The following is a 56,521-nucleotide window of genomic DNA, read 5'->3' as shown; positions in this document are numbered from 1 at the left end:
GTCCGGCCGGAGCGCCGCCTGCGAAGGGCGCTGCGGATCGTGGCTGAGGATCGCCTCTTCCCAGGCCGCGTCGCTCTCGCGATCCAGCCGGTAGGGGGTCGCATCGGCCAGCAGCTCGTACAGCACCACGCCGAGCGAGTAGACATCGGTCATGGTGGTGACCGGCTCGCCCCGGATCTGCTCGGGCGCGGCGTAGTGCAGGGTGAAAGCACGCATGCCGGTGCGGGTCTGCTCCGGAAGCGGCACCTCGGTATCAAGCAGCTTGGCGATGCCGAAATCCAGCAGCCGCACCTCACCCGCAGGCGTCACTAGGATGTTGGAAGGCTTGAGGTCGCGATGGACGATGAGGTTGGCGTGGGCGTGGCTGACCGCTCCACAGATCTGGTTGAACATGGCCAGGCGCTGGGCCAGCGGTGTCTGGCGGTCCCGGCAGTAGTCGGTGATGGGCACGCCGTCCACGTATTCCAGCGCGAGATAGGGCAGGCCTTCGTTGCCGACGCCGGCATCGAGCAGGCGGGCGATGTGCGGGTGCGCCAGGCGGGCGAGGATCTGCCGCTCGCGGGTGAAGCGCAGGCGCAGGTCGGTATTGGCCAGGCCCGGCCGCAGCAGTTTGAGCGCGACCCGCCGTTCGTACAGCCCGTCGGCCCGTGCGGCCTGCCAGACCTGCCCCATCCCGCCCTCGCCCAGCAGCCGCTCGAGCCGATAGGGGCCGACCGTACTGCCCGGCCGCACGCCTTTCGCCGGCGATACCACCGGTTCGGCCAGGAAATCCTCGTGGTCCTGTTCCAGCGCGATCAGCGACTCCAGCTCCGCCGCCAGCGGGGGGTCCTCCTCACGCAGCGCCTGCAGCCGCGACCTGCGGGCCCCGGCGCCAAGCTCGAGCAGGGAATCGAGCAGGGGTGACAGCCTGGACCAGCGTTCGGCGTCCATCGTCGGCTCGTCAGCTCGGAGAGGTGGTGCGGTCGATCAAGAGGCCTCCTTCGGCGGGCCGCGGCCGCACGTTCAGCCGGCGGGATCTTCGCGCAGCGATGCGAGCAGGAACATGCGCGCCTTCTGCCAGTCACGCCGGATGCTGCGCTCGGAGCGCTCCATCAGCGCAGCGATTTCCAGCTCCGACAGCCCGGCGAAGTACCGCAGCTCGACCACCCGCGCCAGGCGCGCATCGACGCTTGCCAGACGGGTCAGCGCCGCATCCAGCCCCAGCATCTCCTCGTCCAGCCGCAGCCCGCCCTCGAGGTCCTCGGGCAGGTCGGTGACCCGGTGCATGTCGCCACCACGCTTCTGGGCGAGGCGCTGGCGGGCGTAGTCCACCACCACCGAACGCATGGCCGACGCCGCGTAGGCGAAAAAGTGCGCGCGGTCCTCGAACTTCGCTTCCCGGCGCCCTGCCAGCTTGAGGTAGGCCTCGTGCACGAGGGCAGTGGCGTCGAGGGTCTGCCCGTACTGGCCGGCCAGCTGCCGCCGGGCCATGGTGTGCAGCTCCTGGTAGAGGGTGGCGAGCACGCGGTCGAGCGCGCCGCGGTCGCCGTCGCGGGCTGCATCCAGCAATTGCGTGATGTCGGCGCTGCCGTCCATCCTCATCCCCATGGCAATCGCCGTGGACTATAGCGCTTCCAGCGCGGGGGCAAGGCGGCGCTACCGCTGGCAGCCTCCGCACCAGACACTGGCGCGCTGCCCGATCTTCGCCTCCTTCAACGGGCGGCCGCAACGGCGGCAGGGTTCGCCGCCGCGGCCGTACACCGCAAGCTCCTGCTCGAAATAGCCCGGCGCGCCGTCCGGGCTGATGAAGTCGCGCAAGGTCGTGCCGCCGCGGGTGATGGCATGGTCCAGGACCCGCCTGACCTCGCCCGCCAGGCGTTCGTACCTCGACAGCGATACCCGGCCAGCGGGCCGCAACGGCGAGATGCCGGCGGCGTGCAGGGCTTCGGCGGCATAGATGTTGCCCACACCGACCACCACGGCCTGGTCCATCAGGAAATTCTTCACCGGCGCCGTGCGCCCCCGTGACAGCAGGTGCAGGTGGCGGCCGTGGAAGTACTCCGACAGCGGCTCGGGCCCCAGCCCCGCCAGCAGCGGATGTACCTCGCCCGCCGGCTGCCACAGCACGCAGCCGAAGCGCCGGGGGTCGTTGAACCGCAGCACGTGGCCGCCTTCGAGCAACAGGTCGACGTGGTCGTGCGTGCGGGGCGGCAGCGCTTCCGGCAAGACCCGCAGGCTGCCCGACATGCCCAGGTGCAGCAGGACGCTGCCGGGCTGCGTGTCGAGCAGGAGGTACTTGGCACGTCGCCGCACCGCTTCGATCCGTTGGCCGGGCAGGAGATCACTGATCTCCGGTGCTATCGGCCAGCGCAGCGTGTCCCGGCGCAGGGTCGCGCCGAGCACACGGCGGCGCTCGAGATGGGGAGCGAGTCCACGGCGGGTGGTTTCGACTTCGGGCAATTCAGGCATGGGCCGACAGCTTAGCCGCCCCCGGAAGCGTCCCGGGCGGTGGAATCACGACGCCGGTCGCCGGTGCCTGAACGACCCTGTCACGGAACTTGACCATACCCACACAGCACCCCCCGTACGGTGGCATCATGGCGGTGGGACCTGCCATCGCCGGTTCCACCGTTCCCCGGAGTCCTCCGCAATGCCCGCTTCCCTGCTCGATTTCCTCGCCGGCGGCCTGTTCCAGGCCAGTTTCGGCACCCTGCTGATCTACCTGCTGGTCGCCACCCAGCTCACCATCTTTTCGGTGACCCTGTACCTGCATCGCAGCCAGGCGCACCGTGCGGTCGATTTCCATCCCGTGCTCGCCCATTTCTTCCGCTTCTGGACGTGGCTGACCACCTCGATGATCACCCGCGAATGGGCCGCCATCCACCGCAAGCACCACGCCAAGTGCGAGACCGAAGAGGATCCGCACAGCCCGCAGGTGAAGGGCATCAGGACCGTGTTCTGGCGCGGCGTGGAGCTGTACCGCGAAGCCCGCAATGACCGCGAGTCGATCGAGAAGTACGGCAAGGGCTGCCCGGACGACTGGATCGAGCGCAAGGTCTACACCCCGCACGCCACGCTGGGCCCGACCCTGCTGCTGTTCATCAGCTTCGCCCTGTTCGGGGCCGCTGGCATCGCGGTGTGGGCCATCCAGATGGCCTGGATCCCGTTCTGGGCCGCCGGCGTGGTGAACGGCCTGGGCCACTGGTGGGGCTACCGCAATTTCGAGACCACCGATACCGCCACCAACCTGACCCCCTGGGCGGTGTGGATCGGCGGCGAGGAGCTGCACAACAACCACCACGCGTTCCCGAGCTCGGCGAAGTTCTCGCTGCGCAAGTTCGAGTTCGACATCGGCTGGACCACGTTGAAGCTGTTGCAAGCCGTCGGCCTGGCCAAGGTGCTGCGCGTGGCACCGACGCTGGACGTGCGGCCGAACATCGCCATGCCCGACGGCGAAACACTGCGGGCGCTGCTGGCCATCCGCTTCCAGGCGATGACCGACTACTACCGCAAGGTGACGCTGCCGACCCTGCACGAGAGCCGCGCGCGGCTGCCGCGGAAGCTTCGCAAGGGGTTGGCCGATGGTGGCCGCTGGCTGGACGAAGACAAGCGCGCACGCCTGCAGGCGTGGCTGGACGAGCGTCCGCGCATGGCGACCCTGGCCGAGTACCGGCAGCGGCTGCAACAGGTACTGGACGACCGTTCCAACGACGCCCAGACCACGCTGAAGAAGCTGCACGCATGGTGTGCCGAGGCCGAAGCCAGCGGCATCCAGTCGCTGCAGCAGTTCTCCGAGCGCCTCAAGGGCTACGCGCTGGTGCCGGCGCGCAGCTGACGAGGACGGCCGTGCCGAACTTGCTCCTCCTGAAACCCGCGCCCTCTGGTGCGGGTTTCCTTTTGCTCGCGGTCGCGACCTTCTGGCAGATGCCGGTGCCCGCCCAGGTCTCGGCGCCCACGGGCTACCTGGAGCGCATGGACACCGATGGAGACGGAGCAGTCTCGCTGTCCGAATACCTGGACTGGATGGGATACGCATTCGAACGCATGGATGCGAACCGGGACGGTCTGCTCGAATCCCACGAGCTGCCCGGCGGCCGTGGCAGGCCGGTGACCCGCGCCGCACACCGGGAATCGCTGACGCGCGCGTTCAAGCGCCAGGACGTCAATGGCGACGGTCGGCTGGATGCGGCCGAACTCTCCGCCCCGCCCCAATAGCCCCCGCAGCAGCCAACGCGCAGTGATACTGCCGGCCTAGCCGAACTCCCGGTCCGTCTGGGGGGCCGAGTACTGGTCCGGTTCGAGCAGGTAGTCCAACAGGTCCTCGCGCAGCGGCTGGCGCTCGTTGAGGAAGACGCTGATATCGCCGGTGACCTCCAGGATGGCGCACTGCACCTGCTCCAGCGAACGAGCGCCCTTCATTCGCAACTCCGCGTAGAGTTCGCGCCGGGTGGTGCGCTCTTTCTTCAGGGCGTCGTAATCCACCACTCCGTCGCGAACCAGCACCCTGGGCTCGGACTCGACGTAATTGCGTACGTGCCGCCAGCGGCCCGCCGCCACCTCCAGCCCGACGTTCAGCAGTGTGATGCCGATCAGGATCACCGCCGCATACGCCAGTGGCACCGTGGGGTACAGCAGCGCATCGCCGGCGGCGGAACCCAGCGCGATCATCAGCATCTGCTGCATCGGGCTCAGGTCCTGCTGCCCACGCTTCCCGATCAGCCGCATCACGGTCAGCAGGATGGCGAACACCACCACTGCCTTCAGGCCGATCTCCAGGAAGTACAGCTTGGGCGGCAGTCCGACCAGCAGCCGGTCCCACTCGAACACGCGAAAATCGGTTTCCATCATGGGTCCTGGACAGGGATACCCCGTCTAGTTAGCCCGCCCGAAGGCAAGAGCGGGTGATGGCGGATGCGACAACGCCGGCACGGGGCCGGCGTTGTCGCATGGCGCGGTGGCCGAACCGCCGCTACTGGGTGATGTCCACCTTGTAGGTCTCGCGCAGGAACAGCGACCCGACCACGAAGGTCATCAGCGCAATGGCGATCGGATACCACAGGCCGTAGTAGATGTTGCCGGTGGCCGCCACGAGTGCGAACGAGATCGTCGGCAGGAACCCACCGAACCAGCCGTTGCCGATGTGGTACGGCAGCGACATGGAGGTGTAGCGGATCTTGGTCGGGAACAGTTCGACCAGCCACGCCGCGATCGGTCCGTAGACCATGGTCACGTAGAGCACCAGGATGGTCAGGATCAGCAGCACCATCGGCTTGTTGATCCGCGCATCGTCCGCGGTGCGGGGGTAGCCGGCCTCGTCCAGCACCGGCATCAAACCGGTGGTGAATTCGCCCGTCCTCTCCTTGACCTCGGCCGTCGCAAGGCCGGTGGCCTCGTAGCTCTGGATTTCGGCGTCCCCGATGCGCACCGTCGCCACGGTGCCGGCCGGCGCTTCCTCCACCGTGTAAGGCACGCCCGCCTTGGCCAGCGCCGCGGTGGCGATGTCGCAGGAGCTGGTGAACTGCTTCTTCCCGACCGGGTCGAACTGGAAGCTGCAGGTATCGGGGTCGGCGACGACCACGGCCGGCGCACGCTCGCTGGCCTCGGCGATGGCCGGGTTGGCGAAATGGGTCAGGCCCTTGAACAGCGGGAAGTAGGTCAGCGCCGCGATCAGGCAACCGGCCATGACGATCTTCTTGCGCCCGATCTTGTCCGACAGCCAGCCGAAGAACACGAAGAACGGGGTGCCGATCATCAGTGCGCCGCCGATCAGCAGCCAGGTGGTGGTGGCGTCCACCTTCAGCGACTGGGTCAGGAAGTACATCGCGTAGAACTGCCCGGCATACCAGACGACCGCCTGGCCGGCGGTGGCGCCCAGCAGCGCGAGCAGCACGATGCGGCCGTTGCGGGAAAAGAAGCTCTCGGTGATCGGCGCCTTCGACAACTTGCCCTGGCTCTTCATCTCCTGGAACAGCGGCGATTCCGACAGCTGCATGCGAATCCAGACCGACACGCCCAACAGCACGATCGACAGCAGGAACGGGATGCGCCAGCCCCACTCGGCGAATGCCTCCGTACCCACCACCGTGCGCACGCCGAGGATCACCACCAGCGAGAGCAGCAGGCCGACGGTGGCCGTGGTCTGGAGAAACTGGTGTACAGGCCGCGTTTGCCGTTGGGGGCGTGTTCGGCGACATAGGTCGCCGCGCCACCGTACTCACCGCCCAGCGCCAGGCCCTGCAGCAACCGCAGCACGATCAGGATGATCGGGGCGGCGATGCCGACGCTCGCATAACTGGGCAGGATGCCGACCAGGAAGGTCGAGATGCCCATGATCACGATGGTGACCAGGAAGGTGTACTTGCGCCCGATCATGTCGCCGATGCGGCCGAACACGATCGCGCCGAAGGGCCGCACCGCGAAGCCCGCGGCGAACGCCAGCAGCGCAAAGATGAAGCCGGTGGTCTCGTTGACGCCGCTGAAGAACTGCGCGGCGATGATCGCGGCGAGGGAACCGTAGAGGTAGAAGTCGTACCACTCGAACACGGTCCCCAGGCTGGACGCCAGGATGACCTTCTTGTGGCTCTGGGTGAGCGGTGCCGCGGGCCCGGGGGCGGCGGCGGAAGCGACGGTCGACATGCGTGTGTCCCCTTAGAAGCTGTACTTGACGTGGGTCTGCAGGCGGTTGATCTCGCCCGAATCGCCGGTCTCGAGTTCACGCTTGCCCCAGATCAGCTCGGCGCCCACTTCCAGCTTGGGCAGGACCGTATAGATCAGGTTGGCGTGGGCGGACGAAGCGGAGCGGGTGATGCCCAGCCCCGTGTACTCGACCGGGTTGTCGTACTCGGCCATCGAATAGAACAGGTTGCCGCGCAGCTGCGGGCCGAACACGTGTCGCCAGCCCGAAGCCGGCGACGAGGTCGATGTTCTCCAGGCCGCCCTCGGCATCCAGCACGGCATCGTTGTTCAATGCCAGGCCGACGTAGCGCCCGATGCCGCTGCCTGCCGTGACCATGTAGCGGAAGTCGTCGTTGGCGCCAATGTTGAACTTGCCCGAGACGCTGGCGCCGAGGCCGGTGCCGCTCTCACTGATGCCCAGCGGGCCGTTCTGGTACTTGAGCTGGCGGGCGAGGCCGGCGATGCCGAAATGGCCCCAGTCGCCCTTCGCGGTGTAGCGGGCGGTGATGTCGGGAACCGCGCCGTCGTCACCCGATACCTGTGCCATGTTGCCCTGGTAGGGCGTGTAGACCGTCTGCGGGTTCTCCATCGAGAACGACCACGGCCCGCTGGTGTAGCGCACCTGGGCCTGGCGTACGAACACCGTGCCCTCGGTGGGGCCGAGGAAGTCGACGGCATCGGGCAGCGCCGCCACGTCCTGGAAGTTGGACCAGGTCTGGCCGGCCAGCCAGTTGTTCCAGCTGACGTAGGCGTGGCGCAGGGTCGGCGCGTAGGTGTTGGTCGATACCTCGTTGCCGATGAAGGCGGTCGATCCGCCGCCGAACAGGTCGAACTCGAGGTAGGCCTTGAGCTTGTCGCCGCTGTCGAGCTCGGTGTCGGCGCCGAACCAGAAGCGCGAGAAGTTCGCGCCCATGTCGGTATCGGTGCCGCTCTCGTTGGCCATGCCACCCCCGACCGGGATGGTCTTGGGCACGTAGAACAGACGGCCGACGCTACCGTCGGCGAGATCGCCGTCGTTGGTCCGGGTGATCGACGAGTCCAGCTTGATGAAGCCGCCGTAGCTGAAGCGGGTACCCGGGTTGGCGCCAGGCATGATCGGCGTGGACTGGATGGCCGGCGACGCAGCCGTTGCCGGTGCGGCCGGTCCCGGCGCAGCCACGGAAGCCGGTGGTACGGCCTGTTGCCGGTTCTGCTCGGCGACCAGTTGCTGGACCATCTGCTCCAGTTGTGCGACCCGCGCCTCCAGCTCGGCTTCCTTCGCGGTCTGGGCGAAGGCGAAACCCGGCAGCCCCAGGACGACGAGCAGCGCCGCCGCGAGTGGCCGCCTCCCCATCCCCGCCTGGCCAGCCTGCGATGCAATGCGTGTGGACATGTCTGCTCCCATCGAAATGCCATGCCGATTGCACGGACTGCCCGGAGCCTGCGTGCAGATCGCGCTGCACAACCATTCGCCATTGGTCGTACGCCCTCGCCCGGCCCGTACGACCAAGGTCTAAACGGCTTTCACTGCAGCGGCCGCGGTCGATGCGGCACACTCGGACCTGCGCGCCACGTGCGCTGCCGTTCCACCGACTTCCCCGGAGTGCGCCATGAGCCCCAGCCCCGACATCCATCCGGTCGATCCCGACGTCGCCGCCAACGCGCGGATCGACCGCGACGCGTACGAGCGCCTGTATGCCGAGTCGGTCGCCGACCCGGAACGTTTCTGGGGCCGCGTCGGCGAGCGGCTGGAGTGGATGCGCACGCCGACCCGAATCAAGGACGTCGACTTCGACGCGCGCAACCTGCACATACGCTGGTATGCCGACGGCGAGCTCAATGCCAGCGTCAATTGCCTGGACCGCCACCTCGAAGCGCGCGGCGACAAGACCGCGCTCGTTTTCGAGCCCGACGATCCGGAGCACGGGGCGCAGCACATCAGCTATCGCGCATTGCACGAGCGCGTCTGCAAGCTGGCCAACGCACTGCGCTCGCTGGGAGTGCGCAAGGGCGACCGCGTCACCATCTACCTGCCGATGATCCCCGAGGCGGCGGTAGCGATGCTGGCGTGCGCCCGCGTCGGTGCCATCCACTCGGTCGTGTTCGGCGGATTCGCCGCCAACTCGATCGCCGACCGTGTCGCCGACTGCGAGAGCAAGCTGATCATCACCGCGGACGAAGGCCGGCGTGGCGGCAGGACGGTACCGTTGAAAGCCAACGTCGACGCCGCGCTGAAGCTGCCGGGCACCAACTCGGTGGAAACCGTGCTGGTGGTGCGCCACACCGGTGCGGCGGTGGACATGCAGATGCCACGCGACCGCTGGTACGACGCCGTGACAAAGGACCAGCCCGCGCAGTGCGAGCCGGAACGCATGAACGCCGAGGACCCGCTGTTCATCCTCTACACCTCCGGCAGCACCGGCAAGCCCAAGGGCGTGCTGCACACCACCGGCGGTTACCTCGTCTATGCCAGCTACACCCACGAGCTGGTGTTCGACCTGCGCGAGGACGACGTCTACTGGTGCACCGCCGATGTCGGCTGGGTCACCGGCCACAGCTACATCGTCTACGGGCCCCTGGCCAACGGCGCCACCGCACTGATGTTCGAAGGCGTGCCCAATCATCCGGACACCTCGCGCTTCTGGCAGGTGGTCGACAAGCACCAGGTGACGATCTTCTACACCGCCCCGACCGCCATCCGGGCGCTGATGCGCGATGGCGACGGACCGGTGAAGCGCACATCGCGCAGCTCGCTGCGCTTGCTGGGCAGCGTCGGCGAGCCGATCAACCCGGAAGCATGGCGCTGGTATTACGAAGTCGTCGGCGACTCGCGCTGCCCGGTGGTGGATACCTGGTGGCAGACCGAAACCGGCGGGATCATGATAAGCCCGCTGCCCGGCGCCACCGACCTCAAGCCCGGCTCGGCCACGCGTCCGTTCTTCGGCGTGCGCCCGGCGCTGGTCGATACCAACGGTGCCATCCTCGAGGGCGAGGCCGAGGGCAACCTGGTGATCCTGGACTCCTGGCCCGGCCAGATGCGCACCGTCTATGGCGACCACCAGCGCTTCATCGACACCTACTTCAGGACCTACCCCGGCACCTACTTCAGCGGCGACGGCTGCCGGCGCGATGCCGACGGCGACTACTGGATCACCGGCCGCGTGGACGACGTCATCAACGTCAGCGGGCACCGCATCGGTACGGCCGAGGTGGAAAGCGCACTGGTATCGCACCCCAAGGTCGCCGAGGCCGCCGTGGTCGGTTTCCCGCACGACATCAAGGGGCAAGGCATCTATGCGTACGTGACACTACTGGCCGGGGAGATGAGCAGCGAAGAGCTCCGGAAGGAGCTGGTGGCGCACGTGCGTAGCGAGATCGGCCCCATCGCCACGCCCGACCACCTGCAGTGGGCACCCGGCCTGCCCAAGACCCGGTCCGGCAAGATCATGCGGCGGATCCTGCGCAAGATCGCCGAGAACGCGCCCGACCAGCTCGGCGACACCAGTACACTGGCCGACCCGTCGGTGGTCCAGAGCCTGGTGGACGAACGACTGGGCCGCTGATCCCGCCAATCCGGCGATCCCACGGGCGCCCCACCCCCACCCATGCCGACCCTGCTGATTGCCGACGACCACCCGCTGTTCCGCGAAGCCCTGCGCGGTGTGGTGGCGAAGGTGTTGCCGGGCGCCATCCTGCACGAGGCCGACAGCGTCGAAGCCCTGTATGCGCTGGTGGAGCGCGAGGCCGACGCCGACCTGTTGCTGCTCGACCTCAACATGCCGGGTGCCCAGGGATTCAGCGCGCTGGTGCACCTGCGTGCACTGGAACCGCAGTTGCCCATCGTGGTGGTGTCGGCGCGCGAGGAACCCGCGGTGATGCGACGTGCACTGGACCACGGCGCCTTCGGGTTCATTCCCAAGTCGGCCGACGCGGCGACGCTCGGCGAGGCGATCGGCACCGTACTTGCCGGCGACCGCTGGGCACCGGACGCGGCGACCAGCGCGCCGGGCGCCGCCGCGGCCGAGTATGACGCTGCACAACGCCTGCGCGACCTGACCCCGCAGCAGTTCCGGGTCCTGCAGATGCTCGGCGAAGGGCTGTTGAACAAGCAGGTCGCCTATGAACTCGGCGTCTCGGAGGCCACCATCAAGGCACACGTGACCGCGATCCTGCGCAAGCTCGGCGCCAACAATCGCACCCAGGCCGTGCTGATCGCCGGCCGCCTGGCACTGGACCCCGGCACGCTCGCCGCCCATCCCGAGGACGCCGAGTAGGCTGTCGCCCATGTCTCCTCCGTTCCGGCTGCTCGCTCCGCGGCCCCGCTCGATCCAGCGCGATATCTTTGATCTGGTCTTGGCCGATGGGCGCCGCATCAGCGTCCTGCGCGTCCGCGATCCGCGGGCACGGCGCATCAAGTTGTCGGTGGACGAGCGTGGTGCACGGCTCACGCTGCCGGCGCGAGCCAGCCTCGCCACCGCGGAACGTTTCGCGCGGGAGCATCGCGAGTGGCTGGCCGGCCAGCTCGACCGGCTCGAACGCGACATGCCGGCGGGGCTGCAGCGCAACGAAACCGCGTCATTGCCGCTGCGCGGGGTGGAGGTGCCATTGCGATGGGCGCATGGCCGTTTCACCCGGCTCGTACATCAGGATGGCGAGCTGCTGCTGAGCTTGCCGGCGCAGGCGGGTCCTGCGGCCATCAGCCGCGCGCTGCACGACTTCTACGAAGCGCAGGCACGGGCCGATGTCGGCCGCTGGCTGCCCGGCTACCTGCCGGGGCTGCCGCGCGCGCCCCGGCGGATCCGCTTCAAGTCGATGTCCTCGCAGTGGGGCTCGCTGGCACCAGACGGCACCGTCGCGCTGGACCTGTCGCTGGTGCTTGCTCGTCCCGCCGCCTTCGAGTACGTGCTGGTCCACGAGCTCTGCCACCTGCTCCACCACGACCACTCCCCCGCGTTCTGGGAGGCGGTGGAGGATCGCTGCCCGGCGTGGCGTGCCGAGCGCGACTACTTCCGCGCCGAGGGCCGACGGCTGAAGGGCACGCTGCGGGCGCTGTTGCAGTCTCCTGGCGCTGCCTGAGGCCTCAGTCCCCGCGCAGGAAGGGCGCCACCACCGCCGCCACCTGCTCCGGCTGTTCCATGTGCAGGTGGTGGCCGGCGTCGAACACGGCCAGCCGGCCGTCGCGAAGGCAATCGAAGCGCGCCTGGCGGACCGGTTCCGGGAAATAGGTTTGCGCCGGGCGGGCGTACACCACCTGCACCGGGCACTCGATCGCGGCGATCTGGTCGCGGATCTGGCCCTCGCTCATGCGGATCGCGGTGGGGCGGGTCAGCCGCGGATCGCTGCGCCAGGTGAACCCGCCCTGGCGATCGCCACCGCGCGCCGGCGCGATGCCCCGCTCCACCAGGAGGCGAGCCGCCGCCTCACCGATCCCGCCGGCCGTCACCCGCGCCCGCGTCGCCTCGGCCGGGTCGGCGAAGGTGCGCAGGGGCCGGCGGCGACGCTCGCCCGCCGCGAAGGCCTCGCGCAGGTGTCGCGCGCTCTTTTGCTCGTCCTCGGCCAGTGCACCCAGCGATTCGACCAGGGCCAGGCGGACGATGCGCTGCGGCAACGCCGCCGCGACCACGCTGGCGACCGCGCCACCAAGTGAGTGGCCAAGCATGGAGAACCGGTCCCAGCCCAGCGCGTCGGCGGCCGCCACGATGGCGCGGGCCATGTTGACCACCGTGTATTCCGCCGCCAGCGGCAGGTGTGCGCTGGCACCGTGCCCGGGCATGTCCAGCGCCACCAGCTCGACACCCGGCAGGTGCGGCTGGATCGGCAGGAAGCTGGCCGCGTTGTCCAGCCAGCCATGAAGCGCCAGCACCCGCGGCCCATCGGTCGTATGGGCACGCGGGTGGATGCGCCAGCCGGCCAGGCGGCCGAATACCGTGTCGAGATGCAGCTCCTCCACGGTCAGCTCCAGGCGGTGAGCTCGCGGCGCGCGATCGCCGCCAGCGCTCGGGCATGTCCGGGGCTGTCGTTGAGGCAGGGGATGTAGCGCAGCGTGCCGCCGCGCTCATGGAACTGCTCGGCCAGCATGATCGCGACCTCTTCCAGCGTTTCCAGGCAGTCGGCGGCGAAGCCCGGCGCGACCACGTCCAGCGTGCGTACGCCGCGTTCGGCCAGTGCATCGAGGGTCGCGTCCGTGGCCGGCTCCAGCCAGCGCTCGCGCCCGAAGCGTGACTGGTAGGACAGGCTCCACTCTTCGGGGGAAAGCCCAAGCGCGGCGGCGATGGCGGCGGCACTGGCTTCGCACTGCCGCGGATATGGATCACCGGCATCGGCCACCCGCTGCGGCAGCCCGTGGAACGAGAACAACAGGTGTTCGCCGCTGCCGTGCCGTTCGCGATGGGTACGAATGGATGCGGCCACGGCTTCCACCCACCCGGCATCGGCGTGGTAGTCGTTCAACAGGCGCACCTGCAGGCCATCGGCCCGCGCCGCGACGTCGCCGACCGCGGCGGTGGTGGTGGTGGAGTACTGCGGATACAGCGGCAGCACCAGCGCGCGCCGCACCCCGTCTTCCCGCAACTGCGCGAGTACCGAGGCCAGCGAGGGATTGCCATAGCGCATCGCGTGCAGCACGCGGACGCCGTCGAATTCCTCCTGCATGCGCACCGCGAGTCCGCGGGTATGCACCGCCAGCGGCGAGCCGCCCTCCATCCAGACACTGGCGTACTTGGGCGCGACCTTGGGCGCGCGCAGCGGCAGGATCACCCCGCGCAACAGGGGCAACCAGAGCCAGCGCGGCAGCGACACCACCCGGCGGTCGGAGAGGAACTCGTCCAGGTAACGCCGCACGGCGGGCGCGGTGGGCGCATCGGGAGTGCCGAGGTTGACCACCACGATGGCGGTGTCGGGTTTTTCGTTGATGTCCATCGGCATAGGATGACAGCTGCGGTGGTTCCCCTGCGATTCATCACGGCGTCACTAGCCTGAACTTCCGTCACGTCGCGCGGTCCATGCTGCTGCGTCGCGCCGCCCTCGTTTCCCGCCATCGCTACTCCCGGAGTCCACATGTCGATCCTGCCGCGCCTGGCCATCCTGTTTCTCGCGTTCGGCCTCGCCGCCCCGGCCGCTGCCGGCGTCGCCGAGGAGGAACGGGCACGCAATGCATTGCGCGTCCTCAACGAGATCCAGGCGATCCCCGAGTCCGGCATCCCCGATGCCCTCTTCGACGAGGCCCGCGCGATCGTGGTGGTGCCCGACACGCTGAAGATCGGCCTGGTGCTGGGCGGCCGCCGCGGCCACGGCGTGGTGTCGGTCAAGCGACCCGATGGCACATGGTCGAACCCGGCTTTCGTCAAGCTGACCGGTGGCAGCATCGGTTTCCAGGCCGGCGTGCAGTCGGCCGATGTCGTGCTGGCGTTCACCAGCGCGCGCGGGCTGGAATCCATCGTCAACGGCAAGATCACCCTGGGCGCCGACGCCGGCGTGGCGGCCGGGCCGATCGGGCGCAACAGCGCCATGGCGACTGACGGCCGCCTGGAGGCCGAGATCTGGTCCTGGTCGCGCGCGCGTGGCCTCTTTGCCGGCGTCGCCCTGGACGGCGCGGTCCTGAGCATCGACGACAAGGCCAACGAGGCCGTCTATGGGCAGGGCACCACGCCGCGCATGATCTTCGAGGACCGCGCGCCGCAGCGCCCGGCCGATGCGGTGGTGGCCTTCCGCGACCAGCTCGAGGAAGCCACGGCGGCGGCCCACGCCGCCCGCTATGACGGCGCCCGTCGCACCGCGCCCTCGCCCGCTCCGACTCCGACTCCGACTCCGGCCCCGGCCGCTGGCCCGGCTTCGTCCGGCACCGCGCAGCCCCAGCCCCAGCCCCAGCCCCAGCCCCAGCCCCAGCCATTCGAGACGGTCGAGAACCCGACCGTCAACGGGCAGGACGGCATCCGCCGCGAGCCGCTGCCGCCCACTCGCTGAGTTCCAGCGCCGCCGCGGTGCTCACGGCCACGGCCGTTGCGGTATCCTCACGCTCCTCTTCCACGGCGGACATTCCCATGGGTTTCGGCAGCATTTGGCATTGGGTCGTCGTGCTGGTGATCGTGGTGCTGGTCTTCGGCACCAAGCGGCTGAAGAACGTCGGCAAGGACCTCGGCGAGGCCGTGAAGGGCTTCAAGGACGGCGTCCGAGAGGACGACAAGCCGGCCGGGCGCCTGTCCGACCAGAACCGCGAGGACGACACCGCGGGCGACTCCACGCGCACGCCCGACGAGCGCACGCCTCGCGAAAGCTCCCACGACGAGCCGCGCCCGCCGCGCTGACGGCTGCCGACGGCTCCATCCACGGTCCCGGCCATGTTCGACATCGGCTTCTCCGAGCTCTTCCTCGTCGGCATCGTCGCCCTGCTGGTGCTGGGGCCCGAACGCCTGCCCAGGGCCGCACGCATGGCCGGCCTGTGGGTACGCCGGGCGCGGGCCCAGTGGTATTCGGTGAAGTCCGAGCTGGAGAACGAATTGGCCGATGAAGAACTGCGCCGCAGCCTGCAGGCGACCCGTGCCGAGCTGAGTGCCGCCCAATCGCAATTGCGGGAAGGCGCCGCCGGCCTGCAGCGCAGCGTTGCCGATGCCCAGCGCGCCCCCGGCGAGCCGGAGGATCCGCGCCCCGCCCCGCCCGAACGCCGCGAGCCGGGGCCCGATGAAGGCGTGCCGGACGCGCCCGGGCGACGCGAGCCCGGCCACGCTCCGCCGCCGCAGGGCGATCCGGACCCCGCCGGGCCGCAGCCGCGCGAGCCGGACCAGCCGCCGATCGACCGGAATTCGCACACGCATGGCGGCTGAGCATCCGGACGAGCCGCGGTTGCTCGACCACCTGATCGAACTGCGTGCCCGGCTGCTGCGAGCGGTGGCGGGCCTCGGGCTCGCCCTGCTGGCGCTGCTGCCCTTCGGCAACACCCTCTATGCCTGGTTGTCGGCGCCCCTGCTGGCCAAGCTGCCGGCCGGCGGGCAACTGATCGCCGTCGAGGTCGCCAGCCCGTTCTTCGCGCCCTTGAAACTGGCCTTCTTCACCGCGCTGGTCATCAGCATGCCCTGGCTGCTGTACCAGGCCTGGGCCTTCGTGGCCCCGGGCCTGTACCAGCGCGAGAAGCGCCTGGCATTGCCGTTGCTGGCCTCGGCGGTGGCGCTGTTCTATGCCGGCTGCGCCTTCGCGTTCTACCTCGTGCTGCCGGCGGTGTTCGGTTTCCTCGCCCGGGTCGCCCCCGAAGGCGTGGCGATCATGACCGACATCAACGCCTACCTCGACTTCGTGCTGGTGATCTTCCTGGCATTCGGCGCCAGCTTCGAATTGCCGGTGGCGATGGTGATCGCCGCATTGCTGGGCTGGGTCACGCCGGCCCAGCTCCGGGAGGCGCGCGGATATGCGGTGGTGGGCATCTTCGTGCTCGCCGCGATCATCACCCCGCCCGACGTCATCTCCCAGTTGATGCTGGCGATCCCGATGTGCCTGCTCTACGAGGTCGGCATCCTCGCAGCGGTCTGGCTCGGACGTCCCGCTGCTGACGGCTCCGCCAGCTGACATGTCGGAGGTGCAGGCGTGGGGGCCGGCCGGGCTATGGCAGCGCAGCGTGGCGTGGTCGCTGGACGCGGTACTGCTGGCGGTGCCGGCCCTACTGCTGGCCGGCAGCCGGCGCGGGGACTGGACGCACGTCGTGACGCGGACCGAAGCGGTGCTCGAGCACATGGCCGGCGCCATGGCTCGGGCCATCATCGAAGGCGTTCCCCTGCCGGGGCTGGCGATCGAGCTGATGGCCGACGGCGGACTGCGTTCTTTGGCAGGCGCGTTGCAGACGGCCGTCTGGCAGTGGGCGTGGCCACCGGTGCTGGTGTTCGTGCTGGTCGGCGCGGTCTACCACGTCGCCTTCGAGTGCTCGCCTGGACAGGGTTCGCCCGGCAAGCGGTTGCTGGGCCTGGCGGTCTGCGACAGGCAAGGCCGGCGCCTGCGGCCGGCGCGCGCGCTGGGCCGCCATTTCGCCGGGGGGCTGTCGTGGCTCTCGCTCAACCTGGGACATGCCATGGTCGCGATCCCGCCCGAGCACCTCGCGCTGCACGACCAGCTCAGCTCGACACGGGTACTCGCACCTGCCGGTCGGCGCCTGCCGGCGTGGGGGTGGGCATGGCTGCTGCTGCTCGCCCTGATCGTTGTCGCCGCCACCGCCTCCGGCATGGACTGGGCGCTGGAGACCATGACCGCAGCACTCGAGCGGTCCCTGTACGGCTGACCCCCCGGAACGAAAAAGGGCGACCCCGCGGCCGCCCTTTTCCTCCGTGCACGTGCCGCCAGCTCAGGCGGTGACGGCCTCGGCCGGTGCGTCGGGAACCGAGCCCCCGCCGCAGACATCGCGCCACATGCCGTACATCACGCCGAACACCACCACGTACGTCACCAGAAGCACCACGATGTAGACCGGGATGCCGATCACCAGCAGCAGCCACGACCCCACCATCGTAGACAGCATGCCGACCAGCGCGAACAGCAGGCCCATCGCGAGAGCGAACAGGAGCACCGCCACCAGCCCGGCGAGCGACAGCACCAGCAGCGGCAGCAGGTTCTTGATGCCGCCTACGAAACCGTCACCCAATGAAGCAAGGACGCCCCGCCCGCCGATCGCGAGCTGGCCCATGCTGATCGCATACACCCCGGACAGGAACAGCCAGAGCACGAAGCCAAGCGCCAGGGCGGCACCCAGGCCACCGGGCATCTCGTCCAGCAGCGCCGGATCGGCCGCGCCGTCCTGCGCACTCAGCATCAGCTGCATATACCAGCTGAAGAAATCCATACCGGCGACCGCGGCGATCGCGACCATCGCGAGCACGTAGGCCACCATCAACACCAGGCCCAGGCCGACCAGCGGCAGCCAACTGCCATTGCGGTAAGGCACGAACACGTCCGTGGCGCGCGCAGCGCGACCGCTCTCGCTCGCATGGATCAGCCCGAGGTAACCACCGACCAGCGGCAGCAACAGCATGCTGGCGATGATCGAGAAGGCGAAGATCAGCATCTGCCCGGTCACGCCCGGCTGCAGCGTGAACTGGATCGGCATCGTGATCAGGGTCGGCAGCAACGCCGCCACCAGGATCAGCGCCGCGCCCCCGAACACCGCCTTCGGATTGTGGCGGCCCATGTTGATGCCCTTCATCAGCCAGCGGAATCCCGCCAGCGGCCCCATTGCCTTGGTCGTCATGTCACACCCTCCCCTTTGAATTCCCGCAATCCAGGCGAGCGCACCCCAGTGCGCGCCTCCCCAGTCCTTGCTCAGGCTTCGAAACCGCCATTGGGCGCGACCGGCGGAGCCGCCGCATCCGGCGCACCCCCGACGATCTGCCGCCACGCGAAATACACCGCTCCACCCATCACCGGCAGCAGCACCGCCATCATCAGCAGCTGCACCGCGAACATCGAGGCCATCGGGCCAATAGCGAACGCGAGCAGCATGCCCAGCAGCTGCAGCGCCAGGCTGAGCGCGACCACCACGATCACCATCAGCAGCACCAGCACGATCAGCGCACCGATGTTGCGCAGGCAGGCGCGCAGGCTCATGGCCATCGCCGCGAATGCACCGCGGTCGGTGAACATCACTTCGGGAATGGCGACGAAAGTGAAGAAGCCGGCGACGATGCCGACCACCACCACCGCCAGCATCCAGCCCAGCAACCTGCCCGCCGGCAATGACTCCACCAGCGCCGGGTCCGGGTTGGTCTGCAGCTCGACCATCACCTGCGAGACGCGCTGCAGCTCCTCAGGGCCGATCATCGCCACCAGCAGGATGCCCATCACCACCAGCGCGGCGATCTGCGGCAGCAGCATCGCCAGCAGCCGCAGGGCCTTGCCGTCGCGAACGCCCTGGACCAGGTGCGCAGGCGAGGCATTGCGGCCGTGGTCGACTTCGCGCGCGGCATAGATGACGCCACCGAACAGGATCGGACCGGCAATCGCCAGCAGGAAACTGAGCCAGACCTGGCCGCCCATCGATCCCAGCGCGGACAGGCCGCCCCAGATCAGGCCGAGCAGTCCGAGTGCCAGCGGCGCCTTGCGCCACAGGCCGAAGCCGCCCAGCAGCCATTCCGCCCCGGCGCCCGGCGATACCTTTCGAATTCCAGTCATGGCCGTCCCCGTTGAGTCGCGCTCATTCGCGCGTTTATGGAAAGGCCGATTATAGGGCCGCACCGGCTACGGCCGTTGCGCCACCGGCGAGTGCGCCGCCGGCACGCGCGTGGTGCACGAAGCGCTGCATCACCCGCCGCGCCTCGGGGGCGGCACTGACCGCCGCGAGCATGGCGGCCGTATCGAAGCCTTCCCGCTGCAACGGCACCTTGCGCGCGCGGATGTAGCCACGCATGTGGGTCGCGCTGAACTCGGGATGGAACTGCACGCCCCAGGCGCTCTTCCCCCAGCGGAAGACCTGGAACTCGTCCCCCGGCGGAGCGCGCCAGCACCACCGCACCCTCCGGCAGGCGCAGCACGGTCTGCTGGTGGGTGAGCTGGGCGCTGAAGCGCGCCGGCAGCGGCTGCAGCAACAGGTCATCGCTGGCCGCGGGCAACAGTTCCACCTCCACGGTACCCATCTCCCGGCCGCGCGGGTTGTCGCCGACCTCGCCGCCGAGCCCGTGGGCCAGCAGCTGGTGGCCGTAGCAGATGCCGAACACCGGCATGCCGGCGCGGGCGGCACTGCCGAGCCATTTCGCCGCCGCCTCGCTCCAGGGCTCGCGCTCGCTGACCATCGCGCCCGAACCACTGACGATGACGCCGGCGAAGGCGTCGGTGGTCGGCAGCGGCTCCCCCGCCTGCAGGTCCACCACCACGGCCTCGTCGCGGTGAAGCCCCGCGGCCACGCGGATCCAGTGCGGGAAGTCTCCGTGGCGGCGCAGCTCGGGCACCGGCTTGCCGGCTTCGAGGATCAGGAAGGGAGCATTGGCCAAGTCGATGTCTCTCGGGCAGGAGGAAAGCAGGCCGGAAAGCCGGCCGGCATGAGGGCGGCCGTATACTAGCCCGCTTTGCACACGGCCCTGATGACCATGTCGACAGCCGACGCAGGCGTGCCTTCGCCGCCCACCTTCCAGCAGCTCATCCAGCGCCTGAACGCCTATTGGGCGGAGCAGGGCTGCGTGCTGATCCAGCCGCTCGACCTGGAAGTCGGTGCCGGCACCTTCCACCCGGCCACCTTCCTGCGCTCGCTCGGGCCGGAGCCGTGGAATGCGGCCTACGTGCAGCCCTGCCGCCGCCCCACCGACGGCCGCTACGGCGAGAACCCGAACCGGCTGCAGCGCTACTACCAGTTCCAGGTCGCGATGAAGCCCTCGCCCGACAACATCGTCGAGCTGTACTTCGATTCGCTGAAGGCACTGGGCGTGGACCCGCTGGTGCACGACCTGCGCCTGGTCGAGGACAACTGGGAGTCGCCGACGCTGGGCGCCTGGGGCCTGGGCTGGGAGGTCTGGCTCAATGGCATGGAGGTGACCCAGTTCACCTACTTCCAACAGGCCGGTGGCATCGAGTGCAAGCCGGTGCTGGGCGAGATCACCTACGGCCTGGAGCGGCTGTGCATGTACCTGCAGAACGTCGACAACGTATTCGACCTGGTGTGGACGCACGGCCCGGACGGCGCGCCCGTCCACTACCGCGACGTCTACCATCAGAACGAGGTGGAGCAGTCGACCTACAACTTCGAGCACGCCAATGTCGAAGTACTGTTCCGCCATTTCGACGAGGCCGAGGCCGAAGCGGCCAAGCTCACCGGACTGGGCCTGCCTCTGCCGGCCTACGAGCAGGTGATGAAGGCCAGCCACAGCTTCAACATGCTTGATGCGCGCCGCGCCATCAGCGTCACCGAGCGCCAGCGCTACATCCTGCGTGTGCGCCGCATCGCACAGGGCGTGGCCGAGGCGTATTACGCCCAGCGGGAAAAACTGGGCTTCCCGGGAATGAAACGGGCCGCTGGCCAGGAGGCCGCGTGATGGCAGGCGACACCACCATGCAGCCGCTGCTGGTCGAGCTCGGTACCGAAGAGCTCCCGGTCAAGGCACTGCCGGCGCTTGGGCAGGCTTTCTTCGATGGCATCGTGGCCGGGCTCGAAAGCCGCGGCATTCACTTCGAACGTGGCGAGAGCAAGCCGCTCTATACCCCGCGCCGCCTCGCGGTGCTGTTGCCGGCAGTCGCCAGCGAGCAGCCCGAGCAGCGGTCGGAGGTGCTCGGCCCCTACCTCAACATCGCGCTGGATGCGGACGGCCAACCGACGCGCGCGCTGCAGGGTTTCGCCGCCAAGGCCGGGGTCGAGTGGACCGCGCTGGAGAAGACCACCGATGCCAAGGGCGAGCGCTTCGTGCATCGCTCGGTCAAGCCCGGCGCGCGCACCCGCGACCTGCTGGGCGGAATCATCGACGAGGCCATCGCCGGCATGCCGATCCCCAAGCCGATGCGCTGGGGCAACCATGCCCATGCCTTTGCCCGGCCGGTGCACTGGCTGGTGGCGCTGCTGGGCACCGAGGTGGTGGACGCGGAAGTCATGGGCAAGCGGAGCGACCGCATGAGCCGCGGTCACCGCTTCATGCACGACAAGCCGGTGTGGTTCACCGCGCCAGGGGATTACATCGAATCGCTGCGCGCCGCCTGCGTGCTGGTCGACCCGGACGAGCGTCGCGCGCGCATCGTGTCGGAAGTCGAGTCGGCCGCGGATGCGGCGGGCGGCACGGCCCGCATCGACGCCGGCATCCTCGAAGAAGTCAACGGACTGGTCGAGTGGCCGGTGGCGGTGTCGTGCAGCTTCGAGCGCGATTTCCTTGCGGTCCCGGCCGAGGCCTTGATCGCGGCGATGGAGACGCACCAGAAGTTCTTCCCGGTCCTCGATGAGCATGGCGCGCTCGGGGAACATTTCGTAGGCATCGCCAATATCGCTTCGCGCGACGAAGCGGAGGTGCGCAAGGGATACGAGCGCGTGATCCGTCCGCGTTTCGCCGATGCCAAGTTCTTCTTTGTCGAGGACATGAAACAAGGCCTGGCCTCGATGAACGAGGGGCTGGCCACGGTGACCTACCAGAAGCAGCTGGGCAGCGTGGCCGACAAGGTCGCCCGCGTCGTGCAGCTGGCCGAGGGCATCGCGGCCGCCGCCGGGGCGGATGCCGCCAGCGCGCGGCGCGCGGCGGAACTGTCCAAGGCGGACCTGCAATCACGTCTCGTCGGCGAATTCCCCGAGCTGCAGGGCATCGCAGGACGCTATTACGCCGCGGTCGGCAACGAACCGGTGCAGGTGGCGCATGCCATCGACGAGGCCTATATGCCGCGCTTCGCCGGTGACGGCATCGCACCGTCACCGCTGGGCCGCGTGCTTGCGGTCGCCGAACGGCTGGACACGCTTGCCGGTGGCTTCGTCGCCGGTCTGAAGCCAACCGGCAACAAGGATCCGTTCGCGCTGCGGCGCAATGCATTGGGGCTGGGGCGCACGCTGATCGAGGGTGGACTCGACCTGGCGCTCGCGCCTTTCCTGACTGACGCGGTGGCGCTGCAGCCGGTCTCGCCGAAGGAAGGTGCCGAGGCGACGATCGCAGAGCTGTCGAGCTTCATCTTTGACCGTCTGCGTGGCTATTACGCCGACCAGGGCGTGACCTCGCGCCAGTTCGACGCGGTGTTGCAGGGTGCAACCGCATCCTCCCTCCCCGATTTCGACCGGCGCCTGCGCGCCATCGCCGAGTTCGCCCTGTTGCCGGAAGCCGACGCACTCGCCGCCGCCAACAAGCGCAGCCGCAACATCCTGCGCAAGGCCGAGGGCGAAGTACCGGACACGCTTGACCCGGCACTGCTGGTGGAGCCGGCCGAACGCGAACTCGCCGAAGCCGTCGACGCCGCCATCGCCGATACCGATCCGCTGCTCGCGGGGCGCGACTATGTCGCGGTGCTGGGGCGGCTGGCACGGCTGCGGCCACAGGTCGACGCGTTCTTCGACGCGGTGATGGTGAATGCCGATGACCCGGCAATACGCGGCAACCGGCTGGCACTGCTGAAGCGGCTCAGCGACCGCCTCGGCAGCGTCGCCGCCATCGAACACCTGTCGGGCTGATGCGGGCGCGTTAATCGGTTCTTGACGCGCGCCGCGTATCCTTTGCGGATGCGCCTACCCCCCCGCGTTTCCGTCGCCTTCGTGGCCGTGTCCCTGTCGATTGGCGGCGCCGCGCACGCCGCCGAGGTCGGGACGATCCAGATCCGCGGCCTCAACGAGGAAATGGCCGAAAACGTGCGCTCGGCGCTGTCACTGGTGGAGGCGCAGGGGCTGGAAGTCTCCGGCCGACGCATGGCCTACCTGGTGCGCGAAGCCGACGACGAAACCCGGGAGGCGCTTGAGCCTTTCGGTTATTACTCACCGACCATCGAAGTCGAGCGCAGCCGCAACGAAGGGCCGGTGGACGTCACCATCGATGTCGATCCCGGCGCGCCGGTGCGGGTACGCGGCTTCAACGTCGCCATCGAGGGAGAAGGAGGCCGCGACCGCTATCTCGCCAATGACCTCGAGGACTTCCTGCCACGTCCGGGGGACGTCTTCGATCACCGCCTGTACGAGGCCAGCAAGACCACCATCAGCCGCCGCCTGGCGGTGCGTGGTTACTTCGATGCCGACTTCGCCAGTCGCCGGGTCGAGGTGACGAGGGCTGACGAGGCAGCCGACATCGACCTGTCCTGGACCAGCGGGCAGCGCTACGACATGGGCCCGCTGGCATTCGACCAGACGCCGGACCCGGTGGTGCGCGAGGAACTGCTGCAAAAGCTCGTCTACTGGGACACCGGCAGCTACTACCACAAGGGCAAGCTCGACCGCCTGCGCGAATCGCTGGCCCGGCTGGACTACTTCGCGGCGATCGACATCCAGCCGCACCCCGAAGAGGCACAGGGCAACGACGTGCCGATCACGGTGACGCTGACCCCCGCCAAGCGCGACGTCTACACCGCCGGCCTGAGCTACGGCACCGACAGCGGCGCCGGCGTGCGGCTGGGCTGGGACCGCCGCTATGTCAACGACCGCGGCCACAAGGCGCTGGCCCAGCTGGACTACGCGGAGCGTCGCAAGACACTGACACTGCAGTACCGCATCCCCGCCTTCGCCTGGCTCGACGGCTGGTACACCATCAGCGCGCAGGCGGCCGACGAGCAGACCGACTTCATGGACAGCCGGCGCATCGAGCTGGTCGGCAGCCGCAGCGGCGAGATCAACGACCACCTCACTGCGGTCGCTTCCATGCACGCGCTGCGCGAGCGATGGGCCTACGTGGCCGACAACGGCGACGACCCCGACGCGCTGCCGGACTACCGGTATGCCACCTTCACCTACCCGTCGTTGCGCGCCGAATACATCGACGCCGACGACCTGGTGTTCCCGCGCGATGGGCTGGCCGGAACGCTGATGCTGCGCGGCGGGGTCGAGGGCGTCGGCAGCGACGCCAGCTTCGCCCAGACCCGCGCAACGGCGCGCTGGTACCGCGGCCTCGGCGAGCGCGATCGCCTGATCGTGCGTGGCGAGCTCGGCCATACGTTTTCCGGTGACGTCATCGACCTGCCGCCCAGCCTGCGCTTCTTCGCCGGCGGCGACCGCAGCATCCGCGGCTACGGCTGGCGCGAGGTCGGGCCGCGGGTGGAGGGTGCCGATGGCCGCCTGTACGCGCTCGGCGCGAAAAACGTCGCGACTGCCAGCGTCGAATACGAGCACTACTTCAACGACAGCTGGGGCGCGGCACTGTTCGTCGACAGCGGCAGCGCCTTCAACGACAGCCCCGACTGGCGTACCGGCGTCGGCGTCGGCGCGCGCTGGCTGTCCCCGGTGGGCCCGGTGCGGGTGGATGTCGCCCACGGTCTGGACAATCCGGACTCGTCCTTCGAGCTGTACCTCAGCGTCGGGGCGGACCTGTAGCCGTGTCGCCCGTCTTCCGCCACCGCGACGACAAGGGCGTGACGCCACAGGAGCGCGAGGAGCGCATCAAGGCGCTGCGCCAGAAGCGCGACAAGCGGCTGCGCCACCTGGCCGTGCGCGGTGCCATCGGCGCCGGGGCCATCGTGCTGGCGCTGATCGTCTTCGGTTACTGGTTGCTGACCACGGTGGGCGGCCGCGATTTCCTGCTGGCCGAGATCGTCGCGCGCCTGCCAGCCGGATCGGAACTGGAATGGCAGCGGGTCGAAGGCCCGGCATCGGGCCCGCTGACCCTGTACGACGTGCGCTTCACCCATGGCGAAATCGTCTTCACCGCCGAACGCGTCCACCTCGACCACGCCATCCGCCCCTTGCTGAGCAAGCGCCTGGAGCTCGACCTGCTCCAAGTGGACCAGGCGACGCTGGACCTGCCGATCAGTGACGAACCCTTCGAACTGCCGCGCTGGCCGGAGTCCCTGCCGCAGGTCGAGCCGCCGCTGGGGCTGCAGGCGGATCGCATCGAAGTGAATGGCCTGCGCGTCACCCGCGAGGGCACGCCGGTGATCGACATCCACAGCGTGCGTGGCGGTATGCGTGCCGAGCGCGGCGAGCTGGCGCTGGACGAGGTGGTGGTGGATAGCGACCGTGGCCGCTTCTCCGCCGATGGCGAATACCTGCCGGGCGACAACTACCGCAGCGACCTGGTCGCGACCGCCGTCCTCCCCGCCGCCGCAGGCCGGACCCCGCCGCGGCTCGGGCTGGTGGCGCGGGGCGACCTGTCCTACATGGACGTCGCCGTTGCTGGCCGCGCGCCGGGGCCAGTGCGGGCAACGCTGGTGCTACGCGGCGAGGATCCGGTGCCCAGCCGCATCGCCGGCACCGGCCCCGGCCTGCCGACACCCGTCGTCGCCAGCCCGGAGCGGCCGCAATGGCAACTCCAGCTGGACGCGGAGGCGCTCGACCCGGGCTTGTTGACCGATCCCACTGCTCCGCCGGCGGAACAGCCGATGTCGATATCGGCGACGGCCAGCGGCCTCGGTGGCGACATGCGCCTGAGGGGCGAATTCAGCCAGGGCGATTTCCAGGTTCGCGTGCCGACCTCAAGGCTGCGGTTGGAAGAGCAACGACTCACCGTGCGGCCGCTGCGGCTGGAGCTCCTGGGCGGCACGGTGGTAGCCAACGGCCACGCCGACCTGAGTGACCCCGGCGCCGGCGACTTCCGTTTTGCCGTCATCGCCCGTGATCTCGAGTGGGGTGGCGATGCGACCGCCGATGTGACGCCGATCGGAGCCGAGGCCGACCTCGGGCTCGCCGGGACCACCGATGCGTGGGCACTGATCGGCGACGCCACGCTCAGCCGCGCCGGGGAGCAGGCACAGGTGCGGCTGGACGGCCGGGGCGGGCGCGAGCGCATACGGCTGGAGACGCTGCGGGTCGACATGCCGACCGGGACGCTGGACGCCACCGGCTCGGTGGCCTGGGCACCGGCGTTGGGATGGGACATCGACGCGACGCTGGCGGGGTTCGACCCCGGCTATTTCGTGGCGGGTTGGGATGGCGCCGTCAATGGCCACATCGCCTCCACCGGCAGCACCCGGGAAGACGGGGGGCTGGAAGTGGCCGTCGACATACCCGACATCGGCGGTCGACTGCGTGGCCGGCCGCTCGACGGCAGCGGCAGTTTCGCGATGCACGGCGCCGCGACGGCGGCCGGAACAACGGGTTACGAGGGCGACATTGCGCTTGCCCTGGGCGAGAGCCGGGTCGATGCGGAAGGCTCGCTGGGCGAGCGAATCGAGATCGACGCGCGTTTCAGCCCGCTGCAACTGTCCGACCTGCTGCCCGACGCCGCCGGTGCACTGCGCGGCACCGTCCAGGTGACCGGCAGGCGCGACGCCCCCGGCATCGAAGCGGACCTGTCCGGCAGTGGCCTGCGCCATGGCACCTTCGAGGCCAGGACGCTGGCGCTGGATGGAAGCCTGCCGTGGGCGGGTGGGCAAGGCGCACTGCGCCTGACCGCCACCGACCTGGTGGCGGGCCTGGCACTGGAGCGCCTGGAGGCCACGGCCACCGGTGCGGTCGAAGACATGCAGCTCCAGGCGGACGCTCGTGGCGACATGGGCGTCGTGGCGCTGGCTGGCTCGCTGGGGCGACAGGGCAGCGGCTGGCGCGGCACCCTGGCCCGGCTGCAACTGCAGCCGCAGCGGGGCGCGAGCTGGCAGTTGCAGCAGCCGGCGGCATTCGCATGGTCGGCCGGCAGCACCCGCATCGACGACGCCTGCCTGGCCTCCAGTGCGGGCGGTTCCCTGTGCGCGGACGCCGACTGGCCCGGCAGCGGGATCTCGGTCACGGCAGACGACCTGCCGCTGTCGATGGTGGCGGGCTATCTGCCGGAGCGCGAACCCGGCCGCCCATGGATCCTGCGCGGCGATGTCGACATCGATGCGCAGGTGCGACCGGTCGGTGGGGCCTGGGTGGGCCAGGCCCGCGTCAGCTCCGCAGGCGGCGGCATGAAGACCAGCGAGCGGGCGCGCACCGAACTGCTTCGCTACGAAGACCTGCTGCTGACTGCCGACTTCCGTCCGCAGGGGCTGGAAGCGGACCTGGCGGTGGTGGTCAACGAGGACGGCCATCTCGACGCCCGCCTCGCCACCGGCTGGGATGCGTACTCGCCCATCGACGGGCAGGCATCGTTCCGGATGGACGAGCTGACCTGGATGGAGCTGTTTTCGCCCGACATCGTCGAGCCAACGGGATTGTTGACCGGCCAGATCGCCTTTTCCGGCACGCGTGACCAGCCCCGCATCGATGGCCAGGCCCGGCTGTCGGAGTTCAGCACGGAGATCCCGGCGCTTGCGATCACCCTGCGTGAGGGCAACCTGCAACTCGACGCGCGTGGCGATGGCACCGCCGGCATCAGCGGCAGCGTCCGCTCCGCCTCGGCGGCCGGCAACCCCGACACCGGGTTGTTGCGCATCGACGGCAGCCTCGACTGGCAGGGGCAGGACACGCCGCTGGTGCTGGCGATCCGCGGCACGGACGTGCTCGTGTCCGACACCCGCGACCTGCGCGCGGTGGCCAGCCCGGACCTGCAGGTGCGCTATGGGGCCGGTCAACCGCTGCGGCTGGAAGGCAGCGTGACCGTGCCAGAGGCGCGCATCGACCTCGAGCAGCTCGACCAGGGCGTATCGGCCTCGCCAGACGTGGTGGTGCTGGATCCGGTGGATCCGGAAGCCGGCCCGGGCACGCCGCTGGACATGGACCTTCGCGTCGTGGTCGGGGAGGACGTCCTGCTCGACGGCTTCGGCCTGGAAGGCAGCCTCGAGGGCAGCTTGCGCGTGCGCTCCCGCCCCGGCCGGGAAATGACGGCCACCGGCAGCCTGGAGGTCGACGGCGAGTACACCGCCTATGGCCAGGACCTGGAGATCTCCGGCGGGCGCATGGTGTGGTCCAACGATCCGATCTCCGATCCGATCCTGGACATCCGCGCCCAGCGCGAGGTCGGCGAGGTGACCGCGGGGATCTCCGTCACTGGCCGCGTGAGCGATCTCGACGTGGAGGTCTGGTCCGACCCCGCCAGCACCCAATCCGAGGCGCTGGCCTACCTCACCCTCGGGCGCCCGCTGTCGTCCCTGAGCGGCGCCGAACGCAGCGACGTGGACCTCGCCAGTTCCGCGCTCACCGCCGGCGGCAGCTACCTGGCGTCGCAGATCGGGACACGCATCGGCCTCGACGATGCCGGCGTCATGCAAAGCAGGGCGCTCGGCGGCAGCGTGTTCGGCGTCGGCAAGTTCCTGTCACCGCGGCTGTACGTCGGCTTCGGCGTCTCATTGCTCGGCACCGGCCAGGTGCTGACGCTGCGCTACCTGCTTGATCACGGCTTCGACGTCGAGATCGAATCCAGCAGCGTCGAGAACCGCGGCTCGGTCAACTGGCGCAAGGAGCGCTAGGCGCGCTTCGCCGTCCGCGGGAGTATCGCTAGCCGCAGGTGGCCTGCGGCTCGTCGCGACGCAGCAAGCCACGCCAGCCGGCGGCCTTCTCCTTTTCGCGCTCGCATTCGGCCTTCGCCCGCGCACGGGCAGCGGCGGCCTTGGCGCGTGCGGCCGACGCAGCCGCGCGCTCGGAGCGCAGTTGCTGCAGGCCGGCCCGGATCGCCGGCATCGCCGCCAGCGCGGCCTGCTCCCCGGCGATGATGGCGTTGTTGCGCTGGTCGAAATCGCTTGGGCCGATCTCGTGGACCTGTGGCCGGATCACCACCTCGGCCCTGGCCAGCTCCTGCTGCCCCAGCTTCTGGCCCATGATGCTGATCGACTGGTTGACGATGCCGACCAGGTGCGCCGGCCGAATCCCACTCGCCTTGCTGGAAATGTCCACGGCGATGACGAAGTCGGCCCCGAGGTCGCGTGCCGCGTCGACCGGCACCGGGCTCACCACCCCGCCGTCGACGTAGTGCCACTGCCCGATGGCCACCGGCTCGAACACGCCCGGGACGCTGCTGGACGCGCGCACCGCCTGTCCGGTATTGCCACGCACGAACACGGTGCGTTCGCCATCCTCCAGCCGCGTCGCCACCGCCGCGAAGCGCCGTGGCATGCGCTCGAGCGGGCGCTTGTCGACCAGCCGGTTCACGTAGTCCTGCAGGGCCTGGCCCTGGACCATGCCGCCGGAGAACAGGCGCACGTCGCGGATCTCCGATTCATCCATCCCCAGCGCCACCCGCTGCATCTCGAACGGCCCCATGCCGCTGGCGTACATCGCACCGACCACGCTGCCCGCGCTGGTACCGGCGACCACCTCGGCTTCGATGCCGTTGGCCTCGAGCATTTTGATCACCCCCACGTGGGCGAAGCCCTTGGCGGCGCCACCGCCCAAGGCCAGTCCGATCCGCACCTTGGCGGGGGGAGGCGTGGCCGGCGCTTCCACGACAGGTGGCGTCGGCCGGGCATTGCCACCGCAGGCGCCGAGCGCGAGCGTCAGGGCCGTGGCGATCAGGGGGCTGACGGAACTGGAGATGCGCGACATTGGTGCCGGGACGTGGGACTGGAGCGGCGCAGCATACCGCCGCGGGCCCCTGTGGCCGACACAACCTCCGCCCACGTTCACCGCGCAGTCGGGCGTTGCCTCCTGCCCACTCGCGGCCGAAGCTCCGTTCCCACCCGGCCAGTACTACTTATCCCGCCGACCTTCCTTCCCTCTTTTTCGATCCAGAATGGACAGGGTGGCGAACGCCGCCAGATAGACCGCGAGCGTCGCCGTATCCGGCCAATCGACCAGCCGGTCCACCATTCCGGCAGCCGTTATTCCAGCGCCCAGAATGATCGGGTGCGGCCAGTCCCGAACCTTCTTGTATCGTGCTCTGAACACGTACCCGGCAGACGTGAAAAGGGCAAAAACCCCAAGGGACGAAAGGAAGAAGTCCGGCCAGCTTTCCAAGATCGTGCGCCCGTTGCGTGGAGTTGAGTCCGAAAGTGGATGCTATTTCCCCGCGGGGACCAGGCTCTGCGCTGCACCATTGCTGGCACCGACCGGTCCGAGGCTGTCCGGGTCCACCCCTTCGATGCAGGCGACGTTGAAACCGTATTCGTCCGGGGCGCTGCGGCGCTGGTGGTGCGTATAGATGCCGCAGATGCTGCAGAAATAGTGCTTCGCAATGCGGGTGTTCCACTGGTAGAGCGACAGCTTGTCCGCGCCGCGTACCACCCGCAGCCGCTCCAGCGGCACACCGGCCATCATTGCGCCCTTCCGGCTGCACAGCGAGCAGTTGCAACGGCGGACATTCTCGAAGCCATTCTCCAGATCCACTTCGAATTCCACCGCCTTGCAGTGGCAGGTGCCTTTCATTGTTTCCATATGGTTCCTCCATGGTGACCATGCGGTGTTCAGACGCGCATGTGCCCGGGCGGCGGCCACCGCACTCGGACATCAGGAGCGATCACCTGCCGGCTTTCCAACCAGGGTTCCGATCAGCTTCCCGAGCGTTTGCGCGGAATAGCTCACTTTGCCCGGCGTATCGGGCAAGGGTGGTCGCGCGTCCGCTGCTCTCAGTGCTTCGGTCAAGCCGCTCCTGCTCCCGTAGATGGGGGCGACCACCGTGAGGTCCTTCTTCGCGGGCAGTGTGCCGAAGAGGGCCCGGTAGGTGACGACGGCATTGAGCAACGCCAGGTCCTGCCCCGGGTGCATGCCATCCGGCGCGAACCAGGCGAGCTGCGGAGCTTCAAGCAGGAGTTTCTGCAGCCGGCTGGAGACATCGAGGTAGGGCAAGCCAGCGGCCGCGGCCGCCGCCGATTCCTCCCGCACCCGTTCCCGCGATGCATCGGGATGCGCCTGATAGGAGCCCAGCAGGAAGACCTGCACGCCACGGCTGGTGGCGAGGGCCGCAAGATCAGCGATGGCTCGGCGAGAACGTGCGCAGGATTCGGATCCAAAGGAACAGGTGAGGTCTCCACCACGCTCCTGCAGGATGAGTGCCGTATAACGTCTTTCGTCCAGCGCCCGCTCGACCGACCGATCCGATACACGCTCGCTGAGGGTCGCCCCGCCCCGGACGATCATGTCACTCGAGACCGTCCGACCATTGGCCTCGGCTAATGCCTCGAACACCGCGGGCAGGTTGCCCACGTAGGTAAGGCTGTTTCCGACGAACAGCAACCGCTCTTTCCCGTCGAGCGCGCCCCGGTCCGCGCCCGATGCACATCCCAGCAGGAATATCAGGACCAGAATGATGAGGGTCCGCGCCAGTCCCTTGGCGGCCCCAGGCGTCTTGGCCTTCCTGATCATTTGGCGTGTAGCCCGCGCAGCCGCTCACGGAGACCCAGGTACAGCGGCAGTGCGCAAGCGATGCCAAGTCCGAAACACAACGCGATGTACGGCCAGGGCATCGGCGATGCCGGGGCGCGTCGCTCAACGATGACCCAGACCGAGAAGACAAGCGCGGTCCAGTAAACGTCGATGGTGATCGCGGTCGTGAGCGGGTTGGCCAGTGCGGCCGAGAAGAACGGTCCGGGGGCGACGCTGCCGCCAGCTGAGAAATACTGGAGGTTGAAATACCAGGTGGCGAAGAGTCCCACCAGCGCGAACACGTAGTACAGGAGTTCGAGGCGTGACCGCATCAGCAAGAATCCGTTCCTGGAGGAGGCGCGAGATTAGCACCCGAAGCTGCAAGCCGGCCTGCGTCGGGAGTGCATGGCCGTGCGAAAGATGCTGCGCGCAAAAAAGAAAAAGCCCCGGGCGACCGGGGCTCTTTCTCGTGTTGCACAAGCGCGAATCAGCGCTGCTGGTCGCGCCCGCTTCCCTGGCGCTGGCTGCCCGGCTCCTGGCCGCTCTTTCCCTGCTGCTGGTTCTTGCCCTGGCCTTGCGCCTCCTGCCCTTGCCGGTTGTTGCCAGGCGCCTGCTGCCGATGGTTGCTCTGGGTGTTGTCCTGGTTTTCACGGTTCTTGGTCATGGTCGTTCTCCTGGGGGAAGTGCCGGCGCTTGCCGACGATTGAAGAAGACGCCCGGCGGGGTTAGCCACTGGTGATAAATCGATTAATCCCGCCGGTCCTTTTCGAACCGTTCAACATCCAGGTCGGCAAGCGCCGCTGGCGCCCAGTCAGCCGCGGGGTCCGCCCATCACCGGCAGGATGGCGCCATTGATGTAGCCACTGCAGGAAGGCGCAGCCAGGAATACATAGGCCGGCGACAGCTCCTCCGGCTGGGCAGGACGCTTCATGTCGGAGCCCTGCCCGAAGCTGGCCACCTTGTCGGCGGTGCGGTCGGCCGGGTTGAGTGGCGTCCACACGGGGCCCGGCGCGACGGCGTTGACCCGGATTCCGCGGTCGAGCAACTGCGAAGCCAGCGACTTGGTGAACACGTGGATGGCGCCCTTGCTCGAGGAGTAGTCAAGCAGTTGCTTGTTGCCGAATATCGCCACTTCCGAGCCGGTGTTGATGATGCTCGCACCCTCTTCCATGTGCGGAACCGCCGCGCGCGCCATCCTGAAGTAGCCTCCGATGTTGGTCTGCAGGGTCTCGTCCCACTGTTTGTCGGTGATGTCTTCGATCGACTCGGCGCTCTGTTGGAAGGCGGCATTGTTGACCAGCACATCGAGCCGCCCGAAAGCCTTCAGGGTCTGCTTGACCGCCTTCTGGCAGAACCTGCTGTCCCGGACATCCCCGGCGATGACGATGCAGCGGGCACCCTCTTCCTCCACGGCGGTGCGCGTGCGCTCGGCATCCTCGTCCTCCGACAGGTGGAGCACGGCGACGTCGCAGCCTTCGCGCGCGAACAGCACCGCGACCGCACGCCCGATCCCGGAGTCGGCACCGGTGACGATCGCGGCCATGCCCTCCAGCTTGCCGCTGCCCTTGTAGTCCGGCGCCAGGAACCGCGGCTCCAGGTCCAGGTCATGCTCGTTGCCGGGCTTGCTCAGGTGCTGCGGCGGCATCGGGTTGGCGGGCTGCCTGCGGGCGCCGGCCTGCACCGGCTTCTTCTTGGCTGTCTTCCTGGCAGCTTTCTTCGCCGCCTTGCGCGGCGGGCTTTCCTGCTTCTGCTTGGACTCGGCATCGTCCTGGATGGCGCGCTGGCGCTTCGCCGTGGCGTCGCCCCGGGAGGAACTGCTGGGGGAAGCGGTGGTGCGGGTGCCTGATTTGCGGGAGGGGCTCTTCCTGGTCGCCATGTAGCTCTCCAACTGGGGTGCACGGTGGAAGTGGGAATCGGGGGAGTCGACAAAATGAACACGCCCGGGTCCGAAGGGCGCCCGGGCGTGTTTGGTCCTTGCGCTGTCGCCGGCTCAGCGGCTGGCGATGGCCAGGCGCGCCGTGTTGACGTCGCGCACGCCTTCGATGTCCCGCGCCGTGGCCACGGCCTCACGTGCCTCGCTGGGGTCATCGACTTCGCCCGATAGATGGACGACGCCGTTGACGGTATCCACGTCGATCTCAAGCGAACCGACATCCTCGTCGGCCATCAGGGCCGTCTTCACCTTGGTGGTGATCCAGGTGTCATCCAGCGGCTGGTCGGAGTCCAGCTCGTCCGGATCCACGGCTGCGTCGGCGCGCGAATCGACATACCCGCGATCGGTGACCTCGGCCTGGTTGGCGGCTTGGACCGGATCGTCCGGGCGCTTTTCAGGGTCGTTGGGCTGTGCGATCGCCGGAGCGGCCGCGAAGGTGGTGGCGATCACGGCGGCGAGCAGCGAACGGGGAATGTTCAAAGAGTCGTTCATGCTTCCTCCTGCTTGGTTGGCTACACAGGAGAATTTTCGGTGCGTGGCGCTTAGGCAGGCGTGAAAAACACGCGACCCCGGTGTTACCCCGCAACGCCCGTTAAGCGCTCGCCCAAGGTGATGATTGACCCGTCAAGGACCGGCGGTCACCACGGCGCCCCTGAGCTGCGCAGTCCCCCCGCTCACCTCCGTCCAGACGATGTGCACATCGCCCCCGGCAAGCACCATCTGCGGGAACCCGGTGGCACGGCCGCGTCCTTGCTGCGTCGCCACCCGTAACCGGGCCAGCGGCCGCGGCAGGTCGGTGCTCGACCTGGCCAGCCACAGTGCCTGGCCTTCGTCGGCTTCGGTGACCCACAGCACCCATGCCCCTTTGGCATCCATTGCCACGTCGACGCGTCCCTGCACCGACGCTCCCGAATCCAGCAGCAGTGGTACGCGGAAGCTGTCGCCGGCGTCGGGACTGTGCGCGAGCTTGACCTGTGGATTGCCACCGGCTGCGGTGTACCAGCCGACCACCACGTCCTCCCCGGAAGCCGCCACTGCCGGGCCATTCACCGGACAGGCCGGCATCATCCAGTCGTCGGCGTGCACCCGCCGCCCCTCGCTCCAGCGCCCGCCTTCGCGGCGGGTGGCGACAATGTCGCGGATCTCCGCTTCGGTGCGATCGCGATATACCAGCAACGGTCCGCGGGCGGTCAGGGCGGCGTCGGTCTGGCAGCAGTCGCAGGCCGAACGGTCGAGCACTGCCTCGTCGGAGCGCGACAACCCTGCATCGAACACCGCACTGCGTAAGGTCATGGCACCGCCGCCGCCATGCCCGCCGTCGTTCCCATCGCCATGCCCGGCGGTTCCCGTCTCCCGCCCGTCCAGCCAGGCGATGCCGATGCGATCGCTGGCCGCCGGCCACATCGATACGAACCCGTGTTCGGTCGGCGTGCCGTCGTCGTTGACCAGCACCGGATCGCTCCAGCTGCGGCCACCGTCGGAGGACCGTACCAGCGCCACGTCGTAGGCGTAGGTGGCCGCGGCCGACTTCTGCAGCCAGTGCGCCCACAGCGCACCATCCGCGGTGGCCGTGACGTGCGGCGTGTCCGCCCAGTTCACGAACCAGTCGTCGCCCCGGGCAATGGGGGTGGCCGCTGCCCACTCGCCAGCACTGTGGCGTGCGAGCTCCAGCACATGTCCATCCTCCTCAGGCCGGATCCAGGACAGCAGCAGGTCGCCATCCGTGGTCACCACCAGATCGGGCTGGGCGGCACCGGGAGGCGCCGGCAGCGACCACGGCCGGACCCGAAGGGACACCTCCTGCCGCGGATGCGCGTCCTCCGCCTGCGCAGTGGCGCCGGCAGGCGCCGTGCCCTCGCAGCCAGCCAGGAGGAGGCCCGTCAGCGGGGCCAGGAACAGCCGGGGAACCAGGTTCGATCGCATGCCGGCAGACTAGCCGATCGTCCGCGCCGGCGGCAGGGAAGCTTCCCGGTCAGGCCACCTTGCCCCGGCGTTGCCTGACCAGGTGCACCAGCAACAGCGAGATGGCGGCCGGTGTCATGCCGGGGATGCGCTGCGCCTGCCCGATGGTCTGCGGCCGGACCCGCTCGAGCTTGCCGGCGACCTCCGCCGAGAGGCCACGCACGCCGGCGTAATCGAAGTCGTCCGGGATCGCCGTGGTCTCGTTGCGCCTCGATCGCTCGATCTCATCGCGCTGCCGATCCAGGTAACCCGAATACTTGACCGCGATCTCGACCTGCTCGGCCACGGCCGGATCCTGCACCGGCGGCCCCAGCGAAGGCACCGAGACCAGCCGTGCGTAGTCCAGCTCGGGCCGCTTGAGCAGGTCGCGGGCGCTGGTCTCGCGGCTGATCTCCAGCCCCAGCGCATCCACGAGCTCGCGGCCGAGCGCATTGCCCGGCGCCGCCCAGATCGCCCCAAGCCGGGCGCTCTCCGCCTCGATCGCCTCGCGCTTGGTCTCGAAGGCGGCGAAGCGCCGGTCATCGACCAGCCCCAGCGCACGACCCAACGGGGTCAGGCGAAGGTCGGCGTTGTCCTCGCGAAGCTGCAGGCGGTATTCGGCGCGGCTGGTGAACATTCGGTACGGCTCCGAAGTGCCCTGGGTGACCAGGTCGTCGACCAGCACACCAATGTAGGCCTCGTCGCGACGCGGGCTCCAGCCCTGCCGGCCCTGCACCAGGCACGCCGCGTTGACACCCGCCAGCAGGCCCTGGGCGGCCGCCTCCTCATAGCCGGTGGTGCCATTGATCTGCCCGGCGAAGAACAGGCCCTGCACCGCCTTGGTCTCCAGCGTGTCCTTCAGTCCGCGCGGATCGAAGTAGTCGTATTCGATCGCGTAGCCGGGGCGGGTGACGTGGGCATTGCCGAAGCCGCGGATGCTGCGCACCAGCTCGAGCTGCACATCGAACGGCAGCGAGGTCGAGATGCCGTTGGGGTAGATCTCGGCGACATCCAGCCCCTCGGGCTCGACGAAGATCTGGTGCGATGCCTTCTCGGCGAAGCGCACCACCTTGTCCTCGATCGAAGGGCAGTACCGCGGCCCCACGCCCTCGATCTGCCCGGTGTACAGCGGCGAGCGGTCCAGCGCCGCGCGGATGATCTCGTGGGTGCGTTCGGTGGTGTGGGTGATCCAGCACGACACCTGGCGCGGGTGGTCGGCATGGCTGCCCATGAAGGACATCACCGGGCGCGGGTCGTCGCCGGGCTGCTCCTCCATCTGCGAGTAGTCCAGGCTGCGGCCGTCGATGCGCGGCGGTGTGCCGGTCTTGAGGCGGTCCACCACGAAGGGGCCCTCGCGAAGCCGCTCGGCCAGCGTCGTGGCCGGTGCCTCGCCGGCGCGCCCGCCCGGCGACGTGGCCTGGCCCACGTGCACCTTGCCCGCAAGGAAGGTCCCGGCGGTCAGCACCACCGCCGGCGCACGGAAATGCAGCCCGGACTGGGTCAGCACCCCGCGCACCCGCCCCCCCTCGAAGTCGATGTCGTCGACTGCAGCCTGGAACAGGGTGAGGTTGCGCTGGTTCTCGACGGCGCGGCGCACGAACGCCCGGTAGAGGTTGCGGTCGGCCTGGCAGCGGGTGGCGCGTACCGCGGGGCCCTTGCTGGCGTTGAGCCGGCGCCACTGGATGCCGGCGGCATCGGCGGCGTGGCCCATGACGCCACCGAGCGCGTCGATCTCCTTCACCAGGTGGCCCTTGCCGATGCCGCCGATCGCCGGATTGCAGCTCATCGCGCCGATGGTTTCGATGGCGTGGGTGAGTAGCAGGGTCCGGGCACCGGCGCGTGCAGCCGCCAGCGCGGCTTCGGTGCCGGCATGGCCGCCGCCGACCACGATCACGTCGTACTGGTGGAAGTCGTTGTTCATGGGATGTCCTGTGCGGCCATTCTAACGGCCATGGTCGGGGCGACCGCCGCCAATGGTGAAGATCATGTCAACGTTGGCACGCTTTCTGCGTTATCACTCATGCACCCAGCGGGGCAGGCGCCAGGCGCCGGTCGGAATGGAACAGGGCCGACCACGTGCCCGCCGGGGAAGCGCAGGGGCCGAATGTCGGGGGACGTTCGGCCCCTTTTTTTGCGTCCGATTCCGGACATCGCTGGAGGCGTGACCCGCGTCACACAGTGCGCGCGGTGCGCGCGGGCGATCCCGTCACGACCGGCCCTGCCAGTGGTTCCGCGGCACGCCCGCGGTGAATTCGTGCCCAGTCCCCGGACAAGCGAAAGCCCCGCCTGGGCGGGGCTTTCGAAGAGGTGCCGGCGTCGAACGAGGGCGGAACAGGGGGGATCCGTGGATCCTCGTCAGACGCCGACATGGAAGCGGCAACCCAATTACGTCGTATTGCGACACATTCTGTCAATAGCTTTGAACCATCGTCAGCCGAACGGCACCCTCTATCAGGGCTCTACTTCCCGGCTGATCCGGCTGGCACGGGCACGCTGGTAGACCCGTTCCGAGCGCGAACCGCTGTTGCTGGTCGGCCGTGCCGGCGCCGACGTGGCGGTCGGTCGCGGCTGGCGCACCACTACCGGCGCCCGGGAGACCGGGGAGTCCTGCGTGGCGGGACGCGCCTGGATCGACACCGGTCGACGCTGCACCATCGGCGCCCGCTCCACCCGCTCGCGCTGCAGGCGGTCGAGGTCGCGCCACGGTGCCTTGCCGTCGTTGTCCTGGCGGGGCGGACGGTGGCCGTCATCGGGCCTCGGCCGGACCACCAGCGGCGGTCGGTAATAGCCGGGGTGGCCGTAGTAGTCGTAGTAGTACGGATAACGCCCGTAGTAGCCCGGATAGTAGGAGCGCCCGTAGGAGTACGAAGCGCCACCGTAGTAGCCGTAGGGGCTGCCGTGGTAGCGATACTCGGTCGACGGTTGGCCGTAGTAGTAATCGCCGCGGTCCTGCCGGTAGTTGTAGCCGCTGGTCATGCAGCCGGCCAGCAGGGGCAGGACGAGGGCGGGAAGAATCAGTTTGCGGATCATGTTGGATCCCCCGGTGATGTGCAGCCATCGTCGGCCTGCGGGCTTGAATTGGCGCTTAATTTCGCGCTACGGCGCCGGATCGGACCTGAGCGGTTAAGGCGCGGCGGCCCAGGAGGTCACGAGCAGGGTAACCGCTCACCGGGGCTGGGGTTGACCCGCTGCTGCCGAGGCAGGCACCGGCCTCAGCGAGGCCGGCCGCCGGCCTGCCCGCCCACGCCCGCGGCCACGTGGTCCAGGCCTTCGCCCAGCAGCAGCCGCGTGACCGCCGCCCGCTCCTGCAGGGGCCGCGTCCGGACCTCGTCCAGCAACCATCCGATCGAGCGGCACCGGGCATCGTGGTCGGCGCCGTTCAGGCCGGCAACGAAGCCGTCGTTGACCAGGGCCGCGCGCACCCCGGCCGCCTTGAGGGCCTGCCGAGCAGTCGATGGATCGTAGGGTTGCGGAGGCGACTGCATCGCGGCGACGAACAGTTGGGCGATGGCGGTGGCGAACTGCTCCTGCTGTGCAGGCTCGAACCGGCCGGCGATCTCGTTGAGCCCCGCCAGGCTGCGATCGGCAGCCGGATCGAACAGCGCGCACAGCGCCTGCGATTGCGCCGGTGTGCGAGTGCTCGCATGCACCGCCTGGAACAACCGGTCGATCGCGCCGTCGGGCGCACGCACCAGCAGTTCCCGGCTGTCGGCGACCAGGATCGACGGGTCGAAGCCCCACTGCTCCAGCGCGGGCGGCTGGTTGACAGCCCCGGAAGGCGGTGCCGCGCGGGTCGGCAACAGTGCCGATCCGAGCAACAGCGCGGCGGACGTGGCCAGGGCGATCGTGGTGGGGCTGAGCATGGTCGACTCGCGGCAGGTTCCATCCGGAATCTAGTCCCATCGAGCTGAACACCGCGTGCGCACCGCCCAGCGTTCAGGGCCCGCGCTCGCTCCGCAGGTCCTGTGTCGCCCGCAGGTCGCCCGCCGCCCCGCGCCCGGCGATCCAGCTGAAGCCGACGATCCCGAACGTCACCACGATGGCGCCCCAAAGGACGATGCCGCTCGGCCACGCCTCGCCCAGCCACATCACGCCGATCGCGGTGGCGAACAGGATCTCCGCCGCCTGCATGGCCTCGGCCGCGGCCAGGCCGGTCGGGTTGTCGCGCACCATGCCGGTGGCCTGGAAGAACAGCACTGTGGCGATGATGCCGGCACCCACGGCCACGCCGGCGGCCATGCCGACCTGGCCGACGGACGGCATGCCCGCGTCCCATCCGGCATACAGCGCGAGCGCGACCCACGCCGGCTGGCTGGCCAGGGTCAGGCCGAATACGCGCTGGGTCGCATTGAGCCGGGGCACCCCGTCGGGCTGGTGCCGCTCCAGGTGCAGCAGCAGCCCGCGATTGCCGAGCGGATAGGCGAAGGCGGCGCCGGCGACACAGGCCAAGGCGATCCACCCGGCGCGGTCGAGCCCACCGCCCGCATGCCCGAGCTGCATCATCAGCACCCCGGCCACCACCACCAGTCCGGCCGCGAGCGCCAAGGGTGGGATGCGCCGGCGCTCGTCGTCGTAGAGGAACGGCGAGCACAGCATGCCGGCGACCACGGTCAGCTGGAAGGTGCCGGCCACCAGCCACGACGGCCCGCTGGACGCGGCATAGCTCAAGCCGATGTAGAACAGCACGAAACCGACGGTGCTCCAGCCCAGCCACGGCAGGGGGTGGGCGCGGATGGCCCGCCAGACCGGTCCGAAGCCGCCGAACCAGTGCACCAGCGGCAACATCAATGGCAGCGTGATCAGGTAGCGCAGCGATGCACTCCACGCCCAGTGCCCGCCCTCGACCGCCGCCGCGCGGTTGAGCACGTAGGCACAGGTGAAGAACAGGGCGGAGGCGAGCGCGACGCCAACCGCCAGCAGGACGTGCCGCCGGTGCGCGCTGGTCATGCCGGCGGCTGGCCGCGCCTGCGCACCTTGATGCTGTCCAGCGGCACCTGGACCTCGTCCACCCCACCGACCCGGATCGGGGCGCCCGGCGGCGGGCCCCATGCCTGGGCGTAGATGACTTCCCACGTCGCGGGCAACTGCCCGTCTCCGCCGCGCATCGCCTCGTAGGCCTCGGCGGCACGCGCGAACCGCGCGCGCCCGGTGAGGCTGCGGCGGCGGCCGGCCATCGCGTTGGTTGCGCCGATCGTGCGCAGCTCGCGCATCAGGTGCCCGAGGTCGGGGTGGCCGAGCCGGAACTCGTCGCGGTCCAGCACCGGGTCCTTGAAGCCGGCCTCGATCAGCGCATCGCCGAACTGGCCGATCGCCGGGAACAGGCTGACGTGCGGCGCCTCGTCGGCCGCGGCGAAGGCCTCGCGCAGCTCCGACAGGGTACCCGGACCGAAAGTGGACAGCAGCAGGAGGCCCTCGGGCTTGAGCACGCGCCTGAAGCCGGCGAACACCGCCGGCAGGTCCTCCACCCACTGCAGGCACAGATTGGAGAACAGCACGTCGACGCTGCGGTCGCGCAGCGGCAAGGCGCGCGCATCGGCGCAGACCAGCCCGGGCTTGCGCGCGAACGGGTTGAAGCGCGGCCCGGCGGTGTTGCGGCGCGCCTCGGCCAGCATGCCGAGGGCCAGGTCGACGGCCAACACCTGCGCCTTGGGCCAACGCTTCTGCAGTGCCGCCGTGCCATGCCCGGGACCTGCACCCAGGTCCACCACCACCTCCGGCGGCGCTCGGCCAAGGCCGGGATCGTCCAGATAATCCAAAGACTCCATCAGCCGCGATGACACCTCCCGCTGAAGGGCGGCGGCGGAGGCATAACCACCCGCTGCGCGCGAGAAGGCGCGGCTGACCTGGCGGTGGTCGAACAACGGCTTCACGACGCGCTCCCCGGGAGCGAACGCATGAAGCCGTCGATCTCGGCAGCGACTTCGTCGGCGGCGCCGAGGAACGGCGCATGCCCTGCATTGGCAATGGCGACACTGCGCGCACCATGTGCCATGGCGGCCGCCGCCGGCATCGCGCCCGCCGGCACCAGGCGGTCGCGCTTGCCGGACAGCCACAGGCTGGGCACGGCCAGGCTGGGCAGCTCGTCGCGCAGGTCGAGTGCGTCAAGCAACGACAGGCCTTCGTGCAGCGCCCGTGGCGCCGGCTCACCGCGCTCGAAGGCCTGCTCCCTGAGCTTGCGCAGTTCATGCTGGGCGCTCGACGAGCCCAGGGCCTCCAGCGCCAGGAAGCCCTCCAGCGTGCCGCGGAAATCGCGCCTGAGCGCATCGCCGAAGTCGCCGAACAGGGTGCTGCTCACGCCGTGCGGCCAGTCATCGCCGCGCACGAAACGCGGCGAGGCCGCGACCATCACCAGGCCACGCACCGCATCGGGGTGGTCGAGCGCGGCCCGCAGCGCCACCTGGCCGCCCAGCGACCAGCCCAGCCACGCCGCGCCCGGCACCCGCCGCACCAGTTCCGCGGCGAGTGCCCGCGGCTCCAGCGGCATTTCGCTCCCGCGCGCATGTCCGTGTCCGGGCAGGTCCACCACGTGCAGGGTGTAACGCTCCGCCAGCCGATCGACCAGCGGGGTGAACAGTCCGCCGTGCATCGCCCAGCCGTGGATGAGACCCAGCGCCGGACCCTGTCCGCGCGTTTCGATATGCATGTGCTGCCGAACCGTTGTTGCCGTGGGGGAAGTCCGCTCAGCGCGGGGTGTACTGGTCGATCGCCGCCACCCTGGCCTCGGCTTCGGCGCGATCGCGCGCCTTCACCAGCGCCGCGACGAGGCCGTCGACATCGGCCTCGGCATGCAGCGCCGAGAGCGTAACGCGCAGGCGTGCGCGACCTTCGGGCACCGTCGGCGGGCGGATCGCGGTGACCCAGTATCCGGCCTTCTCCAGCGACGCCGCCATCGACAGCGCGCGCGCGTCGTCCCCGACCAGCACCGGCTGGATCGGCGTCTCCGATGGCAGCAGCACCAGGCCGGCGGCCAGCGCGCGGTCACGGAAGCGGGTGGTGAGGTCGACCAGTTTCTCGCGACGCCAGTGCTCGCTGCGGGCGATCAGCACCGCGGCCAGGGTCGCCGCAGCCTGCGCGGGCGGCATGGCGGTGGTGTAGATATAGGGCCGGGCGGTCTCGGCGAGATGAGCGATCAGCTGTTCATCGCCCACCACCGCCGCGCCATGGCTGCCCAGGGCCTTGCCGAAGGTGGCCAGGCGCAGCGGCACCTGCTCGATGGTGAGCCGGGCGGCGGCGACGCTGCCGCGCCCGTCCGGCCCGAGTACGCCGATACCGTGTGCATCGTCGACGTACATCAATGCCTGCTGCACCCGCGCGACCAGCGCCAGTTCGCGCAGGGGCGCGACGTCGCCGTCCATGCTGAACACGCCATCGGTGGCAAGCATGGCCGCGCCGTCGGGCACGCCGCGCAACTGGCGGATGGCGCCCTCGGGATCGGCGTGCGGGTAGCGCCTCAGGTGGCACCCGGCCAGACGGGCGGCGTCGATCAGGCTGGCGTGGTTGAGGCGGTCCTGGACACAGACATCGTCATCGCCGAGCAGGGCCTGCACCACCGCCAGGTTGGCCAGGAACCCACTGCCGAACAGCAGCGCGCGCGGCACCTCCAGCCAGTCGGCGAGCTCCTTCTCGAGCGTGTCGTGCAGGGCATGGTGGCCGCAGACCAGATGCGAACCGATGCCGCCGGCGCCTTCGCGTGAGGCGGCATCCTGCAGGGCGTTGACCACGGCGAAGTGCTGCGAAAGCCCGAGGTAGTCGTTGCCGCAGAAGTTCAGCAGGCTGCGGCCGTCCACCGTGCAGCGGGCGCCATCACGGTGGCTGGCGACGCGGCGGACGCGTTGGCGGGACGCCGCCTCCCGCGCCTGCCGGGCCACCTCGACCCGCTCACGCCACCCCGGCCGGGCCACGGCTCAGGCCACGCAGGCGGGGCGGTCGGCGTCCGTGCCGGTGGTGTCGGTCTCGATGATGTCGGCGTGCACGGTGCCCCCTTCCTGTCCGGCGTGTTCGACGACCTGCATCGGGCGCAGGCCGAGTCGCTCGAACAATGCCAGATCACGCTCGGTGTCGGGGTTGCCCGTCGTCAACAATTTCTCACCGTAGAAGATCGAATTGGCGCCGGCCAGGAAGCACAGCGCCTGCAGCTCGTCGCTCATCTGCTCGCGGCCGGCCGACAGCCGCACCATCGAGCGCGGCATCAGCAGGCGGGCAACGGCAATCGTGCGCACGAACTCGAAGGGATCCAGCTCGGCCAGCTCCTCGTTGTCGGCCAGCGGCGTGCCGGCGACCTTGACCAGCCGGTTGATCGGCACCGAATCCGGGTGCGCGGGCAGGTTGGCCAGCGCCTGCAGCAGGCCGGCGCGCTGCTGGCGCGACTCGCCCATGCCGACGATGCCGCCGCAGCAGGTCTTCATGCCGGCGTCGCGCACGTGTTCCAGCGTATCCAGCCGATCCTGGTAGTCGCGGGTGTGGATGATCTCGTTGTAGAAATCCGGCGCGGTGTCGAGGTTGTGGTTGTAGTAGTCCAGCCCCGCATCCTTGAGCGAGCGTGCCTGGGTGTCGGAGAGCATGCCCAGGGTGGCGCAGGTCTCCAGCCCCAGGGCCTTCACCTCGCGGATCATCGCCGCGACCTTCGGGATGTCGCGGTCCTTCGGCGAGCGCCATGCGGCGCCCATGCAGAACCGCGAGGCGCCGGCGGCCTTGGCCTGCCGGGCCTTGTCCAGCACCGCCTCGGTGCTCATCAGCTTCTGCGCGTCGACGCCGGTCTGGTAGCGCTGGGCCTGTGGGCAGTAGGCGCAATCCTCGGGGCAGCCGCCGGTCTTCACCGACAGCAGCGTGCTGACCTGCACCTCGCTGGGGTCGAAGTGCCCGCGGTGCACGCTCGCGGCGCGGTGCAGCAGCTCGGGGAACGGCAGGTCGAACAGCGCGCGGACCTCGCCGCGGGACCAATCGTGGCGAACGGGGGTTTCACTGACGGCAGGCATGGCGATGGTCCGACGGAGTCAACGGGTCGAGCACGGCAGTCTGGAAAGCATGCCATCCACTGTCAACCACGCCGACCTGCGGCAGGTTTACGGGGCCGGTCGCCTTGCCCGGCTGCTATGGGCCGCGCGCTGCCTGGTGTGCAGCGAGCCCGGCGAGGACGGCTGGGAGCTGTGCCATCGCTGCAGGATCACGCTGCCGGACAACGAGGCGCCCTGCCGGCGGTGCGCGATTCCGCTGGCGGTGCCGACGCCGGGCGCGGCCGGAGCCGATCCGGGATTCCTGCCGGACGGTTGCGATGCATGCACGACCGCCCCGCCTCCCATCGACCTGGTGCATGCGCCGTTCCTGTATGCCCCTCCGCTCGACCGGTTGCTGCCGCGCTTCAAGTTCCACCAGGACCTCGCGGCCGGGCGGTTGTTGAGCGGGCTGATGGCGACCCGCCTGCCGCCCACGCGACGGGCCGGCTGGCAATCGGCAGTGCTGGTTCCCGTGCCCCTGCATCGGCGACGCCTGCGGAGCCGAGGCTACGACCAGGGCCTGGAACTAGCCCGGCCGCTGGCCCGCGGGTTGGGCATTCCCTTGTCGGCCCGGTTGCTGCAGCGCACGCGCCACACCAGCGCACAGTCCAGTCTCGACGCGGACGAACGCCGCGACAACCTGCGCGACGCATTTTCCGTCACCGCTGCGCCACCGCCACACGTCGTACTGGTGGATGATGTGATGACCACCGGGACGACCCTGCATGCCGCCGCCGAGGCCTTGCTGGCTGCGGGCACCCGCCGCGTCGACGCGTGGGTCTGCGCCAGGGTGCCTTGACGCCGCTCAGCCCGTCGGGGCCCCGCCCGTCGCCAGGTAATGGGCGGCGATGCCGAGAAACACCACCATCCCCACCCAATGGTTGTGCAGGAACGCACGAAACAACGGCCCGCGCTCCCGATGGCGGGAGATGTGGAACTGCCAGCCCACCAGCACCACCGCCACGCTCCAGCCCCCCCAGTACCAGGGGCCCAGTTCCGCCTGCCGGCCCACCAGCACCAGCGCAGTAAAAAACAGCGCGTAGAGCAAGCCCTGGATGACCAGGTCCAGGTCGCCGAACAGGATCGCGGTGGACTTGCTGCCCATGCGGATGTCGTCGTCGCGGTCCACCATCGCGTACCAGGTGTCGTAGGCGGTCGACCAGAGGATGTTGGCGCAGTAGAGCAGCCACGCCAGCGGCGGCACTTCGCCCTGCACGGCCGCGAACGCCATCGGGATGCCCCAGCCAAACGCCATGCCCAGGTACACCTGCGGCAGGTAGGTGTGGCGCTTGAGGTAGGGATAGCTCGCCGCGAGGAACACCCCGACCGCGCTGAGCAAGATGGTCAGGCGGTTCATGGTCAGCACCAGCGCGAACGCCACCAGCATCAGGCCCGCGAACAGCGCCAGCGCCTCGCGGCCCCGTACCGCGCCGGTGGCCAGCGGCCGGTCGCGCGTGCGCTCGACATGGGGGTCCAGCCAGCGGTCGGCGTAGTCGTTGATCACGCAGCCCGCCGCGCGGGTCAACCAGACCCCCGCGGTGAACACGAACAGCGTCCACAGCGGCGGGATGCCGCCGGCGGCGAGCCACAGCGCCCACCAGGTGGGCCACAACAGCAACAGCCATCCGATCGGCCGATCGGCACGCATCAGCTTCCAGTACAGCGACAGTCGCTGCCGCCAGCCCGGTAACGGACCGGTATCGAAACGCTCGTAGCTCATTGGCCGCGATTATGCGCGACGTCGCGGCCGGTCGCGCCGGCCACGTCGCAAGCCCCCTGCACGCGGAGCCGGTTTTGCCGCTAGAATGCCAGCCCCGCGAGGCCCCGCAGCACCAGGGCACCGCGTGATCGCCAGGCGCCTGTAGCTCAGCCGGATAGAGTAGTGGCTTCCGAAGCCATTGGTCGGGGGTTCGAATCCCTCCAGGCGCGCCAACCCCATGTGCCAAGGCACCATGGGCGGCGATATACTGGCGCGCGGCCGCTTGGTGCGGCCTTCCGTCGAATCGATACGCGTGGCCCGCCCGGCGCGCGCAATAGGGTGGATCGTGCGCAATTACGACCTCGAGTTCCTGAAGAAATTCTCCATGGTGATCGGGTTCCTGATCCTGATCACCTTCGGCCTGATCATCGGGTCGTACCTGGTGCACCGTGCGCAGCCGCAGGAGGTCCCCGATGGCGTGGCCCGCCGCACCGAGGCGCGCATCGCGCCGGTCGGAGCGGTCTACGCCGGCAGCACCGGTGCCGCCGCGCAGGCTGCCGCCAGCGCCGCCGCCGCCGCTGCCGCGACCGCCAACGTCGCCTATGGCGGCACCATGGATGGCTCGGTCATCTTCAACAACCTGTGCACCGGCTGCCACACCTCGGGTGCGGGCGGTGCGCCGACGATGGCCGCGGCCGACTGGGCCAGCCGCATCCCGCAGGGCAATGACGTGCTGTACCAGCATGCGATCGAAGGCTATGTCGGCCCGGCCGGCGTGATGCCGCCGAAGGGTGGCAACCCCGCCCTCACCGACGAGCAGGTGGTGGCGACGGTGGACTGGATGCTGGCCAACTTGCAGTAGTCCCGTCCGACCCTGCACCGACGACGCCGCCCCACGGGCGGCGTTTTCGTATCCGCTTCCCCCGTCTTGACCGCCCCCGAATGCGGGCGCCGTATCATGGCGCGCATGACTGAACCGACTTTTCCAAAGGATGGCGATTTCCTCGAGGGCAAATCGGTACCGGTGACGCTCAGCGGCCCGGCCGGCACCATCGAGGCGATCGTGGAAGGACCCGAACCCGGCACGCCGCCGCGGCCCCTGGTCGTGGTGGTATGCCACCCGCTGCCCACCGAGGGCGGCACGATGCACAACAAGGTCGTCACCATGACCGCCCGCGCGATGCACCAGAGCGGCGCGGCGACGGTGCGCTTCAACTTCCGCGGTGTCGGGTCCTCCGAAGGCAGCTTCGAGGACGGCGCCGGCGAAGCCGACGACCTCCGCGCGGTGGTGGCCTGGGTCCGCGAGCAACGGCCCGAAGCCGAGCTCTGGCTCGCCGGCTTCAGCTTCGGCTCGTACGTCGCCTACTCGGTGGCCGAGGAGCTTTCCCCCGGCATGCTGGTGCTGATTGCCCCACCGGTTTCGCGTGGCTACGGATTCGACCGGATCACACCGTTCAGCGGCCGCTGGCTGGTCATCCAGGGTGACGCCGACGAAGTGGTCGACCCGGAAGCCGTGTACGCGTGGGTCGATGGCCTGGCGCACCCGCCGGAGCTGGTGCGCATTCCCGATACCAGCCACTTCTTCCACCGCAAGCTGATGGACCTGAGGGGCGCGGTGAAGAACGGCATCCGCCCGCACCTGCCGGCCGCGACCACCACCCCCGATGACTGAACCCACCTCCGCGCCGCCACCCGGCGAGCGCTACGCTGCCGCGGTCTCGCGCGGCGACATCACCCGGGACCCGGCCCAGCAGGAGACCCTGCAGGCACTCGACCGGTTGCACCAGGCCCTGCTCCACCCCCCGCGCCAGGGCCTGCTCGACAGGCTGCGCGGGCGGGTGCCCGAGCCGCCCCAGGGCCTCTACGTGTGGGGCGGCGTCGGCCGCGGCAAGACCTACCTGATCGACCTGTTCTTCGACGGCCTGCCGTTCGAGGAGAAGCGCCGCACCCATTTCCACCGGTTCATGCGCGAGGTGCATGCACAGCTGCGGCTGCACGCCGGCGAAAGCGATCCATTGGCCAGCATCGCCCGGCAATGGCGCAGGAACCTGCGGGTGCTGGTGCTGGACGAGTTCTTCGTCAACGACATCGGCGATGCGATGCTGCTGGGTCGCCTGCTGGAGCGCATGTTCGCCGAAGGCGTCGCCCTGGTGACCAGCTCGAACATCCCGCCGAAGGAGCTGTTCAAGGATGGGCTGCAGCGCGAACGTTTCCTTCCGGCGATCGCCCTGATCGAGCAGCACTGCCAGGTGCTGCACCTCGACAGCGACCACGATTACCGGCTGCGGGCGCTGACCCGTTCGCCGGTCTACCGCGCCCCGCTGGATGCCGGCTCCGACGACTGGCTGCGCCAGCGCTGGAACGAGTTGACCACCGGGTCACCGCGCGAGGCCGGACCGCTGGTGATCGACGGCCGCGAGATCCCCGCCCGCTGCCTGGCCGAGGGACACGCGTGGTTCGACTTCGCCGCCCTGTGTGAGGGGCCGCGCGCGACCAGCGACTACATCGAGATCGCCACCGAGTACCACACGGTGCTGGTGGGCGGCATTCCGCTGTTCGACGGGCAGAACAACGACCCCGCGCGGCGCTTCGTGCACCTGGTCGACGAGTTGTACGACCGCCACGTCAACCTGGTCTGCAGCGCCGCGGCACCACCGCAGGAGCTCTACGCCGGCGGCAGGCTCGCCGGTGCGTTCGAGCGCACCACCTCGCGCCTGATCGAGATGCAATCGGCCGAGTACCTTGCGCTGGAGCATCGCGGCTGAGGCCCGTTGCCGCACGGCGGCGGCACGGAAATTTTCCAGGCGCTAGGATCGGGGCTCCACCACCGGGGATTCCGCCCATGCGCCAGTTGCTCCTGCCCGCCCTGCTCGCCAGCCTGCTCGCCCCCGTCGCCTCGGCCCAGGACGTGGAGCAACGGCCGGAGGTGCAGGCAGCCGCCGAACGGTTGCGGGACGACGTCATCCAGCTGCGCCGCCACTTCCACCAGCACCCGGAGCTGTCCAACCGCGAGGAGCAGACGGCCGCGAAGGTCGCCGAACACCTGCGCGCGTTGGGGCTGGAGCCACGTACCGGCATCGCCCACCACGGCGTCGTCGCGATCATCGAAGGCGGACTGCCGGGCCCGGACATCGCCCTGCGCGCGGACATGGACGCGTTGCCGGTCACCGAACAGACCGGACTGCCGTTCGCTTCGGAAGTCACCACCACCTTCAACGGCCAGCAGACCGGCGTGATGCACGCCTGCGGCCATGACGCCCATACCGGCATCCTGCTCGGCGTCGCCGACGCGCTGGTGGCGATGAAGGACACGCTGCCGGGACGGGTCATGCTGGTATTCCAGCCGGCCGAGGAGGGCGCGCCCGAGGGCGAGGAAGGCGGCGCTTCTTACATGCTCGAAGAGGGCCTGTTCGCCGACTTCAAGCCCGAGGCGATGTTCGGGCTGCACGTGTTCTCGTCATTGCCGGTCGGCACCATCGCGGTCCGCCAGGGGCCACTGATGGCGGCGTCCGACAAGTTCAGCATCACCGTGACCGGCGTGCAGACGCATGGCTCGCGCCCTTGGGGCGGAGTCGACCCCATCGTCGCGGCCGCCGACCTGATCGGCAGCGCGCAAACCGTGGTCAGCCGCCGCAGCGATATCGCCAACCAGCCGGCGGTGGTCAGCTTCGGCTCGATCCAGGGTGGCATCCGCTACAACATCATCCCTGACAAGGTGGAGCTGGTGGGCACCATCCGCACCTTCGACGAAGGCATGCGCGAGAAGATCCACGCGGACCTGCGCAACGTGGCCGAACATGTCGCCGCCGCCCACGGTGCCACCGCCGACGCGCGGGTGCCCGACAGCACCGGCAACCCGGTGACCGTGAACGACCCGGCACTGACCGAGCGCATGCTGCCGAGCCTGCGGGCGGCCGCCGGCGCCGACAAGGTCATCGAGCCACCGCTGCAGATGGGTGCGGAAGACTTCGCCTATTACGCGCGGGAGGTCCCATCGATGTTCTTCTTCGTGGGCGCCACCGCCCCGGGCATCGACCCGGCCACCGCTCCCAGCAACCACTCGCCGAAGTTCACGCTGGACGAGGCGTCACTGGACCTCGGGCTGCGAGCGATGCTGCAGGTGACGCTGGATTACCTGCACGGCGCAGGTTAGCCAGGCGGTGGCGGCGACAGCCACCACTGCCCGAACCGGTCGCGACTGACGTCGCTCCTACAGGTGCATCGCGTGGCCAAGCCAGGACGACGCACGTCCGCTTCACCACCAAGGTTCTGTAGGAGCGGCTTCAGCCGCGATCATGGAATCGGCGCGGGCAAACCATTGCCGGATCGCGGCTGAAGCCGCTCCTACAGGGGGGCTACGCCCATTGCGTCACCCGATGCAGCGCGCGAAGCGGGTTGTAGGAGCGACGTCAGTCGCGACCGACTCCCACGTTGCCACTCACCCGCCGACACCCGACCGACGCCAACCACCCGCCACCACCCATGCGGTGCCACGCGCGATAATGCGTCGATGACCACAAACGACCTTCCGCTCGGCCGCCACGTCGAGTACCCGCGCGAGTACGACCCGTCACTGCTGTTCCCCATCGAACGCGCGCTCGGCCGCGGGGAACTGGGCATCGACGGTGGCGCCCTGCCGTTCATCGGACACGACCGCTGGCACGCCTATGAGCTGGGTTGGCTGGACACACGGGGCAAGCCACGGGTGGCGACCGCGACCCTGACGGTGCCGGCGGACTCGCCGCGCCTGGTCGAATCCAAGTCGCTCAAGCTCTACCTCAACTCCTTCAACGCTTCCCGCTTCAACGACGATGCACAGGTGCTCGAACGCATGGCGGCGGACCTGTCCGCAGTGGCGGGCGCGCCGGTGCAGGTGGCGTTCGGCCTGCCGGACTTCGATCCCGGCGAGGCGGCGTGCATCGATGGGACGGCGGTCTCCATCGATCATTACGGACCGCCGCATGCCGGTTTCCTCGCGGCCGACACGGATGACGTGGTCGAGGAGGTGCTGTCCAGCGCGTTGCTGAAGTCCAATTGCCCGGTCACGGGTCAGCCGGACTGGGCGCGCCTGGTGATCGACTACCGGGGACCGCGCCTGGACCGGGCCGCGCTGCTGCGCTACCTGGTCTCGTTTCGCGACCACTGCGAGTTCCATGAGCAATGCGTGGAGCGGGTATTCACCGACCTGATGGCCCGCGCACGGCCGGCCCGACTGTCGGTGGAAGCACGCTATACCCGCCGCGGCGGGCTGGACATCAACCCGTGGCGCGCGACGCCGGGAACGGTCGCTCCAAGGGCAGGCCGGGACCTGCGCCAGTAGCCCGCCAAATGGGAGCGGGGGGCCAGCGGGGACCTCGACTTCACGCTGCGCGTGCAAAGGTGCCGGCGGGCTGAAGCACCTCCGGTGACCGGGGTGCACCCGGTGTCCGCGGCACCGGGGATCGGTCCGGTACGGACCGTCCCGGAGGATTCATGCGCCTGCTCGTCGCCACGGCACTGCTGTTGGTCCTGTTCCCCGGCGTTGCGTTGCGGGCACAGGCGCAGGACGCCGGCAGCGGGATCGACGTCGGCGGCGCCATCCGCTTCAACTACGGATGGAAGGACTACGACAACGACGACAAGTTCGATCTCGAACTGGTGCGCGCGGATCTGTCGTGCGAGCGGGGACGCTTCATCTGCTCGGCGCAATACCGCTGGTACGAAGGCTTCTCCGCCGTCCATCACGCGTGGGTGGGGATCCAGGCGACCGAGCAGCAGCAGGTGCGCGCCGGGATCGTCCAGGTCCCGTTCGGACTGCTGCCGTACGCCTCGCACAGCTTCTGGTTCGGCTCGGGCTACTACCTCGGTATCGAGGACGACTACGACCTGGGCGCGACCTGGACGCTGGACAACGGCGAGTGGCGGGCGGACGCCGCCGTGTTCGCCGGCGACGAATACGGCACCGGCCGCGAGGACGGTCGCTACTCCTTCGATGTCGCCACCACCGCCGACCACCCTTTCCGTGAGCGCACGCGCGGCGTGCTCCGGCTGGAGCGGCTTGTCGAGCACGGCGATTGGACGACTCGCCTGGGCGGCTCATTGTCCGCGGGCAGGATCGAGCGACGGCCCGACGGCGCCGATTTCGACCGCCAGGCCTTCGCGCTGCACGCCGAGTCGACGCGGGGGCCGCTCGAGCTGGAAGCGCAATGGGCGCGCTACGACTATGACGTGCCCGGTGACCGCATCGCCCTGACCGCCTTCCTGTTTCCGTTCGAGGTCGCCTCCACTGCCGATGTCGCGACGGTCAACGTCGCCTGGACCTTCGAGCGCAGCGGCTGGTTCGACTCCATCACCTGCTACAACGACTACAGCACCACCCGCGCCGACGGCCCCGGACTGGCCGACTCGGTCCAGAACGTCACCGGCTGCAGCTTCGCCAAGGGGCCGATGTTCACCTACGTCGACTGGATCGCCGGCCGCAACATGTGGTTCGCCGGTGGCCCGGGCATCGGCATCGAAGCCGGGGACAGCGACCGCTGGCATTCCCGGCTGAACGTCAACGTCGGGTTCTATTTCTAGGAGGACGCATGGAGACACCAGCACCTGGCCACCCCCCGCGCTACCGCATCAATCCGCCGGTGTTCTTCACTTCGGTGGTACTGGTGGTGGCGTTCGTGCTCCTCGCCGTGCTGCTCCCGGAAGCCTCGGAGCGCTGGTTCACCGCGGTGCAGGACTGGGTGATCAACCAGGCAGGCTGGTTCTACGTGCTGGTGGTGGCGGGCTTCCTGGTGTTCGTGGTGGCGCTGGCGGCATCGCAGTACGGGCGCATCAAGCTGGGTCCCGACCACAGCACGCCGGACTACAGTTACGTCTCGTGGTTCGCAATGCTGTTTTCGGCGGGCATGGGCATCGGCCTGATGTACTTCGGCGTGGCCGAACCGATCATGCACTTCTCCGATCCGCCGGTCGGCGATCCGTCGACAGTGGCCGCGGCGCGGCAGGCCATGCGCATCACGATGTTCCACTGGGGCCTGCATGCGTGGGCGATCTACGCGGTGGTGGGGCTGGCACTGGCCTATTTCTCTTTCCGCCAGGGCCTGCCGCTGACGATCCGCTCGTCGCTGTATCCCCTGATCGGCGAGCGCATCTACGGCCCCATCGGGCACGCGGTCGACACCTTCGCCGTGCTCGGCACCCTGTTCGGCGTGGCCACTTCCCTCGGCTTCGGCGTGATCCAGGTGAATTCGGGGCTGGCCTACCTGTTCGACCTGCCGGTCGGGGTCGGCGTGCAGATCGGCTTGATCGCGGTGATCACCGCCATGGCGACGGTGTCGGTGGCGTTTGGGCTGGACGGCGGCATCCGCCGGGTGTCCGAGCTCAACATGGTGCTGGCCGTGGTGTTGCTGGTGTTCGTGCTGGTCGCCGGGCCCACGGTGTTCCTGCTGCAGACGCTGGTGCAGAACACCGGCATGTACCTGTCGAACCTGTTCTCGATGACATTCAACCTGTACGCCTACGAGCCGACCGGCTGGATCGGCGGCTGGACCCTGTTCTACTGGGGCTGGTGGATCGCGTGGTCACCCTTCGTCGGCATGTTCATCGCCCGGGTGTCGCGGGGCCGGACCATCCGCGAGTTCGTGGTGGGCGTGCTGCTGGTACCGCTGGGCTTCACCTTCCTGTGGATGACGTTCTTCGGCGACACCGCCATCCACATGGTCCTGATCCAGGGCGTGCAGGAGCTTGCCGAAGCGGTGGCCGCGGATTCCTCGGTGGCCCTGTTCCGGTTCTTCGAAGAGCTGCCCTTCAGCAGCATCACCTCGTTGCTGGCGACGCTGCTGGTGATCACCTTCTTCGTCACGTCTTCGGACTCCGGTTCGCTGGTCATCGACATGCTGACCTCCGGCGGAGCGGAGGATTCACCGACCTGGCAGCGCGTGTTCTGGTCGGTGCTGGAAGGCGTGATCGCCGCCGCCCTGCTGGTGGCGGGCGGCTTGAGCGCCCTGCAGACCGCTTCGATCGCCAGCGCGCTGCCGTTCTCGATCGTGATGGTGGTGATCTGCTGGGGCCTGCTGAAGGCACTGCGGCTTGAAGGCGCCAAACGCTCCAGCCTGCGCGGCGCCCGGGTGGACCCGTCGGGGCCGCGGAGCGGGAACTGGCAGCAGCGGCTGGCCGGCATGCTCCACAACCCGGGGCGCAAGGAGGTACTCGAGCACCTTCGGGACACGGTGGCCCCGGCGCTGGCGGCGGTGGCTGCGGAACTGCAACGGCAGGGGCTGGAGGCGCGCGTGCAGGATTCGGAGGATGGGCGTGTCTGGGTGGAAGTCGGCCACGGCGAGGAGATCGACTTCTACTACTCGGTCCGGCCCCGGCCCTACGAACCACCCGCCTTCGCGATGAGCGACACCCGCGCCTCGCGCGCCGAGGCGCTGAAGTATTACCGCGCCGAGGTCCACCTGCGCGAAGGTGGGCAGGACTACGACATCATGGGCTGGACCCGGGAGGCGGTGATCAACGACGTGATCGACCACTACCAGCGCCACCTGCACTTCCTCGCGGCGGTCCGTTGACCATGTCGCTTCACGCCGAAGCGATCCAGCCTTAACAGTTCACGTGCAATCGTCCAGCTGCCCATGCAGGCAGGAGACCGGACGATGAACCATCCCGACAAACCCGCGGATTTCTCACGTGTAGGATCCCGTGCCGACAGCACCGCCGAAACCGCCGATTTCTCCGGGGTCAGCGGCCGTGTCGATACCACCGCGGAGCGTGTCGACACGCCGCAGACCTATACGGTCGAGCGCGGCGACACGCTGTCGCACATCGCCAAGCGCTTCTACGGCAAGGCCGGCGAGTGGAATGCCATCTTCGAAGCCAACCGCGACCAGCTGTCCGATCCCGACCGCATCCAGCCGGGCCAAGTACTCGTCATCCCCACGCGCGAACGCCAGGACTGACGCAGGCCCGCACCCTTCCAAGGAGAACCCGATGTCTAACGCACTCAACCTCCCGCTTGCCACTGCCCTGGTGGCCGCGGTAATGCTCGCCGGCTGCAACCGCGACGCCGACGACACCGCCACAATGACCGATCCGGTGGGCCCGCCGGTCGCCACCGATGCGACTACCGAACCTGTCGGCACCATGCCCACACGACCCGACCCGATGGCCGGCGGCGCCGAAACCGCCGTCGATGTCACCGCCGTGACGTTGGGTACCCAAGCCGGGTCCGACCACCGCATCACCGACCCCACCACCACCTTCGGCACCAGCGGTCCGATCGTGGTGGCGGTGGATACCAGCGGTGCTGCCAGCGATGCCGAAATCACCACCCGCCTGGTCTACCAGGACGGACAGACCGCGGGCGAGGAATCGGAAACGATCAACACCACCGGCAACGAGACCACCACCTTCACCTTCACCAACGCCAACGACTGGCCTTCCGGCAGCTACACCGCCGAGGTCTGGGTCAACGGCGTCCAGGCCAACAGCACGAAATTCGACGTGCGCTGACACCCTCTCTCTCCCGCTCATGGGCGGGGCAAGCTGGGCGCGACTCCGGTCGCGCCCTCTTTTTTTTCCGGTCCGGCCGATTGCGGCACGTGCAACAGGCTGCGTTTACCATGGACGCCCCCCGCTCCCCCGGCCATCGCATGAAGATCCCCGACTACCTCGACGACGACCGCATCGAGCGCCTCGCCAACCTGCTCGAGCAGCGCGCCGTACCTTTCAAGGGCTTCAACCTGGAGGCGCTCGACGGCTACCTCTCCGCGCTCGCGGTGTCGCCGGGTGACGAGGTGCCGATGTCGGAGTGGGAACCACCGGTGTGGGGCAAGCCACCGCGCTGGGACGACGCCGAGGAACGCGCGGAGATCGAATCGCTGCTCCTGGCCCACCGCAACATGGCCGCCGCGCGCGTACGACATGGCGACGACGACCTGCCCGACCACCTCGCCCCGCTGCTGTGGCTGCCGGAGGATCCGGAAGAAGAGCAGGACGACGAGCTCGACGTCGGCCGCGACTGGGCGCTGGGTTTCTTCACCGCGGTGGAACTGCGCGAGGTCCAGTGGGACGAGTGGCTCGACGGCAACGACTGGATGGAGGACCTGTTCGACCTGCTCGATCGCCTCGCCAGCGGCGAGGTCATCGGCGAAGATCCGGAAGCGCCGGGCACCCCGATCGAATACCGCGAGCGGCTGGAAATCATCGCCGGCCTGCCCGCCATGCTGGCCGACCTGCACCACCACCGCATCGACGCGCTGACACCGCGCGAACCGATCCGCCGCGAAGCCACGCCCGACCGCAACGAGCCGTGTACCTGCGGGAGCGGCAAGAAATACAAGAAGTGCTGCGGCGCCGACGCCTAGCTGTGTAAACCCAGCACGTTGTTCAGCGGGATGCGGGTAATGGGCGGCTTGTAGCCAAGACTGGCGTGTAGCCGATGCCAGTTGTAGTGGTGCAGCCAGCCCGGGAGGGCGCCTGCGCGCTGTTCGGAGTTGGCATAGGAGCGTGCGTAGGCCCATTCGCGCAGGCAGGTCTGGACCAGCCGCTCGGCCTTGCCGTTGGTACGCGGGGTATAGGGGCGCGTGCGCAGGTGGCGCATGCCGAGCCGGTGGACCAGGCGGCGGAAGCTGCGCGATCTGTAGCAG

52 protein-coding genes, 1 tRNA gene and 3 pseudogenes (1 of these 56 cut by a window edge) are annotated in these 56,521 nt (G+C 69.1%); 26 read left to right on the top strand and 30 right to left on the bottom strand.

The genetic code is table 11. The annotated features are described in order from the left end of the window. From B5D37_RS13730 to mutM, 3 genes are all read right to left on the bottom strand, one after another. Positions 1–930, bottom strand: the 5' end (the start) of a protein-coding gene (locus B5D37_RS13730; protein WP_078759299.1) for a serine/threonine-protein kinase. 1,200 nt of this gene lie to the left of the window's left edge; the window shows 930 of its 2,130 coding nt (coding positions 1–930); it begins with the start codon at positions 928–930; its stop codon lies off the left edge, out of view. A gap of 72 nt (positions 931–1,002) precedes the next feature. Next, the gene (locus B5D37_RS13725; RefSeq protein ID WP_234987905.1) at positions 1,003–1,587 is read right to left on the bottom strand and encodes an ECF-type sigma factor; all 585 of its coding nucleotides are present in this window, start codon (positions 1,585–1,587) and stop codon (positions 1,003–1,005) included. 48 nt (positions 1,588–1,635) lie between these two features. Beyond that, positions 1,636–2,448: a bifunctional DNA-formamidopyrimidine glycosylase/DNA-(apurinic or apyrimidinic site) lyase gene (mutM, locus tag B5D37_RS13720; protein ID WP_078759297.1), complete on the bottom strand. Its 813-nt coding sequence runs from the start codon at positions 2,446–2,448 to the stop codon at positions 1,636–1,638. A gap of 181 nt (positions 2,449–2,629) precedes the next feature. On the opposite strand from mutM, the gene B5D37_RS13715 reads away from it, so the two are divergent. Continuing rightward, the gene (locus tag B5D37_RS13715; RefSeq protein WP_078759296.1) at positions 2,630–3,814 is read left to right on the top strand and encodes a DesA family fatty acid desaturase; all 1,185 of its coding nucleotides are present in this window, start codon (positions 2,630–2,632) and stop codon (positions 3,812–3,814) included. 89 nt (positions 3,815–3,903) lie between these two features. Next, entirely contained in the window at positions 3,904–4,194 is a 291-nt protein-coding gene (locus tag B5D37_RS15120; RefSeq protein ID WP_234987907.1) for an EF-hand domain-containing protein, read from the top strand. Positions 4,195–4,230: 36 nt separating this feature from the next. Here the strand turns inward: B5D37_RS15120 and B5D37_RS13705 are convergent, their stop codons facing one another. From B5D37_RS13705 to B5D37_RS13695, 3 genes and pseudogenes are all read right to left on the bottom strand, one after another. After that, complete coding sequence (locus B5D37_RS13705; RefSeq protein WP_159447407.1) at positions 4,231–4,824, bottom strand: DUF421 domain-containing protein; 594 nt, start codon at positions 4,822–4,824, stop codon at positions 4,231–4,233. Between the two features lie 124 nt (positions 4,825–4,948). Then, a pseudogene (locus tag B5D37_RS13700) lies at positions 4,949–6,615 on the bottom strand (MFS transporter). A gap of 12 nt (positions 6,616–6,627) precedes the next feature. Further along, positions 6,628–8,026: pseudogene (locus B5D37_RS13695) on the bottom strand (DcaP family trimeric outer membrane transporter). A gap of 217 nt (positions 8,027–8,243) precedes the next feature. Here B5D37_RS13695 and acs point away from each other — a divergent pair. The 3 genes from acs to B5D37_RS13680 are packed head-to-tail and all read left to right on the top strand — an operon-like array spanning position 8,244 to position 11,709. After that, positions 8,244–10,196, top strand: coding sequence for an acetate--CoA ligase (gene acs / locus B5D37_RS13690; protein WP_078759294.1), 1,953 nt, complete (start codon positions 8,244–8,246; stop codon positions 10,194–10,196). A 42-nt stretch (positions 10,197–10,238) separates the two neighbouring features. After that, on the top strand, positions 10,239–10,907 hold the full coding sequence (locus B5D37_RS13685) for a response regulator transcription factor (protein WP_078759293.1): 669 nt from the start codon (positions 10,239–10,241) through the stop codon (positions 10,905–10,907). A 10-nt stretch (positions 10,908–10,917) separates the two neighbouring features. Further along, positions 10,918–11,709, top strand: coding sequence for a M48 family metallopeptidase (locus B5D37_RS13680; protein ID WP_078759292.1), 792 nt, complete (start codon positions 10,918–10,920; stop codon positions 11,707–11,709). A gap of 4 nt (positions 11,710–11,713) precedes the next feature. Here B5D37_RS13680 and B5D37_RS13675 read toward each other — a convergent pair whose 3' ends face one another. Continuing rightward, the gene (locus tag B5D37_RS13675) at positions 11,714–12,589 is read right to left on the bottom strand and encodes an alpha/beta fold hydrolase (RefSeq protein WP_078759291.1); all 876 of its coding nucleotides are present in this window, start codon (positions 12,587–12,589) and stop codon (positions 11,714–11,716) included. Further along, on the bottom strand, positions 12,586–13,551 hold the full coding sequence (gene hemH, locus B5D37_RS13670) for a ferrochelatase (protein WP_143814332.1): 966 nt from the start codon (positions 13,549–13,551) through the stop codon (positions 12,586–12,588). Before hemH ends, B5D37_RS13675 begins: the two co-directional genes overlap by 4 nt. Positions 13,552–13,689: 138 nt before the next feature. On the opposite strand from hemH, the gene B5D37_RS13665 reads away from it, so the two are divergent. The 5 genes from B5D37_RS13665 (at position 13,690) to B5D37_RS13645 (ending at position 16,891) form a co-directional block, all read left to right on the top strand. Next, positions 13,690–14,595, top strand: coding sequence for a lipid-binding SYLF domain-containing protein (locus B5D37_RS13665; protein ID WP_078759289.1), 906 nt, complete (start codon positions 13,690–13,692; stop codon positions 14,593–14,595). 77 nt (positions 14,596–14,672) lie between these two features. After that, on the top strand, positions 14,673–14,936 hold the full coding sequence (gene tatA, locus B5D37_RS13660) for a Sec-independent protein translocase subunit TatA (RefSeq protein WP_078759288.1): 264 nt from the start codon (positions 14,673–14,675) through the stop codon (positions 14,934–14,936). 33 nt (positions 14,937–14,969) lie between these two features. Then, positions 14,970–15,452, top strand: coding sequence for a Sec-independent protein translocase protein TatB (gene tatB, locus B5D37_RS13655; RefSeq protein WP_078759287.1), 483 nt, complete (start codon positions 14,970–14,972; stop codon positions 15,450–15,452). Continuing rightward, on the top strand, positions 15,442–16,188 hold the full coding sequence (gene tatC, locus B5D37_RS13650) for a twin-arginine translocase subunit TatC (protein ID WP_078759286.1): 747 nt from the start codon (positions 15,442–15,444) through the stop codon (positions 16,186–16,188). Before tatB ends, tatC begins: the two co-directional genes overlap by 11 nt. A 1-nt stretch (position 16,189) precedes the next feature. Continuing rightward, complete coding sequence (locus B5D37_RS13645; RefSeq protein ID WP_078759285.1) at positions 16,190–16,891, top strand: RDD family protein; 702 nt, start codon at positions 16,190–16,192, stop codon at positions 16,889–16,891. Positions 16,892–16,954: 63 nt separating this feature from the next. On the opposite strand, the gene B5D37_RS13640 is transcribed toward B5D37_RS13645, so the two are convergent. The 3 genes and pseudogenes from B5D37_RS13640 to B5D37_RS13630 all read right to left on the bottom strand — a co-directional run bounded on the left by B5D37_RS13640 (position 16,955) and on the right by B5D37_RS13630 (position 19,589). Next, positions 16,955–17,854 carry a hypothetical protein gene (locus B5D37_RS13640; protein WP_078759284.1) on the bottom strand — a complete coding sequence of 300 codons (900 nt, stop codon included), beginning with the start codon at positions 17,852–17,854 and terminating at the stop codon, positions 16,955–16,957. 71 nt (positions 17,855–17,925) lie between these two features. Then, entirely contained in the window at positions 17,926–18,774 is an 849-nt protein-coding gene (locus B5D37_RS13635) for a BPSS1780 family membrane protein (RefSeq protein ID WP_078759283.1), read from the bottom strand. A 49-nt stretch (positions 18,775–18,823) separates the two neighbouring features. Continuing rightward, positions 18,824–19,589: pseudogene (locus tag B5D37_RS13630) on the bottom strand (glutamine amidotransferase). A gap of 96 nt (positions 19,590–19,685) precedes the next feature. Here B5D37_RS13630 and glyQ point away from each other — a divergent pair. From glyQ to B5D37_RS13610, 4 genes are read left to right on the top strand one after another with little or no spacing between them, the layout of a single operon-like run. Continuing rightward, positions 19,686–20,624, top strand: a complete 939-nt coding sequence (gene glyQ, locus B5D37_RS13625) for a glycine--tRNA ligase subunit alpha (protein WP_078759309.1) — start codon at positions 19,686–19,688, stop codon at positions 20,622–20,624. After that, the gene (gene glyS, locus B5D37_RS13620; protein WP_143814331.1) at positions 20,624–22,720 is read left to right on the top strand and encodes a glycine--tRNA ligase subunit beta; all 2,097 of its coding nucleotides are present in this window, start codon (positions 20,624–20,626) and stop codon (positions 22,718–22,720) included. Before glyQ ends, glyS begins: the two co-directional genes overlap by 1 nt. A 48-nt stretch (positions 22,721–22,768) precedes the next feature. Next, positions 22,769–24,559, top strand: coding sequence for an autotransporter assembly complex protein TamA (locus tag B5D37_RS13615; protein WP_078759282.1), 1,791 nt, complete (start codon positions 22,769–22,771; stop codon positions 24,557–24,559). A gap of 2 nt (positions 24,560–24,561) precedes the next feature. Continuing rightward, positions 24,562–28,506, top strand: coding sequence for a translocation/assembly module TamB domain-containing protein (locus B5D37_RS13610; protein WP_234987901.1), 3,945 nt, complete (start codon positions 24,562–24,564; stop codon positions 28,504–28,506). A gap of 28 nt (positions 28,507–28,534) precedes the next feature. Here the strand turns inward: B5D37_RS13610 and B5D37_RS13605 are convergent, their stop codons facing one another. The 17 genes from B5D37_RS13605 to bioB form a co-directional block, all read right to left on the bottom strand. Continuing rightward, entirely contained in the window at positions 28,535–29,578 is a 1,044-nt protein-coding gene (locus B5D37_RS13605) for a patatin-like phospholipase family protein (RefSeq protein WP_078759281.1), read from the bottom strand. A 144-nt stretch (positions 29,579–29,722) separates the two neighbouring features. Then, positions 29,723–29,989 (bottom strand): hypothetical protein, encoded by a 267-nt coding sequence (locus B5D37_RS14730; protein ID WP_143814330.1) that lies wholly within the window; start codon positions 29,987–29,989, stop codon positions 29,723–29,725. 42 nt (positions 29,990–30,031) lie between these two features. After that, the gene (locus B5D37_RS13600) at positions 30,032–30,406 is read right to left on the bottom strand and encodes a GFA family protein (protein WP_078759280.1); all 375 of its coding nucleotides are present in this window, start codon (positions 30,404–30,406) and stop codon (positions 30,032–30,034) included. 72 nt (positions 30,407–30,478) lie between these two features. Then, positions 30,479–31,333, bottom strand: coding sequence for an SGNH/GDSL hydrolase family protein (locus tag B5D37_RS13595; RefSeq protein ID WP_078759279.1), 855 nt, complete (start codon positions 31,331–31,333; stop codon positions 30,479–30,481). Continuing rightward, the gene (locus B5D37_RS13590; protein ID WP_078759278.1) at positions 31,330–31,665 is read right to left on the bottom strand and encodes a DUF2834 domain-containing protein; all 336 of its coding nucleotides are present in this window, start codon (positions 31,663–31,665) and stop codon (positions 31,330–31,332) included. Before B5D37_RS13590 ends, B5D37_RS13595 begins: the two co-directional genes overlap by 4 nt. Positions 31,666–31,820: 155 nt before the next feature. Then, a complete protein-coding gene (locus B5D37_RS14845; RefSeq protein ID WP_159447406.1) occupies positions 31,821–31,997 on the bottom strand; it encodes a hypothetical protein in 177 nt (58 codons plus the stop codon). A gap of 147 nt (positions 31,998–32,144) precedes the next feature. Further along, on the bottom strand, positions 32,145–33,209 hold the full coding sequence (locus B5D37_RS13585) for an SDR family oxidoreductase (RefSeq protein ID WP_078759306.1): 1,065 nt from the start codon (positions 33,207–33,209) through the stop codon (positions 32,145–32,147). Between the two features lie 114 nt (positions 33,210–33,323). Further along, positions 33,324–33,758 carry a BON domain-containing protein gene (locus tag B5D37_RS13580; protein WP_078759277.1) on the bottom strand — a complete coding sequence of 145 codons (435 nt, stop codon included), beginning with the start codon at positions 33,756–33,758 and terminating at the stop codon, positions 33,324–33,326. A gap of 132 nt (positions 33,759–33,890) precedes the next feature. Next, complete coding sequence (locus tag B5D37_RS13575; protein WP_078759276.1) at positions 33,891–35,189, bottom strand: sialidase family protein; 1,299 nt, start codon at positions 35,187–35,189, stop codon at positions 33,891–33,893. Between the two features lie 49 nt (positions 35,190–35,238). Then, entirely contained in the window at positions 35,239–37,128 is a 1,890-nt protein-coding gene (mnmG, locus tag B5D37_RS13570) for a tRNA uridine-5-carboxymethylaminomethyl(34) synthesis enzyme MnmG (RefSeq protein ID WP_078759275.1), read from the bottom strand. A 530-nt stretch (positions 37,129–37,658) separates the two neighbouring features. Then, positions 37,659–38,237 carry a hypothetical protein gene (locus B5D37_RS13565; protein WP_143814329.1) on the bottom strand — a complete coding sequence of 193 codons (579 nt, stop codon included), beginning with the start codon at positions 38,235–38,237 and terminating at the stop codon, positions 37,659–37,661. A gap of 182 nt (positions 38,238–38,419) precedes the next feature. Beyond that, positions 38,420–39,070 (bottom strand): hypothetical protein, encoded by a 651-nt coding sequence (locus tag B5D37_RS13560; RefSeq protein WP_078759274.1) that lies wholly within the window; start codon positions 39,068–39,070, stop codon positions 38,420–38,422. A 73-nt stretch (positions 39,071–39,143) separates the two neighbouring features. Beyond that, complete coding sequence (locus B5D37_RS13555) at positions 39,144–40,154, bottom strand: multidrug resistance efflux transporter family protein (RefSeq protein ID WP_078759273.1); 1,011 nt, start codon at positions 40,152–40,154, stop codon at positions 39,144–39,146. After that, positions 40,151–41,077, bottom strand: coding sequence for a malonyl-ACP O-methyltransferase BioC (bioC, locus tag B5D37_RS13550; RefSeq protein ID WP_078759272.1), 927 nt, complete (start codon positions 41,075–41,077; stop codon positions 40,151–40,153). The genes B5D37_RS13555 and bioC overlap by 4 nt, the downstream gene beginning before the upstream one ends. After that, on the bottom strand, positions 41,074–41,850 hold the full coding sequence (bioH, locus tag B5D37_RS13545) for a pimeloyl-ACP methyl ester esterase BioH (protein ID WP_078759271.1): 777 nt from the start codon (positions 41,848–41,850) through the stop codon (positions 41,074–41,076). The genes bioC and bioH overlap by 4 nt, the downstream gene beginning before the upstream one ends. 37 nt (positions 41,851–41,887) lie before the next feature. Beyond that, complete coding sequence (gene bioF, locus B5D37_RS13540) at positions 41,888–43,108, bottom strand: 8-amino-7-oxononanoate synthase (RefSeq protein ID WP_078759270.1); 1,221 nt, start codon at positions 43,106–43,108, stop codon at positions 41,888–41,890. Between the two features lie 3 nt (positions 43,109–43,111). Further along, a complete protein-coding gene (bioB, locus tag B5D37_RS13535) occupies positions 43,112–44,182 on the bottom strand; it encodes a biotin synthase BioB (protein ID WP_078759269.1) in 1,071 nt (356 codons plus the stop codon). A gap of 49 nt (positions 44,183–44,231) precedes the next feature. On the opposite strand from bioB, the gene B5D37_RS13530 reads away from it, so the two are divergent. Continuing rightward, on the top strand, positions 44,232–44,999 hold the full coding sequence (locus B5D37_RS13530; protein ID WP_078759305.1) for a ComFC family protein: 768 nt from the start codon (positions 44,232–44,234) through the stop codon (positions 44,997–44,999). A gap of 6 nt (positions 45,000–45,005) precedes the next feature. Here the strand turns inward: B5D37_RS13530 and ubiA are convergent, their stop codons facing one another. Then, positions 45,006–45,920, bottom strand: coding sequence for a 4-hydroxybenzoate octaprenyltransferase (ubiA, locus tag B5D37_RS13525; protein ID WP_078759268.1), 915 nt, complete (start codon positions 45,918–45,920; stop codon positions 45,006–45,008). A gap of 135 nt (positions 45,921–46,055) precedes the next feature. Between ubiA and B5D37_RS13520 the strand changes: the two genes are divergently transcribed. The 11 genes from B5D37_RS13520 (at position 46,056) to B5D37_RS13470 (ending at position 56,239) form a co-directional block, all read left to right on the top strand. After that, positions 46,056–46,132: transfer RNA gene (locus B5D37_RS13520), tRNA-Arg, on the top strand. Between the two features lie 113 nt (positions 46,133–46,245). After that, complete coding sequence (locus B5D37_RS13515; protein WP_078759304.1) at positions 46,246–46,761, top strand: c-type cytochrome; 516 nt, start codon at positions 46,246–46,248, stop codon at positions 46,759–46,761. A gap of 105 nt (positions 46,762–46,866) precedes the next feature. After that, positions 46,867–47,571 (top strand): alpha/beta hydrolase, encoded by a 705-nt coding sequence (locus B5D37_RS13510; RefSeq protein WP_078759303.1) that lies wholly within the window; start codon positions 46,867–46,869, stop codon positions 47,569–47,571. After that, complete coding sequence (gene zapE / locus B5D37_RS13505; RefSeq protein ID WP_078759267.1) at positions 47,564–48,664, top strand: cell division protein ZapE; 1,101 nt, start codon at positions 47,564–47,566, stop codon at positions 48,662–48,664. The genes B5D37_RS13510 and zapE overlap by 8 nt, the downstream gene beginning before the upstream one ends. A 77-nt stretch (positions 48,665–48,741) precedes the next feature. Beyond that, a complete protein-coding gene (locus tag B5D37_RS13500; protein WP_078759266.1) occupies positions 48,742–50,052 on the top strand; it encodes an amidohydrolase in 1,311 nt (436 codons plus the stop codon). A gap of 357 nt (positions 50,053–50,409) precedes the next feature. After that, positions 50,410–51,219, top strand: coding sequence for an NADPH-dependent 7-cyano-7-deazaguanine reductase QueF (gene queF / locus B5D37_RS13495; RefSeq protein WP_078759265.1), 810 nt, complete (start codon positions 50,410–50,412; stop codon positions 51,217–51,219). A 152-nt stretch (positions 51,220–51,371) separates the two neighbouring features. Further along, the gene (locus B5D37_RS13490) at positions 51,372–52,457 is read left to right on the top strand and encodes a hypothetical protein (RefSeq protein WP_078759264.1); all 1,086 of its coding nucleotides are present in this window, start codon (positions 51,372–51,374) and stop codon (positions 52,455–52,457) included. Positions 52,458–52,465: 8 nt separating this feature from the next. Beyond that, positions 52,466–54,445 (top strand): BCCT family transporter, encoded by a 1,980-nt coding sequence (locus tag B5D37_RS13485; protein ID WP_078759263.1) that lies wholly within the window; start codon positions 52,466–52,468, stop codon positions 54,443–54,445. Between the two features lie 84 nt (positions 54,446–54,529). Next, complete coding sequence (locus B5D37_RS13480; RefSeq protein WP_078759262.1) at positions 54,530–54,832, top strand: LysM peptidoglycan-binding domain-containing protein; 303 nt, start codon at positions 54,530–54,532, stop codon at positions 54,830–54,832. 31 nt (positions 54,833–54,863) lie between these two features. Further along, positions 54,864–55,385 carry a hypothetical protein gene (locus tag B5D37_RS13475; RefSeq protein ID WP_143814328.1) on the top strand — a complete coding sequence of 174 codons (522 nt, stop codon included), beginning with the start codon at positions 54,864–54,866 and terminating at the stop codon, positions 55,383–55,385. A 110-nt stretch (positions 55,386–55,495) separates the two neighbouring features. Then, the gene (locus B5D37_RS13470; protein WP_234987899.1) at positions 55,496–56,239 is read left to right on the top strand and encodes a UPF0149 family protein; all 744 of its coding nucleotides are present in this window, start codon (positions 55,496–55,498) and stop codon (positions 56,237–56,239) included. Here B5D37_RS13470 and B5D37_RS13465 read toward each other — a convergent pair. Beyond that, positions 56,236–56,521: integrase core domain-containing protein (locus tag B5D37_RS13465; RefSeq protein ID WP_143814327.1), on the bottom strand; the 286-nt coding region annotated here is incomplete at its 5' end. The genes B5D37_RS13470 and B5D37_RS13465 overlap by 4 nt on opposite strands.

It is taken from the genome of Lysobacter spongiicola DSM 21749 (assembly GCF_900167055.1).
GTDB lineage: Bacteria > Pseudomonadota > Gammaproteobacteria > Xanthomonadales > Xanthomonadaceae > Novilysobacter > Novilysobacter spongiicola.
The sequence above is the reverse complement of the archived record's forward strand: the minus strand, read 5'-3'. Positions and strand labels throughout refer to the sequence as shown.

Bases quoted from the DNA above. Each gene is read 5' to 3' on its own strand.
- ubiA (WP_078759268.1), bottom strand. From the start codon at position 45,920: ATGAGCTACGAGCGTTTCGATACCGGTCCGTTACCGGGCTGGCGGCAG.
- B5D37_RS13605 (WP_078759281.1), bottom strand. From the start codon at position 29,578: ATGTCGCGCATCTCCAGTTCCGTCAGCCCCCTGATCGCCACGGCCCTG.
- B5D37_RS15120 (WP_234987907.1), top strand. From the start codon at position 3,904: ATGCCGGTGCCCGCCCAGGTCTCGGCGCCCACGGGCTACCTGGAGCGC.
- queF (WP_078759265.1), top strand. From the start codon at position 50,410: ATGACCACAAACGACCTTCCGCTCGGCCGCCACGTCGAGTACCCGCGC.
- B5D37_RS13560 (WP_078759274.1), bottom strand. From the start codon at position 39,070: ATGCTCAGCCCCACCACGATCGCCCTGGCCACGTCCGCCGCGCTGTTG.
- B5D37_RS13685 (WP_078759293.1), top strand. From the start codon at position 10,239: ATGCCGACCCTGCTGATTGCCGACGACCACCCGCTGTTCCGCGAAGCC.
- tatC (WP_078759286.1), top strand. From the start codon at position 15,442: ATGGCGGCTGAGCATCCGGACGAGCCGCGGTTGCTCGACCACCTGATC.
- mutM (WP_078759297.1), bottom strand. From the start codon at position 2,448: ATGCCTGAATTGCCCGAAGTCGAAACCACCCGCCGTGGACTCGCTCCC.
- B5D37_RS14845 (WP_159447406.1), bottom strand. From the start codon at position 31,997: ATGACCAAGAACCGTGAAAACCAGGACAACACCCAGAGCAACCATCGG.
- B5D37_RS13725 (WP_234987905.1), bottom strand. From the start codon at position 1,587: ATGGGGATGAGGATGGACGGCAGCGCCGACATCACGCAATTGCTGGAT.
- B5D37_RS13600 (WP_078759280.1), bottom strand. From the start codon at position 30,406: ATGGAAACAATGAAAGGCACCTGCCACTGCAAGGCGGTGGAATTCGAA.
- glyQ (WP_078759309.1), top strand. From the start codon at position 19,686: ATGTCGACAGCCGACGCAGGCGTGCCTTCGCCGCCCACCTTCCAGCAG.
- bioB (WP_078759269.1), bottom strand. From the start codon at position 44,182: ATGCCTGCCGTCAGTGAAACCCCCGTTCGCCACGATTGGTCCCGCGGC.
- B5D37_RS13565 (WP_143814329.1), bottom strand. From the start codon at position 38,237: ATGATCCGCAAACTGATTCTTCCCGCCCTCGTCCTGCCCCTGCTGGCC.
- B5D37_RS13475 (WP_143814328.1), top strand. From the start codon at position 54,864: ATGTCTAACGCACTCAACCTCCCGCTTGCCACTGCCCTGGTGGCCGCG.
- B5D37_RS13615 (WP_078759282.1), top strand. From the start codon at position 22,769: ATGCGCCTACCCCCCCGCGTTTCCGTCGCCTTCGTGGCCGTGTCCCTG.
- B5D37_RS13510 (WP_078759303.1), top strand. From the start codon at position 46,867: ATGACTGAACCGACTTTTCCAAAGGATGGCGATTTCCTCGAGGGCAAA.
- bioH (WP_078759271.1), bottom strand. From the start codon at position 41,850: ATGCATATCGAAACGCGCGGACAGGGTCCGGCGCTGGGTCTCATCCAC.
- B5D37_RS13680 (WP_078759292.1), top strand. From the start codon at position 10,918: ATGTCTCCTCCGTTCCGGCTGCTCGCTCCGCGGCCCCGCTCGATCCAG.
- B5D37_RS13485 (WP_078759263.1), top strand. From the start codon at position 52,466: ATGGAGACACCAGCACCTGGCCACCCCCCGCGCTACCGCATCAATCCG.
- B5D37_RS13490 (WP_078759264.1), top strand. From the start codon at position 51,372: ATGCGCCTGCTCGTCGCCACGGCACTGCTGTTGGTCCTGTTCCCCGGC.
- B5D37_RS13555 (WP_078759273.1), bottom strand. From the start codon at position 40,154: ATGACCAGCGCGCACCGGCGGCACGTCCTGCTGGCGGTTGGCGTCGCG.
- glyS (WP_143814331.1), top strand. From the start codon at position 20,624: ATGGCAGGCGACACCACCATGCAGCCGCTGCTGGTCGAGCTCGGTACC.
- B5D37_RS13500 (WP_078759266.1), top strand. From the start codon at position 48,742: ATGCGCCAGTTGCTCCTGCCCGCCCTGCTCGCCAGCCTGCTCGCCCCC.
- B5D37_RS13645 (WP_078759285.1), top strand. From the start codon at position 16,190: ATGTCGGAGGTGCAGGCGTGGGGGCCGGCCGGGCTATGGCAGCGCAGC.
- tatA (WP_078759288.1), top strand. From the start codon at position 14,673: ATGGGTTTCGGCAGCATTTGGCATTGGGTCGTCGTGCTGGTGATCGTG.
- B5D37_RS13470 (WP_234987899.1), top strand. From the start codon at position 55,496: ATGGACGCCCCCCGCTCCCCCGGCCATCGCATGAAGATCCCCGACTAC.
- acs (WP_078759294.1), top strand. From the start codon at position 8,244: ATGAGCCCCAGCCCCGACATCCATCCGGTCGATCCCGACGTCGCCGCC.
- B5D37_RS13705 (WP_159447407.1), bottom strand. From the start codon at position 4,824: ATGGAAACCGATTTTCGCGTGTTCGAGTGGGACCGGCTGCTGGTCGGA.
- B5D37_RS13665 (WP_078759289.1), top strand. From the start codon at position 13,690: ATGTCGATCCTGCCGCGCCTGGCCATCCTGTTTCTCGCGTTCGGCCTC.
- B5D37_RS13580 (WP_078759277.1), bottom strand. From the start codon at position 33,758: ATGAACGACTCTTTGAACATTCCCCGTTCGCTGCTCGCCGCCGTGATC.
- B5D37_RS13595 (WP_078759279.1), bottom strand. From the start codon at position 31,333: ATGATCAGGAAGGCCAAGACGCCTGGGGCCGCCAAGGGACTGGCGCGG.
- B5D37_RS13635 (WP_078759283.1), bottom strand. From the start codon at position 18,774: ATGACTGGAATTCGAAAGGTATCGCCGGGCGCCGGGGCGGAATGGCTG.
- B5D37_RS13585 (WP_078759306.1), bottom strand. From the start codon at position 33,209: ATGGCGACCAGGAAGAGCCCCTCCCGCAAATCAGGCACCCGCACCACC.
- tatB (WP_078759287.1), top strand. From the start codon at position 14,970: ATGTTCGACATCGGCTTCTCCGAGCTCTTCCTCGTCGGCATCGTCGCC.
- B5D37_RS13530 (WP_078759305.1), top strand. From the start codon at position 44,232: ATGCCATCCACTGTCAACCACGCCGACCTGCGGCAGGTTTACGGGGCC.
- B5D37_RS13640 (WP_078759284.1), bottom strand. From the start codon at position 17,854: ATGACGACCAAGGCAATGGGGCCGCTGGCGGGATTCCGCTGGCTGATG.
- hemH (WP_143814332.1), bottom strand. From the start codon at position 13,551: ATGGACATCAACGAAAAACCCGACACCGCCATCGTGGTGGTCAACCTC.
- mnmG (WP_078759275.1), bottom strand. From the start codon at position 37,128: ATGAACAACGACTTCCACCAGTACGACGTGATCGTGGTCGGCGGCGGC.
- B5D37_RS13590 (WP_078759278.1), bottom strand. From the start codon at position 31,665: ATGCGGTCACGCCTCGAACTCCTGTACTACGTGTTCGCGCTGGTGGGA.
- B5D37_RS13715 (WP_078759296.1), top strand. From the start codon at position 2,630: ATGCCCGCTTCCCTGCTCGATTTCCTCGCCGGCGGCCTGTTCCAGGCC.
- B5D37_RS13575 (WP_078759276.1), bottom strand. From the start codon at position 35,189: ATGCGATCGAACCTGGTTCCCCGGCTGTTCCTGGCCCCGCTGACGGGC.
- zapE (WP_078759267.1), top strand. From the start codon at position 47,564: ATGACTGAACCCACCTCCGCGCCGCCACCCGGCGAGCGCTACGCTGCC.
- B5D37_RS13480 (WP_078759262.1), top strand. From the start codon at position 54,530: ATGAACCATCCCGACAAACCCGCGGATTTCTCACGTGTAGGATCCCGT.